A 56,609-nucleotide genomic window follows, 5' to 3' on the forward strand; every position below is an offset into this window, starting at 1 on the left:
CTCTGCGCTCGGCGCTGCGGATGGCGCGCAACACCGCCGCCTGTGATGACAGTGCCCGATATGGTTTTTCGTTGGGAACGTATTCATGCGCACCAGGTCGCCATGAATGGCGACCCTATGGGATTTGCAGCGATTGTGAGCCAGGAAAATGCATTGTTGCTGCAGCACGGGTGTTGAAGCGACATCCTAACCCGCTGAGCGAATGAGGGATTCCAGGGCGAGCCGCATGGATGCGGCGAGAGGTGGCGCTGAGCAGGAGCGAATCGACACCGGTCCGTCAGGAATCGTGAATGAGTGAAGGTACCGCGAAGCGGCGGGTTGGGCTGGCGCAAGGCCCGGGAGTGCAGAGGGCGCGGCCAGGCGTCCTCTGCTCGGTCGCCGCACGAAGGTGCTGCAACTGCCTCAGCACATGGCGAACGAAAGTCGCTCTGCGCTTAACTGAGCGGCATTACGCCATGAATGGCGACCTTACGGGGTGTGGTTTTAGCGGCCTTTCTTACACAGGTCGGCGAGTTCGAGGTCGGGCAGCTCTTCGCAGTTGCTGGTGTCGTTATGCTTCAGCTCAGCCAGCGCGTCCGCGACGGTGCGGGTTTCCAGCACTTTCAGCGACGCTTCTTCAGCCTCTTCCGCAATCGATTTGAAATACCAACACAGGTTGGCGCTGACCAAACAGCGCGGTGCCACATCAGGGCGCGATGCCCAGAGTTTTTTATCTTCAATCACAGACGTATAAATGTCGCGCAGCGTGATCTCAGCGGCCGGGCGACCCAAATGAATCGAGCCGGTGCGGCCAAGCGTTGAGACGATGATGCCGTCACGCGTGAGCGGAACCATAAGTTTCCGAATGAAACTGGGGTTCGCTTCAAGACCATACGCCAAAATGGCACTGGTCGAGCGTTTACCCAGTTGCTCCGCCATCGCTACGCTCAAAACCATCTGCAAAGCTGTCGGGAAGCGGTAATCAAGCATTTCTGTATCCTGAGTTGCGGTTATCTTGTTGTTTTTATGCCGCGACAGTGAGTAATCAATGAGCAATAAATATAACAAACACTGTTGCTTTTTAGAAGTCAACGTCCGTGATCCAGGCACGTATTCCCCATTTAATCGGGCAGAAGCGCACAGGCTGCTTAGTTTATCACTCCCCTATCCGACTGTGGGCTGGCCTGCGGCAACTTCTGCTGCAAAAACACCACCAACAGCACGTTAATCAACGCCAGAACGCATAACAACCACAGCGTGGCGCTGGCTCCGAGGTGCTGAAACACATAGCCGCCAACCAGCGGCGTCAATGCCTGACCGATCAAGGCGGGACGCGCCATGCGCCCGACCACAATCGCATAAGCCTCTGGTTTGACCATCACCAGCGGTAAAGTTCCCCGCACAATGGCGCGCAAACCATTTCCGGCACCGTACAGCACCATGCTGAGCACCGCAAACTGCGGATAACACGCCAGCAGCAGCAAGCCGAGCGCCACTAATCCCACCGAGAAAAAGGTGGTCCAGATTGGATGACCGCGCTTAAAGGCGATATCCACGATGCGTGATCCGACCTGACACGGGCCGAGAATCGCGCTGATGGCCAGCGCCGACGCCAGCGTGTGCCCGCTGGCCTGCAGCAAGGTGATCAGCTGCACCGAAATGGCCGTCATGATCACCGATGCGAGAGTGAAGATGCTGCACAGCAGCCAAAACAGCGTTGGCGCCAGTTCGTCGCCCTGCGCGGTGGGTTTTGCTTTCGCGGCGGCGATTTTCCCTTCTGGCGCGGGAAGCGCGTAAAGATACGCGGGCAATACTGAAACACACAACAATCCGGCGATAGCAAAACAGGCACCGCGCCAATCCAGCCAGTGAATCAACAGCGCGGTACCCGGCCATACTATCGTGGTACAGAAGCCGGAGATTAACGTGATGCCGGTAATTGCGCCGCGCGCCTGGCCGCCGTACAGCGTACCGAGCGTGGCAAACAGCGCATCGTACAGGCCCATCGCCATACCCATGCCGATAATCAGCCAGGCAAACAGAAACAGCGGCAGGTTATGACTCAATCCCATAATCACCAGACCAAGCGCCATCACCGCCCCGCTCGCCGCCAGCAATGCTCGGCCATAAGTGCGGGAAATCAGTCGCCCGCTCAGCGGTGCCAGCAAACCGGAAATCAGCATGCCGAGCGATAGCGCGCCATACACCCATTGTTGCGACCAACCGGTTTCCGCCACGATGGGATTGGCCATCACCGCCATAAGATAGAAGGATCCGCCCCATGACAGGATTTGCACTAATCCAAGCGTAACGATGGCGGCGGCAGGTGGCTTTGGCTGAGGCTTCACAACAATTATCCATTAGCAGGCAAAGTATTGTTATAACACGTTCATCCCGCTGGAAAAATCCCGCCGTTGGCTGCTTAACAAAATCCTTGCGCGGCGCTGGCAGACCAGCGCCTAAGCCAGTACACTGAAAAGTATGTTGTAACTATGGAGGCCATTTATGGCTCGTTATGATTTGGTTGCCGACCTGCACGACTGCGTCAACGCGCTGGAAGCAGGTTTAGCCGCGTTGCGTCATCAGATTGAGCAGCAACCGCTGCTGATTGCGCGCGTGTTTAGCCTGCCGGAAATCGAGAAAGGCCGCGAGCATGATGAAATTGAACGCATCGCGGTGACGCAGCATCTTGGCAAAACGGCACGCGACATGGCGCTGGCGCACTATTGCCGCCTGTTTATGCAGCATCAATCGGAAAAACTCAGCACCAAAGCCGCCGTGCGCCTACCGGGCGCGATTTGCATCGAAGCCGACGGCGATGTGTATGAACAGATTACGCAGCAGGTTGCGGAGATAAATACCCTGAAGCAGCGGCTGGAACAGCTGATAACCGTGGAATCGGGCTTGCCGAGCGAGGCGCGTTTTGAGTTTGTCCACCAGCATCTGCGCGGGTTAATTACTCTTAACGCTTACCGCAGCGTGACGCTGCTTAACTCGCCGGACAGTTTGCGCTTCGGCTGGGCGAATAAAAATATCATCAAAAACGTTACCCGTGATGAGGTGGTGGAACAGCTGGAGCGCAGCCTAAAGGCCAATCGCGCTCAGGCGCCGTGGACGCGCGAGCAGTGGGCGGAAAAAGTGCAATTGGAGCTGGAAGCGATCCTCGCGTTACCGGCGGGTGCGAAGCTTAAAATCAAGCGTCCGGTAAAAGTGCAGCCGATTGCCCGCGTGTGGCGCGCCAGCGAAAAGAAACAGGTGCAGCTTGCCTGCCCTTCTCCGCTGCTGGTGCTGTGCCGCGATCGCACCCAGGTACCGATTTTGGGTGAGCTGCTGAACTACGATGCCGATAACGTGGCTTATCGCCACAAACCGCTGGCCGAGCCGCTGCATCTGATCATTCCGCGCCTGCATTTATGGAGCGATCGGCAGGTTTAAAAATAAATTTCAAAATCACTGCATCCAATTCATCACCTGTCCTCGTATATCAGAGTGTGAGCAACTTCTTCGCTCCCTACTACGAGGATTTATGATGAAAAAGCTAATGGGCATTGCAGTCGTATCCAGCACTTTACTGTTCACCGCAGGCGCATTCGCCGCGATGGATAATGGCTCCGTGATGGTAGGCGGAGCAGCGATGTATCCACAAAAAAACATCGTTGAAAACGCGCTGAACTCCAAAGATCACACCACGCTGGTTGCTGCCGTCAAAGCGGCGGGCTTGGTGGAAACCCTCGAAGGTAAAGGTCCGTTTACCGTCTTCGCGCCAACCAATGCGGCCTTCGCCAAATTGCCAGCGGGCACCGTTGAAAGCCTGGTGAAACCGGAGAACAAAGCGAAGTTGACCAGCATCCTGACTTATCATGTGGTGGCGGGCAAATACGACATGAAAGCGCTGGAGATGAAAATCAAGCAAGGTGGCGGTCATGCCGAGCTGAAAACCGTCAATGGCCAACCGTTGTGGATTATGAATAATGGCCCGCACAATATTCAGCTGAAAGATGGTCAAGGCAATGTGGCGAATATCAGTACTTATGACGTCAATCAGAAAAATGGTGTGATTGATGTGATTGATACCGTCTTAATGCCTAAGTAATTGCCTATACTCGGGTTGGGCATTTTAGCCAACCGGGAAGATGATGGATAATAGGCTAACAGAACAATTAGTGACGTTATTGCCGGCGATCGCACAGGGCGATCGCCGCGCGTTTGAACAACTCTATCGACTGACTTCGCCACATCTTTTCGCCCTCACCCTGCGTATGTTACGCCAGCAAGGCTGGGCGGAAGAGGTGCTGCACGATTGCTATCTCACTATCTGGAACCGCGCCAACGCCTACGATGCCGCCCTTAGCGCGCCGATGACATGGATGACGCACATTGTGCGCAATCGCTGCATTGACGGGTTACGCAGCGGACAAGCGCGCATGACGCTCAATACAGAAGAGTTTGACGATCTGCTGCAGATAACGGCGGAAGACGAACAGAATACCTGGCACGATCCGGCGCAAGCCGATCGCCTGCGACACTGCATTGGTCATCTGAGCAGCGAACAGCAGCAAAGCATCACGCTCGCCTATTATCAGGGGATGTCCCACAGTGATATTGCCGCCTGGCTACAACAGCCGGTTGGCTCGGTTAAAAGCTGGATTCGCCGCGCGCTGGAGCATCTGCGGGAGTGTGTGGGCCTATGAACGAAAACGTACAACGCGATGATGCCTTAGCGGCCGAGTATGCGCTGGGCACCTTAAGCGAGCTGGCGCGTTTGCGCTTTGAGCGCCGGCTGCGCAACGAACCTGAACTCGCGGCTAATGTCGCACGCTGGCAAACCCTGCTGGCGGGCCTTGATAATCAGCTTGCGCCCGTCACGCCGCCGGAAAAGGTGTGGAAGAAGATTACGTTGAGCTTGCCTGAGCAACGCGCGATTCGAGCCAAACGTCATAATGCGGGCTGGCTGGCGGCCGCCAGTTTCGCGGCAATCGCCCTGCTCGCCTCACTGTTCCTGCAGCCACCAACGTTAACGCCGTTGACAGTACTTAACGATGCTCAGCATCAACAGCAATGGGTGGTCAGCGCGGACAGCAAACTGGCGCAGCTGAGCCTGACGCCGTTACATCCGGTGGCCATCGCCGATAACACCAGTTTGCAGCTGTGGCTGATTCCGCCAGGTAAAGCGCCGATTTCGCTGGGTTTATTGGATAACCAGAAGGCAACCGATGTTGCGTTAAATAGCACGATTTCTCGTTCAGGCGTGATCGCTATCAGCCTTGAACCGCGCGGCGGCTCGCCAACGGGCCAGCCAACCGGTCCAGTGCTGTATAGCGGGCAGTTGTAAACGAAAAAGGCCGTTCATTTGAACGGCCTTAGCTTTTTCAACCGCTATTGCTTCATGCTGCCAACCATCTCTTCCGGACGTACCCACTCATCGAACTGCTCTTCGGTCAGATAGCCGAGCTTCAGCGCCGAGCCTTTCAGCGTCAGGCCCTCTTTATGCGCTTTTTTGGCGATTTCCGCCGCTTTGTCGTAACCGATATGGGTATTCAGCGCGGTGACCAACATCAGCGATTCGTTCAGCAACTGATCGATACGCTCGCGTACCGGCTCAATGCCAATCGCGCAGTGGTGATTGAAGCTGTCCATACCGTCGGCCAGCAGACGCACCGATTGCAGGAAGTTGTGGATCACCATTGGACGGAACACGTTGAGCTCAAAGTTGCCGGACGCGCCGCCAATGTTCACCGCCACGTCGTTGCCCATCACCTGGCAACACAGCATGGTCAGCGCTTCGCACTGCGTCGGGTTCACTTTGCCCGGCATAATTGAGCTGCCAGGTTCGTTTTCCGGGATCGCCAGTTCGCCGATGCCGCAACGCGGGCCGGAAGCCAGCCAGCGTACGTCGTTGGCAATTTTCATCAGCGAAGCTGCCAAACCTTTCAGCGCTCCGTGTGCGTGGACCAGCGCATCGCAGGTCGCCAGCGCTTCAAACTTGTTCGGCGCGGTAACAAACGGCTGTTTGGTCAAATCGGCCAGCGCTTTCGCCACACGTACCGCGTATTCAGGATGGGTATTCAGGCCGGTACCAACGGCGGTGCCGCCCAGCGCCAGCTCCGCCACGTGCGGAATACTGTTTTCGATGTGCTTGAGATTGTGCTCGAGCATCGCCACCCAGCCGGAGATCTCCTGGCCGAGCGTCAACGGGGTCGCATCCTGCAAGTGGGTACGACCAATCTTGACGATATCTTTGAAGGCGTCGGACTTCTCACTCAGCGTCTTTTTCAACACGTGAATCTGCGGAATCAGCTGCTCCCGCACGGCGATGACCGCGGCCACGTGCATGGCGGTGGGGAACACATCATTGGAGCTTTGGCTTTTATTCACGTCGTCATTGGGGTGTACCAAACGCGACATGCCACGCTCGCCGCCAAGAATTTCACTGGCGCGGTTGGCCAGCACTTCATTCATGTTCATGTTGGTCTGGGTGCCGGAGCCGGTCTGCCAGATCGCCAGCGGAAACTCATCGCTGTGTTTATCTGCCAGCACTTCGTCGGCGGCTTTAAGAATCGCCTGAGCGCGATCGGCAGGAAGCAAGCCGAGATCCTGGTTCACCTGCGCCGCCGCACGCTTGGTCAGCGCCAGCGCATGCACCAATGCCACTGGCATTTTCTCGGTTGAGATTTTGAAATGTTCCAGCGAACGCTGGGTTTGTGCGCCCCACAACTTATCTGCCGGTACTTCGATCGGTCCCATTGAGTCTTTTTCAATGCGATTGGCTGCCATGACTACGTCTCCTTAGCTCAGATTTTGAGGTTTCCGCTCTAAACGCCTTCCCGCGACGCCGTTGAGCGAGCAAGATTGTCACATACAAGAATTTAACATTATGCGAGCTTATAGCCTTTATTGCACTTGTTCGTGTATTTTCTATGGCACTTTCTGCTTTAATAAGCCTATTTACTTACGGTTATTAAGGGTAAACGATGCAAAAATTGAACAATTCGCTGCAAAATTACGCCTGGGGCAGCAAAACTGCGCTGACAGAACTCTACGGCATCGAAAATCCTCAAGGTTTGCCGATGGCGGAGCTGTGGATGGGCGCACACCCGAAAAGCCCTTCGACCGTTGAGGTCAACGGTGAAGCGCGTTCGCTGCGCGAAGTGATTGATGCCGACAAGGTCGTCACGCTAGGCAATGCGGTGGCGGAACGTTTCGGCGAGCTGCCGTTCCTGTTTAAAGTGCTGTGCGCCGATCAGCCGCTGTCGATTCAGGTACACCCGAGCAAAGCCGCTGCTGAAGAGGGTTTTGCGCGTGAAAATGCTGCTGGCATTCCACTCAGCGCCGCTGAACGTAACTATAAAGATGCCAATCACAAACCCGAATTAGTGTATGCGCTGATGCCATTCCAGGCGATGAACGGTTTCCGCGAGCTGCATGAAATTGTTTCGCTGCTGGAACCGGTGGCCGGTGCGCATCCGCAAATCGCCCACTTCCTGGAAAATGCTGACGAAGCCAACCTGGCAAAACTGTTCGCCACGCTGCTGTCGCTGCAAGACGAGGCCAGATCGCGCGCCATCGGCGTACTGAAATCGGCGCTCAACGCGCGTGAAGGCGAACCGTGGCAGACGATCAAATCCATCGCCAGCGATTATCCAGACGACAGCGGGCTGTTTTCGCCGCTGCTGCTCAATGTGATCACCCTGCAGCCGGGCGAAGCGATGTTCCTGTTTGCCGAAACGCCGCACGCCTACCTGAAAGGCGTGGCGCTGGAAGTGATGGCGAACTCCGATAACGTGCTGCGCGCCGGTTTGACGCCAAAGTTTATCGATATCCCGGAACTGCTGGCTAACCTGAAGTTCCAGGCAAAACCGGCCGCGACGCTGCTGACGCAGCCGCAGCGCGACGGCGAAACCCTGAACTTCCCGATTCCGGTAGAAGATTTTGCCTTTGCCATTCATGGGCTTTCCGCTGCACCGCAAGCGCTGGCACAAAACAGCGCTGCCCTGCTGTTCTGCATTGAAGGCCAGGCGGTGATTGAGAAGTCCGGTCAACAGCTGGTGCTAAAGCCAGGTGAATCCTGCTTTGTCGCTGCCAATGAGTCGCCAGTCAACGTGGCGGGCACCGGTCGTCTGGCGCGCGTGTTTAATACGCTCAACTGAGTTCCGGTGACGCTGCCAGCATTAACTGCTATTCTTTCAAACTATTAATTTAAAACGCCTGAGGGCGTTTTTCTTCACCCGTCGCGCACCGACCAGCGGCGTGCGGACGCAAGGATAAGGACGACACAGCGATGAAAAAGACCCAGGTTGCCGTAGGTGTAATTGTGGCGCTCGGCGTGATTTGGACTGGTGCTGCATGGTTTACCGGTAAACAACTGGAAAGCCACATGGATCAGATGTTGCAGAATGCCAATGCGCAGCTGAATGCTTACGCACCGAACAGCCGACTGACGCTGAGCTATCAGGATTATCAGCGCGGTGTGTTCAGCAGCAAAACCAAGTTGGTGGTGCAAGCCAGCTCGCAAACCAATGACAACCCGCTGTTGAAGCCAGGTCAAAGCATCGTGCTGAACGAGACTATCGATCACGGTCCTTTCCCGTTCGCCCAGTTGAAGCGCGGCAGCCTGATCCCAAGCATGGCGTCAGTGCATACCGAGCTGGAAAACACCGATGCGGTGAAGAAACTGTTTGAACTGACCAACGGCAAGTCGTTGGTTAATGCTGATACCCGCGTTGGTTACAGCGGTGCAACCAATACCGATCTCAACCTGCTGGCGGTGGATTACAACAATCCGCAGACCGGTGATCGTCTGGCCACCAACGGCGGCACGCTGAACATCAGCGCCGACAATAAAGGCGACAAAGTCAGCCTCGACGGCGACTTCTCCAGCATCGCGGTCACCAGCAAAAATCAGGTGGAACAGCCAGTGCTGTTCACGCTCAATGGCCTGAAGCTGAGCGGCGATACCCACCTCAGCCCGGAAGGCGTGCGCGTTGGCGATCAGTCGATCTCCCTGGATAAACTCGATGCCAGCATCAACGGTCAGGAAGGTTTGTCACTGGAGAAGCTGAAAACCACCTCTTCCTTCGATAATAAAGAGGGCAAGATTGGCGGGCAGCTGGACGTCAAGGTTGACAAGATCACCCTGCAGAAACAGCCATTTGGTGAAGCTAAGCTGGCGATGAAGTTTGCGCAGTTCGATGCACAGGCGGTGAAAGCCTTCTCGGATACTTACAACGCGCAGATGCAGGACCTGCTGAACCAGCCGGGCGTGGCGGAAGATCCAATTCGCTATCAGGCCAGCGTGCAAACCATCCTGCGTAATAACCTGCCAACGCTGCTGAAAGGCTCGCCAACGCTGAGCATCGCACCGTTGAGCTGGAAAAATGACAAAGGTGAAAGCACCTTTAACCTGAACGTCGGCTTTAACGATCCGGCCACCGTGACCGGCGAAGCGCAGAGTTTGGGTGCCGCAGTGGATCGCGTGCTGAAAACCCTCGACGGCAAGCTGGCAATCAATATGCCGATGGCGACAGAAACCATGCGTCATGTCGGTTTGGCGGAAGGTTATCAGGGTGATGATGCGCAGAAGCTGGCGGATCAGCAGGTGAAAGGTTTAGCGGCGATGGGCCAGATGTTCCGCCTGACGCAGCAGCAGGATGACAACATCGTCACCAGCCTGCAATACGGCAACGGTCAGGTCACCATGAACGGCGACAAGATGACGCTGGAGCAGTTCCTGTCACGCTATATGCTGGGCGCCCCAACCAGCGAAGGTATGCCAGAGTAATTAGTGGGGCGGCCAACTGGCCGCCCTAAACTTCCCCGCGTATCAGCTGCGGCGGCACAATCAAACTTTGAATCTCTGATTCCGGCTGCGCCAGCCGCTGCAACATCCGTTCCGCCGCCCTTCTTCCTACATCACGCGCTTCGCTGCTGACAAAGGTCATGGTGGGATCGTGCAACTCCCGCTGCGGATCGTCATTAAAGCCCACCAGCGCCAGTTGCTGCGTGTAGTAGCTATCGACTGCGCCTTCACCAAAGGTTCGCCCACAGCGTAACGCACCAAAATAGCAACCGAGCGCGGTGCTGCCGTTATGCGCCAGAATCGCGGTAATACCCGGATGCTGACGCAACAATTGCAGCGTTAATGCCGACACGCTTTGTTGGCGATCGTCACACTCAATAATCCAGTCGGATCGAAACGGCAAACCGTATTGCAATAAAGTGGCGCAGTAGCCGCCAATCCGCTCGGCGCGCGTCAGAGACGATCCCAAACCGCCCATCCAGGCGATGCGCTGATGGCCCTGACGAATCAGATACTCCGTCGCCATGCGCGCCGCCTGACTATTATCGGGACGCAATGAGTCAACGTTATCCAGGCTGCTGGCGCGCGAGGCACAGACTAAGGCGATGTTCTGTTCCTGCGCCTGCGGCACCAGCGTTTCCGCCTGCGCCACCGCGCCGCCGAGCACAATCCCTTCCGCGCCCTGCGCCACCAGCGTGTCAAAGCAGCGTTTAAGATGTTGGCCGTGCTGACCGCTTTGTGTCAGCACCAGCACTTTGCCCTGCTGCTCCAGCACTTCACTGAGCCCGGCCGTCATCGCAGCATAAAATGGCTGGCTGAGATCGCGCACGATCAAGCCGATCACGCCGCTTTCGCCGCCGCGCAAGATTGAGGCCGAACGATTACGCACATAGCCAAGCTGCTCAATCGCCTGATTGACACGTGTGGCCGTAGCGGGCGAGATACGCCCTTTGCCGGAGAGCACCAACGACACGGTAGAGACCGACACCCCGGCGACCAACGCCACATCATGAATAGTGGTTTTCTGCTGGGACATAGCCTTCCGTTACCCACGTCCAAATTCAAAGAGGTAAAACGTTACACTGATTGCACCAAAAATAAAGTCTGCAATTAGTCACTCTTTGTGATTATAGCCACAAAAATAAGTGATAAAACGTTTTATCATCCTTGACCACATTGAAGCCTTTCACTTTTATTGCCAGGAGAATCTATGTCCGCCAGTCGTCCCAAAATGTCACTTTGGGAGTTTTTCCAAAGTCTGGGCAAAACCTTTATGTTGCCCGTCGCGCTGCTTTCGTTCTGCGGTATCCTGCTCGGCATCGGCAGTTCGCTCAGCAGCCGCGATGTGCTCACGCTCATCCCCGCGCTCGATCAGCCTTTCCTGCAATATCTGTTTATCTGGCTGGCGAAGATCGGTTCCTTTGCCTTTAGCTATCTGCCGGTGATGTTTGCCATTGCCATTCCGCTCGGTATGGCGCGCGAGAACAAAGGCGTGGCAGCGTTTGCCGGTTTTGTTGGCTATGCGGTGCTGAACCTGAGCATCAACTTCTGGCTCAACATCAACGGCATTCTGCCAACCACCGATGCGGCGGTGCTGAAAGCTAATAACGTACAAAATATCCTCGGCATTCAGTCCATAGACACCGGTATTCTCGGCGCGGTGATCGTCGGTATCGTGGTGTTTTGGTTGCATGAGCGTTTCCACAACATTCGCCTGCCGGATGCGCTGGCGTTTTTTGGTGGCACGCGCTTCGTACCGATCGTCACCGCGATGGCGATGGGCGTGCTGGGCTTGGTGGTTCCGCATATCTGGCCCTTCTTCGCCCGTGCGATTACCGGCCTCGGCTGGGTGATCAACAGCGCCGGTGAATTTGGCCCGATGATCTTCGGTACCGGCGAACGTCTGCTTTTACCGTTTGGTTTGCAGCACATTCTGGTGGCGATCATCCGCTTTACCGATGCGGGCGGCACTATGGATGTGTGCGGTAAAAGTGTCAGCGGTGCGTTGACCATCTTCCAGGCGCAGCTGGCATGTGCGGATACGCACGGCTTTGCCGAGAGCGCCACACGCTTCCTGTCGCAGGGTAAAATGCCGGCCTTCCTCGGTGGTTTGCCAGGCGCAGCATTGGCGATGTATCACTGCGCCCGTCCGGAAAACCGTCATAAAATTAAAGGCCTGCTGATTTCCGGCGTGGTGGCGTGCGTCGTGGGCGGCACCACAGAACCGCTGGAATTCCTGTTCCTGTTCGTTGCGCCGGTGCTGTATCTGATCCACGCACTGCTGACCGGTTTGGGCTTCACCGTGATGGCGATGCTGGGCGTAACTATCGGTAATACCGACGGCAACGTGATCGACTTCTTCGTCTTCGGCGTGCTGCACGGTCTCTCCACCAAGTGGTATTGGGTGCCGGTGATTGCTGCAGTTTGGTTTGTGTCTTATTACGTCATCTTCCGTTTTGCCATCAGCCACTTCAATATCAAAACGCCAGGTCGCGAAGTGGAAAGCAACAGCGTGGAGCAGCAGGTTAATCGCGCGGCTGTCGGTAAATCCGGCTTCAACACGCCAGCGATTCTGTCGGCGCTGGGCGGCGTGGAAAACATCACTTCACTGGATAACTGCCTGACGCGTCTGCGCATTACCGTGGTTGATATGAGCAAAGTGGATGATGCAACGCTGAAAGCCAACGGCGCGATTGGCGTGGTGCATGTTAATGCCACCAATCTGCAAGTGGTAATGGGCCCGCAGGTGCAGTCGGTCAAAGATGAGATGGCACATCTGATGAGCGCGACGGTGTAATGATGCAAGGTTTTGATTTCAATCAGGTGGTGGATCGCCACGGCAGCTGGTGTACGCAGTGGGATTTCGTGGCCGATCGGTTTGGCGTGACGGACTTGCTGCCCTTCACTATCTCCGACATGGATTTCGCCACCGCACCTTGCATCATCGAGGCGCTGCAACAGCGCCTCACGCACGGGGTGTTTGGTTACAGCCGCTGGCAGCATGATGATTTTCTGTCTGCCATTCAACACTGGATGCGCAGCCGTTTCGCTACTGACGTCGCGGCAGAATCGCTGATTTATGGTCCGTCGGTGATTTACATGGTGGCGCAGCTGTTGCGCCACTGGACGCAGCCGGACGATGAAGTGCTGATCCACACGCCTGCTTACGATGCGTTTTACCACACCATCAACGGCAATCAGCGTCGCGTGCTGGAGCTGCCGCTGCAGCGCCATGGAAGTGAATGGGTCTGCGACATGGCGCAGCTGAAAAGCTTGCTGGCGCGTCCGCGCTGTAAGGTGATGCTGCTGTGCAGTCCGCATAATCCTACCGGCAAAGTGTGGCGCGAAGACGAGCTGCGCCAGATGGCCGCGCTATGCGAAAAGCATGGCGTGAAGGTGATCAGCGATGAAATCCATATGGATATGGTGCTGAGTGATGCGCGGCATACGCCGTGGAGCCAGGTTGCGCAGTCCGATTGGGCGCTGTTCACCTCGGCCTCCAAGAGCTTCAACATTCCGGCGCTGACCGGCGCGTGGGGCATCATTCCAGATGAGCGCGATCGTCAGGCATGGTTCCACGCGCTGAAGCAGCAGGATGGTTTATCCTCGCCGGCAGTCATGGCGCTTGCCGCTACCATCGCCGCGTATCGTGATGGCGCGCCGTGGCTGGATGCGCTGCGTACCCACTTACGTGGCAATATGCAGCACATTGCAGGACGGATGAACACGGCGTTTCCGCAGCTTAACTGGCAGCCGCCCGCCGCTACTTACCTGGCGTGGATCGATCTCAATCCGCTTGGCATTGACGAACAGGCGCTGCAACAGCGTCTGATTCATCAACACAAAGTGGCAATCATGCCCGGTTCAACTTACGGCGCAGCCAGTCGCGGTTATCTGCGTCTCAACGCCGGTTGCCCGCGCAGCAAGCTGGATGATGGGCTTGATCGTCTGATCGCCGGGTTAAAATCGTTCTGAAATGCGACGGATGCTGATTAATTCAGCATCCGTTTTCCTGTTTGCGCAAATCGCTGGCGCTGTTGCGCAAGATGTTTTTATAATCCTCTGCACTTTATGAAACTGAAGCGAGTGCGCCATGATTGATCTAAAACTCCCCCTCACCGACATTCACCGCCACCTTGATGGCAATATCCGCGCACAAACCATTCTCGATTTAGGCCGCCAGCATAATCTTGCGCTGCCCGCTGATTCGCTTGATACATTGCGTCCGCACGTGCAGGTCACCGCGAATGAACCGGATCTGGTGAGCTTCCTGCAAAAACTCGACTGGGGCGTGAAAGTGCTGGGCGATCTTGATGCCTGCCGTCGTATCGCGCTGGAAAACGTCGAAGATGCGGCGCGCGCCGGCATTCACTATGCGGAACTGCGCTTCTCACCGGGCTATATGGCGATGACCCACAAGCTGCCGATTGCCGGCGTGGTTGAAGCGGTGATGGATGGCGTGCGGGCCGGTATTCAGCAATACGGCGTCGATGTGCGCCTGACCGGCATTATGAGCCGTACCTTTGGTGAAGAAGCTTGCCTGCGCGAGCTGGAAGGTTTGCTGGCGCATCGCGATGGCATCACCGCCGTCGATTTGGCCGGTGACGAATTAGGCTTCCCAGGCAGCGAATTCCTCAGCCACTTTAATCGTGCGCGTGATGCCGGTTTCCGCATTACCGTTCACGCCGGTGAAGCCGCAGGCCCGGAAAGCATCTGGCAAGCGATTCGCGAGCTGGGCGCGGAGCGTATTGGTCACGGCGTGAAGGCGATTGAAGATCGCGCATTGATGGATTTCCTTGCCGAGCAGCGTATTGGTATTGAATCGTGCCTGACCTCGAATATTCAGACCAGCACCGTGTCGTCGCTGAGCAGCCATCCGCTGAAAACCTTCCTGCAGCATGGCATTCTCGCCACCATAAATACTGACGATCCGGCGGTTCAGGGCGTTGAGCTGGCACATGAATATGAAGTGGCGGCACCGCAAGCGGGATTGACGGCGGAGGAGATGCGTCAGGCGCAGGATAATGGCGTGACCATCGCGTTCCTGAGTGATGCCGAGAAAGCCGCGCTGCGCGCACGCGTGGCGGGATAATATCCCCTCTCCCGCGTGCGGGAGAGGGTTAGGGTGAGGGATAAAGCGCACGGAGTGTTTTCCCCTCACCCCGGCCCTCTCCCAAAGGGAGAGGGAGTAAAGCGAATTAACGCAACGACATAGTCTGGCGCTTCTCGGCGGACTGTAAGCCCAGTTCGATCAACTCCATCACCTGAATCGCCTCTTCTGCCTGCACCGGATTTGCACCTGTGCCCGCAATCGCATCACGAATGCCTGCATAATATGCTGGATAGTTGCCCGGCAAGGTCAGCAGCTCTTTCTCCACCATCACATCGCCTTCCGCCAGCGTCAGCGTACCGTTGCGCATGTCGTAGCCCCAATCTTCCTGTGGCGGACGTTCACCCGCTTTCAGACGATCTTCCTGCGGATCGAGGCCGTACTTCACGTAGCTGCCGCGCGTACCGTGCACCACAAAGCGTGCTGATTCCGCCGCCACCAACATGCTGGCGTGCAGCACCACGCGGCGCGTTGGATAGGTCAACACGGCATGGAAGTAATCGGTGGTTTGAGCGCCTGGACGCAGCTCTGCCATATCGACATTGATGGCGACCGGCGTGCCAAACAGCTGCAGCGCCTGGTCCAGCACGTGCGGACCAAGATCGAACCAAATGCCGCTGCCCGCGCCTTTCATTTCACGCCAGCGCTGACGCACTTCCGGGCGGAAACGGTCAAAGTGGGATTCGAAGTAACGCACTTCGCCCAAGGTGCCGTCGTTCAGCAGCGATTTCAGCGTCAGGAAATCGCTGTCCCAGCGACGGTTATGGAACACCGACAGCAGCAGACCTTTGGCTTTCGCCAGCGCATCCAGTTCACGCGCCTGTGACAACGTCACGGTAAATGGCTTATCGACCACCACGTGTTTACCGGCGTTGAGTGCCGCTTTAGCTAAGGGGAAATGGGTGTCATTCGGGGTCGGAATAACAATCAGTTGCAGTGTCGGGTCGTCCAGCAGCGCCTGAGGATCGGAAACCACCTGCACTGACGGCCAGTCAGCATGCACTTTGCTGGCATCGCTGCTTGAGATCGCCGCCAGCTCAACATCCGGCGTACCGGCGATCAAGGGAGCATGAAAGGTTTTGCTGGCAAAACCGTAGCCGATTAGGCCGACACGTAATTTATCGCTCATTCTCATTCCTCTTATTCGTTACCAGACTGATTTAAGACGAATCAGTCTATAAGAACAAGGCGGAATCACCTGAAAACTCAGGAAATAGCACTCCGTGCGGATTGCCAGCTTTCGTGAGCCACCAACGCATCCTGCGCATCCTGGCTGCGGCGGCGGAAGTCGCTGGGGCTGACGCCAACGCGTTTGCGGAACACGCGCGAGAAGTAGAGCTGGTCGTCGTAGCCCACTTCGCGGCCAACAGAAGCGATCGGTTCCTGGGTGGTTTGCAGCAGCAGTTTGGCGCGGATAACGCGCTGATCTTCGCGCCAGCGCAGCAGATTAATGCCCATTTGCTCGCGGAACAGATGCGCCAGCCGTGACGGCGACAGGCAAACATGGCGCGCCACTTCTTCAATCTTCACTTCGCCCGCCAGATGATTAGTGACGTACTGGCAAGCTTCAATCACGCGTGGATCGCGAATCTGTTGATGGCTGCGCGGGTCCTCTTCCACCGCACGCAGCAGCAGGCGCTCCAGCAGGTTCATCGCCAGCTCTTCGGCGAAGCGACGTCCGGAATTGTGAGTTTGTTCGATGCTGGCGAACAGGCGGTCAAATTCGGCACGCTGCGCTTCTGACAGACGCAAACGCCCTACGCCCTGACTTTCATCCTGCCACTGCAACCAATCGGTCCAGTACGCGCGCGGACGGAAATAGACCCAGCGATGGAACCAGCACGGGCTATCGGGCGCGCGGCCATAATAGTGCGGGGTTTTCGGTTGAAACAGCAGCAGATCGCCCGGCTCGCAGTCGAAGGCGGATTCACCATCAAACACGCGGCCCTGACCTTTAATGGTCAGATTGAGGATGTAGCCTTTCATGCCGTGCGGACGATCGATAAAGAAATCGAGCGCGTCATTGGCGTTAATCGGCGTCAATCCTGCCACCAGCCAGGCATTGAACGCATAGCCCGGCAATAAGGGATTCTGCTGCTCACTCGGGGGTTCACGATGGTACATAGTGGCCTCACTTATCGCGTGAAATGCGGCGAGCGCGCCCGCTATCCGGCGCGCTCAGCCTTGGTTATCAGGCGGCTTTGCTTTTCTGTTTGTAGCGGTCAAAAATCACCGCCGCTAACAGTATCAAACCGCGCACCACATACTGTGAGAATGGCGAGATATTCAATAAATTCATCGCATTCTCAACCGTGCCGAGGATCAGCACGCCCGCTACCACATACGAAATTTTGCCGATGCCGCCTTTCAGCGAAACGCCGCCCAGCACGCAAGCCGAAATCACAATCAGCTCATAACCGAGCGACGTCATTGGCTGGCCGCTGGTCATGCGCGACGCCAGAATGATGCCCGCCGCCGCCGACACTAAACCCGACAAGATGAAGATGATGATGCGCGTACGCACCACCGGCACACCGGCCAGACGTGCCGCTTCTTCGTTGCCGCCAATTGCCAGCGTATTGCGGCCAAAGGTGGTTTTGTTTAGTAAGAAGCCGAAGAGCACCATGGTGGCGATGGTGAGCCAGATGGGTGCCGGTACGCCGAGCCAGTTAGCGTAACCGAGGGTAAAGAAGCGCTCGTCCTCAATGCCCACCGCTTTGCCGTCGGAAAAGATATAAGCCAGGCCGCGCACAATCTGCATGGTGGCCAGCGTGGTGATCAGCGCGTTGATTTTCAGCCGCGCGATGACGAAGCCGTTGATGAAGCCCGAAGCCATGCCGAGCAATAAACCGGCCGCGACGCCAATCCACAGGCTTTCGGTCATGTTGATCACTACCGCGGTGACCACACCGGCGCAGGCGATCACCGACGCCACAGAGAGATCAAAGTCGCCGGAGGCGAGGCAGAACAGCATGCCGCACGCCACCATGCCGGACATCGACATCGCCAGACCGAGCCCTTTCATATTGATGATGGAGCCAAAGTTCGGCACGAAAATGGCACAAACGATAAACAGCAGTGCGAACACCACCAGCATGCCGAAGTTGTCCCAAATCCGCCCGAGTTGCAGCCCGTTGCGCTGCACCGGTGGCGTGTTGGAAGTGGTAGATGAAGCCATTATTGCTCTCCTTTACATCAGGCCACGGCGGCCGCTTGAGTGGTTTTCGGCATCGCCAGGCTCAGCGTCAGCTGCTCTGTGGCCGTGTCGTGGGACAGTTCACCGGCAATTTCACCTTCACGCATCACCAGAATGCGATCGGCTAATCCCATCACTTCCGGCAAGTCGCTGGAGGCAAATAGCACCGCAATGCCTTTTTTCGCCAGGGCATAAATCAGGTTGTAGATTTCGTGTTTGGCACCAACGTCAATGCCTCGCGTCGGCTCATCCAGCAGAATCACGTTCATCTCTTCCGACAACCAGCGGCCCAAAATCGCCTTCTGCTGGTTGCCGCCCGACAGGTTCATGATCAACTGCTGCGGACCCGGCGTTTTGATGTTGAGGGAACGAATGTGGATATCGGCGTTTTTCGCCTCCCAGCTCGGTTTGATCAGGCAACCAGCGGTGAGATTATGGCGACGCGCGCTGATGTTGATGTTATCGCGTACCGAATGCACCGGAATAATGCCCTCCGATTTGCGATCTTCCGGGCACAGCATGATGCCGGCGCGAATAGCGTCGATCGGCTGGCGAATGTTGAGCTTGTTGCCATCCAGCGTCACGGTGCCGCCGCGCAGTTTGGTGGCACCGAACAGCCCTTTCATCAGTTCGCTGCGTCCCGCGCCCACTAAGCCAAACAGGCCCACGATTTCACCGGCGCGCACCGTTAACGAAATCGGCGTGCGCACGCCCTTCGCCTCCACCGCGTCCAGCTGCAGACGCACCGGGCCTAGTTCACGCGGCGCGTAACCATAAATATCCCCCAGATTGCGTCCCACCATCGCCTGCACCAGATCGTCGTGATGGGTGTTTTTCATGTCGGTGAAGGTGCGCACGTAGCGACCATCTTTAAACACGGTGATAGCGTCGCTGAGCGCAAAAATCTCCTCCATGCGGTGCGAGACATACAGTACGGTGCGGCCCTGCTCGCGCAGCTGACGGATCACGCGGAACAAGTGTTCAATCTCGCGCGCCGACAGCGAGCTGGTCGGTTCATCAAAGGCGATGATGCGCGCGTTACGCGCCAGCGCTTTGGCAATCTCCACCATCTGCCACTGGCCGAGCGACAGATATTTCAGTGGCATATCCGGATCGATATCCATGCCGAGATTTTGCAGCTGCAAACCGGCTTCATAGCGCAGCAGTTTGCGATTCACCAAACCACGCTTGTGTGGCAGCTGGCCGAGATAGATGTTCTCCGCCACGCTCATTTCCGGCACCAAGTGCAGTTCCTGGTAAATGATCGCCACGCCCGCGTCCAGCGCATCCACGGTGGTGTTAAAACTCTTCGGCTGGCCTTTGATACGAATCTCACCGCCGCTCGGCTGATAGCTGCCGCTGAGGATCTTCAACAGCGTCGATTTACCGGCACCGTTTTCCCCCATCAGCGCGTGCACTTCTCCGGCACGGCAGCTGAATGAGATGTCCTGCAGCGCTTTCACGCCAGGAAAGGTTTTGCTAATGCCATGAAACGACAGAAAGGCTTGATCAGTGTTCATGGAAACTCCTAAGTCATGGACTGAGGTGCGCATGTATGCGCACCCTACAAAACCGCTTCGTAGGGTCGCCATTTATGGCGACCTTCCAAAACCGCTGCTCCTTACTTCAGCCCTTTCTTATCCAGCTCGGCTTTGAAGTTATCGCGGGTAATCAGCACCACATCGGTGACTTCGGTGAACTTCGGCGGCTCCTGATCTTTGGTTACCCAGTTGTAGAGCATCTGGCTGCTCTTATAACCGTGTACGTCCGGGCTTGGCAGCAGCGAACCGTAGAAGCCGGTGGCGGAACCTTTCGACAGCTCACTCACCGCATCAACACCGTTGATGCCGATACCGATCACGTCTGGCGCCTTGAAGCCCTGACCTTCGGTGGCGCGCACGCCGCCCAGCACGGTGTTATCGTTCATGCCGAGAATCAGCCAATGCTTCACTTGCGGATGCTGCACCAGCAGCGAGTTACCGGCATCAAACGCGCCTGGGATATCGTTGGATTTGGTCGGGACCTGATAAATCTGCTTCTCCGGGAAACCGGCGGCTTTCAGCGCGTCCATCGAACCGCTGGTGCGACGGCGTGCGGTGTCGAGCTCGTTGGCGGTGATGGCCATCACGCCAGTCTCTTTCACATCCCAGCCGCGTTTCTGCATCTCTTTATACAGTTCTTGTCCCTGACGCTCGCCGATCTTGGTCGCGGCCATCATCACTAATGGCACGGTATCCATCGGCTTGCCTTTGGCGGTGACGAACTGGTCATCGACGGCGATCACTTTCAGACCGTAACCGCGCGCTTTAGCAACAATCGCCGAGCCGAGTTTGGGATCCGGCGTACAGATAACAAAACCTTTCGCGCCGCTGGCGGCGAGGCTATCGATAGCGTTGAGGGTTTTCTCGCCGTCAGGCACCGCAATTTTGATCACTTCGAAACCGAGATCCTTGCCGGCTTTATCCGCGAATTTCCATTCGGTCTGGAACCAGGGCTCTTCCGGTTGTTTGACAAGGAAACCGAGTTTCATGGTCTCGGCGATAGCGGATTGTGACATAACCGCAGCGAGACCAACCGCCGCCAGCGTTTTAGTGAATTTATGCATGATGCTCTCCGGCACAATGTTGTTTTAGGCTGTTATTAACCAATCGGTGTAAACGCTACCAATCAAATCATTCTGTGGGGTACAGCTAAAAATCAGCGCGTTAGCACAAAGGTTGTACAAAGGCTGCGCAAACGCTGGGCTAGTTGTAGCGGGAATGGAAAGGAAAAATGTAGAGCGGTATCACATCCCAAAACGATGACAAAATCCTCCATATATTCAGCAAATTTAACCGGTCGTTAACTTTTGCTATGGATCACACATCCTCGCCGATGGCAGAAAAGTGCATATTCTCAGCGACTGATGACTAACCGCTTCTGCCGCCCCATTCCAGGATAGAGCCAGATAACTCACACAGGAGAATCCCAATGGGTGCTGGCACCATAACAATTGGGCTGGATTTCGGCAGTGACTCGGTGCGTGCGCTGGCCGTGGACTGTCACAGTGGTAAAGAGCTGGAAAAAGCGGTGGTCAACTATGCACGCTGGGCCAACGGTGAATTTTGCGATGCGCACGCCAACCGTTTTCGTCACCATCCGCAGGATTATATTGATGCGTTAGAACAGGCGATTGTCACCGTGGTTAACGCCTTAACGCCTGAGCAGCGCGCCGCCGTGGTCGGGATTGGCGTGGATTCCACCGGCTCGACGCCCGCGCCCATCGATCGTGATGGCAACGTGCTGGCGCTGCGCCCGGAATTCGCCAGCAATCCCAACGCGATGTTTGTGCTGTGGAAAGATCACACCGCGATTGAAGAAGCCGAAGAGATCAATCAGCTGTGTCGAAGCGGTCGTTTCAACGATTACACCCGCTATATTGGCGGCGTGTATTCGTCGGAGTGGTTCTGGGCCAAGATACTGCACGTGTCACGCGCCGATGCTGCGGTACGTAACGCGGCAGTGTCTTGGGTGGAACTGTGCGATTGGGTGCCCGCGTTACTCAGCGGCACCACCGCACCCGCGCAACTGCGTCGTGGACGCTGTGCCGCCGGGCACAAATCACTGTGGCATCCGGAGTGGCAAGGCTTGCCGCCGGCTGACTTCTTCCGCGCGCTCGATCCGCTGCTGGTCGAGCAGCTCGATTCTCCCCTGTTCGAAGAAACCTGGACCGCCGATGTGCCAGTTGGCACGCTCAGCAGCGAATGGGCACAGCGCCTCGGCTTATCAGAGAAGGTGATACTTTCGGGCGGCGCGTTTGACTGCCACATGGGCGCGGTCGGTGCTGGTGCGCAGCCGTATACGCTGGTGAAAGTGATTGGCACCTCAACCTGCGACATTCTGATTGCCGACAGCGACACCGTTGGCGACCGCGCCATCAAAGGCATTTGCGGCCAGGTGGATGGCAGCGTGGTGCCAGGCGCGATTGGCTGCGAAGCCGGTCAGTCAGCGTTTGGCGATATTTATGCCTGGTTCAGCCGCCTGCTCGGCTGGCCATTACAGCAGGCGGCGCAGCAACATCCCGAGCTGCAACCGCAGTTAGCCGCGCTGCAAAAAGATCTGATCCGCAACCTCACCGAAGCCTGGGCGGCCAATCCGCAACTCGATCATCTGCCAGTAGTACTCGACTGGTTCAACGGCCGCCGCACGCCGGATGCTAATCAGCGCTTAAAGGGCGTGATCACCGATCTCAACCTTGGCACCGATGCGCCCGCGCTGTTTGGTGGCCTGATCGCCGCGACCGCGTTTGGCGCGCGCGCCATTATGGAGTGCTTCGAACAGCAGCAGATTCCGGTGCAGAGCATCCTGACGCTCGGCGGCATCGCCCGCAAATCCCCCGCCATCATGCAGGCGTGCTGCGACGTGATGAACCGTCCGCTGGATATCGTTGCCTCTGACGAGTGCTGCGCGCTCGGTGCTGCCATTTTTGCCGCCGTCGCTGCGGGCGTGTATGCCGATGTGCCTGCCGCCCAGCACGTGATGGCCAGTCCGATTGATGTCACGCTGCAACCCAACGCCGAGCGCGTGGTGGTTTATCAGCAACTTTATCAACGTTATCAAAACTGGTGCCAGGCCGCTGAACCGCAGTATGCCGCGCGCACCGCATCCGCTCAGTAAAGGAGAGATTTAATGGAACAGCACAACGCACAACAGGTGTGGTTTGTTATTGGTACGCAGCACCTTTACGGCGCGGAAACCTTGCGTCAGGTGGAACAGCACGCTCGCCAGGTAATGGAAGGCTTGAATCAGGCTGGCACTTTGCCGGTGTCGCTGGTGCTCAAGCCGCTGGTGAAATCACCGGACGAAGCGCTGGCCCTGTGCCGCGCTGCCAACCACGACAATCAGTGCGTCGGCATCATTACCTGGCTGCACACCTTCTCGCCGGCCAAGATGTGGATTGGTGGCCTGAGCATCCTCAATAAGCCGCTGCTGCAGTTCCATACCCAGTTCAACGCGGAGATCCCGTGGAACAGCATGGATATGGACTTTATGAACCTCAACCAAACCGCGCACGGCGGCCGCGAGTTCGGTTTTATTGGCGCACGTATGGGCTTGCAGCACAGCGTGGTGACCGGCCACTGGCAGGATAAAGCCAGCCAGCAGCGCATCGGACGCTGGATCAATGCCGCGCTGGCAAAACAGGCTAGCCAGCAACTGAAAGTAGCGCGCTTCGGCGACAACATGCGCGAAGTGGCGGTAACCGAAGGTGATAAAGTCGCGGCGCAGATTCAGTTTGGTTACTCCGTAAATGGCTGGGGCGTGGGCGATTTGGTCGACGTGGTGAACAGCGTCAGCGATGGCGACGTCAACGCGTTGATTGATGAATACGAAAGCCAATATCGCTTTACCGATATTGCAGCGGTTAACGGTGAAAAGCGTCAAAACGTCCTGGATGCGGCGCGCATTGAGCTCGGTCTGAAGCGCTTCCTCGAAGCCGAGGGTTGCAAAGCCTTCACCACCAACTTCCAGACCTTGCACGGTATGACGCAACTGCCCGGTTTGGCGGTGCAGCGCTTGATGGGCCAGGGCTACGGCTTTGCCGGTGAAGGCGACTGGAAAACCGCCGCGCTGCTGCACATCCTCAAGGTGCAAGCAGGCACGCGTGCAGGCGGCACCTCCTTTATGGAGGATTACACCTATCACTTCTCACCGGGCAACGATTTGGTGCTGGGCTCGCACATGCTGGAAGTGTGCCCGTCCATCGCCAAAGAGGAGAAACCGCTGATTGATGTGCAGTTCCTCGGCATTGGTGACAAAGCCGATCCAGCGCGCATGATCTTCTCCACGCCAGCCGGACGCGCGGTGAATGCCAGCGTGATCGACATGGGCGATCGTTTCCGCTTGCTGGTGAACGTGGTGGATGCCATCGAACAACCTAAACCGCTGCCAAAACTGCCGGTGGCGCGTGCTTTGTGGCGTGCCCAGCCGTCGCTGGCAACGGCCTCCGAAGCCTGGATTCTGGCCGGCGGCGCGCACCACACGGTGTTCAGCCAGGCGCTGGATTTGGATGATATGTATCTTTACGGCGAGCTGAATGGCATTGAAGTGCTGGTGATTGATGAGGAGACGCGCTTACCGGCATTTAAAGATGCGTTGCGCTGGAATGAGGCGTACTACCGCTTAGCGCGTTGATTTAGTCCTTTGCGATATTCCCCTCATCCTAACCTTCTCCCGCAAGCGGGAGAAGGAACCGTTCAGTTAACGCTGTGATTTCCTATCCTACATCAATCATCAATCTGCCCCCTCTCCCGCCTGCGGGAGAGGGTTGGGGTGAGGGAAACGTGGGTGCTTGACAAACAAAGAAATTCTCACCAAGTCAGGAAAGGCCGTGGCGCCGATCCAGTAGCCATTAAGCAAACCAGGTGGCCATAAATGGCCACCCTACGAAAGCGGAGAAGAATTTAAGAGGTTAATCTTTTGACAGGGGCGTTCTGCTGGCGATCCCACATAACCGTTAACAGGCGTTGCAGCGCGATAAAGGCGAACAGCAGAATGCCAATGGCGATCTTGGTCCACCATGAACTCAAGGTACCGTCGAAGTTAATCCAGGTTTGAATCAATCCCTGAATCAACACGCCGAACAGCGTGCCCAACACCGTGCCGACGCCGCCGGACAATAACGTCCCGCCAATTACCACCGAGGCAATCGCGTCCAGTTCCACGCCCAATCCCGCCAGCGCATAGCCCGCCGAGGTATAAATCGAGAACACAATGCCCGCCAGCGTCGCCAGCGTGGTCGACAACATATAAATCTTAATGGTGGTCGCACGCGTAGACACGCCCATCAGCTGCGCCGAAGTCAGGCTGCCGCCAATCGCATACACCTGATTACCAAAACGCGTGCGGTGCGCCAGAATAATGCCGCCCAGCACCACCACCAGCATAATTAGCGCCAGCAAACTCAAGCGGCCGCCGCCGGGGATCTTCCACGCGAGGCTCGACAGCGTGGTGTAAAGCGGATGATCGATGGGAATCGAATTCTCCGACACCAGATAGCTGCAGCCGCGCAGGAAAAACATCCCCGCCAGCGTAATGATAAATGCCGGAATTTTCAGCGCATCGATCAACCAGCCCATCATCGCGCCAAACAGTGCGCCCATCGCCAGCACCAGCGCAAACGCCAGAATGGGATCGAGATGATAATCGCCAATCACCCGCGCGAGGAACACGCCGCTGAAGGCGATCACCGCGCCCACCGACAGATCAATCCCGCCGGACAAAATCACGAACGTCATTCCCACGGCAATAATGCCGAGGAAGGCATTATCGGTGAGGATATTGCAGATCACGCGCGTTGAGGCGAAGCCGGGAAATTGACTCAGGCAAAACAGATAACCCGCCACGAACACCAGCAGCGTGATCATCAAAGGCAGATGACGTTTCATCATTTCGGGCGTCTCCGTTTCAACATGGCAATAAAGCGTGGCGACTGCAGCAGCAGCACGCACATCACCACCACCGCTTTCACTACCTGATTGAGTTCAGGCTGGAAGCCGGACAGCAAAATACCGGTATTCATCGACTGAATAATTAACGCGCCAATCAGCGACAGCACCAGATTAAAGCGCCCGCCCATCAGCGAGGCACCGCCAATCACCACCGCCAAAATCGCATCCAGCTCCAGCCACAATCCGGCGTTATTGGCATCGGCCCCACGGATATCCGCGGCAACGATCATGCCCGCCACCGCCGCGCACATACCGCTAATCACATAGGTCGACATCACCACCAGCCAGCCATTCACACCGGCATTGCGCGCCGCGCGCAGGTTGATACCCACCGCCTCGATAAACAGTCCGAGCGCGGTTTTGCGCGTCAACAGCCACACCACTAACGCCACCAGCAACGTGATCCACACCGGCACCGGCAGCAGCCACAACGAACCGCTGCCGAACCACGCCAGGCTATCGCTGTTGAAGGTGACGATCTGCCCCTGCGTAATCAGCTGCGCCACGCCGCGTCCTGCCACCATCAAAATCAAGGTGGCGACAAATGGCTGGATTTTTAGCAACGCCACCAAAATGCCATTCCACAAACCGCAGGCCAGGCCGGTACCGAGCGTCACCAGAATGATGAACGGCAAACTGTGCCCCGCCACGGTCAGCGTCGCCGCCGTCGCACCGGCAATCGCCATCACCGCGCCCACCGACAGATCGATGCCGCCGGTAGCAATCGCCAGCAGCGCCACCGGCGCGGCGCGATTGAGGATATCAATTGGGCTGCCGAACAAACGGCCATCCTGAATGTGGATGGCAAAAAAGTTATTCGCCACCAGGCTATCCACCAGCAGCACCAGAATCAACGCCACAATCTGCGGCATGCCAGGCGGCAGCTTTGGCTTACGCCGTTCGGGTTTGTCATGTGTCATAGGGGATTCAAGCATGTTGTGCTCCTCCGTCAGCGATGGCGTTGACGATCGCGGCCACCGACAGCTGCTCCAGCGGGATTTCGGCCACCTGCTTCAAATCGCGCATGATCAACACGCGATCGGCATAGCCCACCAGTTCTTCGAGTTCAGAGGAGATAACCAGCAGCGCCAATCCGTCGGCGCACAGGGTTTCAATTAAGCGAATGATCTCGGCGTGCGCGCCCACATCGATGCCGCGCGTTGGCTCGTCGAGGATCAGGAATTGCGGTTTAGTGACCAGCCAGCGCGACAGCAGCACTTTTTGCTGGTTGCCGCCGGACAACAGCTCAACCGGTTGATCGGCATGCGGCGTGCGAATGCCGAGGCTCTTGATAAAGCGCTCGGCGATCTCCTGCTGCTCACGACGCTTAATCGGTCGCAGCCAGCCGCGCTGCGCCTGCAACGCCAGAATGATATTTTCGCGTACCGATGCGCCACCAATGATGCCGTCGGTTTTACGATCTTCCGGACAGAAGCCCATGCCGAGACGCGAGGCCTTCGCGGGCGTGCGAATGCTCTGCACTTTGCCCTTGATGGTCGCAGTGCCGCGATCGGCGCGGCGAATGCCAAACAGCACTTCGGCGGTTTCGGTTCGGCCTGAACCGAGCAATCCGGCCAGGCCCACCACTTCACCCGGTCGCACCTGCAGGTTGAACGGTTCAATGGTGCCCTTCTTGCCGTAATCTTCAAACGACACCACCGGCTGATTGCTGCGCAGCGTGCTGCCCTGACGCTGCAAAGCGGTTTCCAGCAACTCGCGCCCGAGCATCAGCTTAATCAGTTCAATCTGAGGCAGCGTGGCGGTATCGCGCGTGGCAATAAACTGGCCGTTACGCAGCACAGTGATGCGATCGGTAATGCGGTAAACCTGGTCGAGAAAGTGGGTCACAAAAATCAGGCTCATCCCTTTGGCTTTCAGCTGCGCCATCAGGGTAAACAGCATTTCGACTTCATTGGCATCGAGGCTGGCGGTCGGTTCATCGAGGATCAGCACCTGCGCGGAGAGATCGACCGCGCGGCAAATCGCAATGATCTGCTGCATCGCCACCGAGTAATGGCCCAGCGGTCGCGTCACATCGAGCACAAAGCCGTAGTTGCGCATCAGCGCATCGGCATCGCGCACCATGCGCTTGCGATCGATCATGCCCAAGCGACGCGGCTCGCGGCCAATGTACAAATTGTCTGCTACCGACATATTCGGCAGCAGATTCACTTCCTGATAAACGGTGCCAATGCCCATCTCCTGTGCATCGGCGGTATTGTGCGGCGTAATCGCCTTGCCATTCAGGGTGACCGTACCGGCATCGCGGGTGTAAACGCCGGTCAGGACTTTAATCAGCGTAGATTTGCCCGCGCCATTTTCACCCAGCAGCGCCATGATCTCGCCCTTGCGGATGCTGAACGAAACATTATCCAGCGCCTTCACGCCGGGAAAGCCTTTGCTGACGGCGCTGATGGTCAGCAGTGCGGTTTCATCGGAGGTGCTCATCGGGTTCTACCTCGCCTTACGTCATCAAAAACCGCCCCGAAGGGCGGTTGCGGGGATCAGTAACCCATGCCTTTTTTGGTATCGAGCTGTGCCTGCGCGGAGTCCGGCAGATACAGTTTCGATTCTGTTTTGATGATTTTCGGCGGCATCGTGCCGTCTTTCTTGAATTTCTCCAGCGCGTCGAATGCCGGGCCGGCCATGTTTGGCGTCAGCTCTACGTTGGCATTGGCTTCACCGGCCAGCATCGCTTTGTAGATATCGGGCACGCCGTCAATCGAACCGGTCAGGATATCTTTACCTGGTTTGAGGCCGGCTTCTTTGATCGCCTGAATGGCACCGATCGCCATATCATCGTTATGCGCGTAAACCATGCAGATGTTCTTGCCGTTGTTTTCCGCCTTGATGAAACTCTCCATCACCTCTTTACCTTTGCTGCGGGTAAAGTCACCGGACTGCGAGCGAATCACTTTGATGTTGTCGTGTCCTGCGATGGCTTCGGCGAAGCCTTTCTTACGGTCAATCGCTACGCTGGCGCCAACGGTGCCTTGCAGCTCGACGACGTTACATTTTTTGTCCGCAACAGTTTTCACCAGCCAGTCACCAATCAACTTGCCTTCCAGCACGTTGTCAGCAGTGACCACCGCCATGTACAGCGATTTGTCTTTCACCACGATGGCGCGGTCGAGTAAGAACACCGGAATTTTGGCATCTTTGGCTTCTTCCAGTACCGGCTCCCATCCCGTTTGCACCACCGGCGCAATGAAGATGGCATCAACGCCCTGCGCAATGAACGAGCGCACCGCTTTGATTTGGTTCTCTTGTTTCTGTTGGCCATCGGCGATTTTCAGTGTGATGCCGCGCTTTTGCGCTTCACTTTTTGCCACATTGGTTTCTGCTGAACGCCAGCCAGATTCCGAGCCAACCTGTGAGAAGCCCACCGTCATATCAGCAGCCAACACCGACGTACTCAGTGCCGAGCTCACCATGGCGGTCAAGAGTAAACGTTTCCACATAATTTCATTCCTCTGAAGGGAGTGTGTTGTAGGGGTACAAAACGCGAATTAAGCCTGGCTGAAAAGCGCGTAAACAAGCGCGACTTACTTCACAAATCAGAGTGAATTAAAGGAGTTACGAGAACGGGCAAGGCTTTAGTGAGAGTGCTGTTATGGACAAAATGCCTGCTAATTATTGCGCAGGTGGTTAAATAAATGTAATAAACAGAATCGGTTATGTTTCTCACTACTGAAAACGATTACAGCGGGTACGTAAAGAATGGTTATTCTCTGTCCGGACAATCAATTATTGGTTTTGTGACTGCTCGCACAGATTATGAGTGCTGGTTTCATGGCGTGTGCACAAATTTGCCGGCCAGTCGCGAATAATTAGCAGATTCGTCAGCGGCACGATCGGAAATAACTATTATAGAGACGGATAAATAATGGCTAACCAGTATGGATTAATTAGTGTGAGATTTTCTCACATACCCCTTAATTACCGGCCTGAATTTGCCTTAAATCGCTTTTCAAATACGCGTTTAAAACCATTAAAAGGCAAAAAAAGTGTCGTTTCATGAGCGAATTAGCGCATGTTGTCTGAATTTTGTTTTTTTTTACAAGTCGCGTATGGACTCTCGCTGCGTGCTCCCTATACTTGGGCACTTCCGAGTACTTTATATTTAAATGGCAATCATGACTGCGTTAGATTACCTGCTGAAATTCCGCAAAGTGAATAATCTCGATAGTCTGGAAAAACTCTACGACCATCTTAATTATTCGCTGACTGATGATAATGAGATCATCAATATGTATCGCGCTGCCGACCATCGACGTGCTGAACTGGTCTCTGGCGGACGTCTGTTCGACATGGGCCGCGTGCCTAAAACCGTCTGGCGTTACGTGATCTAATTGATTTACCCTCTCTTTATCTGCGCTCTTGCGTTGTCCAGGTCGGGCGTGCCCCGTTTGGACATGATACGCTCTGCATCGCCCTCTTTTCTGCAAACAGGATCTTCCCGATGACCGAACAGGTGTTCCCGCCACGTATCGCTGGCTGGTTATTGCTGCCGCTGGCGTGGCTGATCATGACCATGCTGACCAGCGCGCTGGTGGTGGCGATGTATTTGAGCCCGCTGTTCAATCCCGAATTGCGTACTACGCTGTTCTCACATGGCGGCATATTGCTCACGCAATGGTCGATTTCACTGCTGACCGCTGCGGTGGTTTGGCTTTACAGCCTGTGGGTGTGCTGGATTTTCTGTAAACGTTCGCGTCGCTTACCTCGCCACTACATTTTGTGGCTGTTGATGACGATTTTGCTGGCGTTAAAAACCTTTGCCTTCACGCCGGTTGCCGATGGCAAGGCGATTCAGACGTTGCTGCTGTCACTGCTGGCTGCGGCGGTGTTTGTGCCCTATTTCAAACGCTCTCAACGCGTGAAACAGACGTTTATCCAGCCATAATGATGTGAGTTTCGTCAGCAATTTAATTCTGAGTGCTCTCAACGACCACATAAACCCGGTGAAGGTTGAGATGCACCTCTCAATTCCGGATAATAGACGCCTTTCGGCTTCCCAGGTTAAAAAATGACCGATTACTTACTTCTCTTTATTGGCACAGTGCTGGTGAACAACTTCGTGTTGGTCAAATTCCTCGGCCTTTGTCCCTTTATGGGCGTGTCAAAAAAACTGGAAACGGCCATCGGCATGGGACTTGCCACCACTTTCGTGATCACGCTGGCGGCGATCTGCGCCTGGCTGGTGAACCACCTGATTCTGGTGCCGCTCGATCTGGTTTATCTGCGTACCCTCGCCTACATCCTGGTGATTGCAGTTGTCGTGCAGTTCACCGAAATGGTGGTGCGCAAAACCAGCCCGTCACTTTATCGCCTGCTCGGCATTTTCCTGCCGCTGATCACCACCAACTGTGCGGTGCTGGGCGTGCCACTCTTGAGCGTTAACTTGAATCACACCTTCCTGCAAGCGGGGCTATATGGCTTCAGCGCGTCACTCGGCTTCTCGCTGGTGATGGTGCTGTTCGCGGGCATGCGCGAGCGTCTGGTGCTGGCGAATGTTCCTGCACCGTTTAAAGGCAACTCGATTGCGCTGATCACCGCTGGTTTAATGGCGCTGGCCTTTATGGGCTTCACCGGGCTGGTGAAATTCTAATGACCGCGATTTGGATTGCGATTGTCGCACTTGCTGCATTGGGCCTGGTGTTCGGTGCCCTGCTCGGTTACGCCTCGCGTCGCTTCGAGGTGGAAGAAGATCCGATTGTTGAACAGATCGATGAGATTTTACCGCAGAGCCAGTGTGGGCAGTGCGGCTATCCCGGCTGCCGCCCGTATGCCGATGCGGTAGGTAATAACGGCGAAGCCATCAATAAATGCGCGCCCGGCGGCGAGCAGACCATGCTCAAATTGGCCGCGCTGCTCAACGTTGAACCGCAACCACTCGACGGCGGCGCAGAAGTGCTGGAGCCAATACGTACCGTGGCGTGGATCGATGAAGAGAACTGCATCGGCTGCACCAAATGTATTCAGGCTTGCCCGGTGGACGCCATCGTCGGTGCCACGCGCGCCATGCACACCGTGCTGAGCGATGTCTGCACCGGCTGCGATCTCTGCGTTGCGCCTTGTCCGACCGACTGCATTGAGATGCGCCCAGTTGCCACCACCACGGCCAACTGGAAGTGGAATCTCGACACCATTCCTGTACGGGTGATCCCGGTAGAAACAACCCATGCTTAATTTGTTTAACCTGTTCCGCAAAGAGAAGCTGTGGGATTTTCAGGGCGGCATTCATCCGCCGGAAATGAAAACACAGTCCAACGGCACGCCGCTGAGTCAGTTACCGCTGCCTGAGCGCTTTATCATTCCGTTAAAACAGCATATCGGCCATGAAGGCGAGATTTGCGTGGCGCCCGGCGACAAAGTGTTGCGCGGTCAGCCGCTGACCTTTGGCGGCGGACGCATGCTGCCGGTGCACGCCCCAACCTCCGGCACCATCGAAGAGATTGCGCCACACATGACGGCGCACCCTTCTGGCCTCTCCGAGCTGTGCATTTTTCTGCGTGCCGACGGCGAAGATCGCTGGACCACGCTCGATCCGCAGCCCGATTACCGCGCCCTGTCGCGTGAAGAGGCCGTTAAGCGCATTCACGATGCCGGCATTGCCGGTTTGGGTGGCGCGGGCTTCCCGACCGCCACCAAACTGCGCGGCGGCCTGCGCGGCGTCAAAACCCTGATCATCAACGCCGCCGAGTGCGAGCCGTACATCACCGCCGATGACCGCTTAATGCAGGATTGCGCCGCCGAAGTGCTGGAAGGCTGCCGCATTCTGGCGTGGGTGTTGCAGGCGGAACGCGTGCTGATCGGCGTTGAAGATAATAAACCTGAAGCCATTGCTGCGCTGAAACAGGCATTGGGTGGCGATCGTGAATTGCAGATTCGCGTCATCCCCACCAAGTATCCCTCTGGCGGCGCGAAGCAGCTGACGCAGATTCTTACCGGCCTCGAAGTGCCACACGGCGGACGCTCCACCGATATCGGTGTGTTGATGCAGAACGTCGGCACCGCGTGGGCGGTAAAACGCGCTATTGTTGACGGCGAACCGATCACCGAACGCGTGGTCACGCTGACCGGCGAAGCGCTGGCGCGTCCGCGCAACGTCTGGGGACGTCTCGGTACGCCGGTGAGCCATCTGCTGCAGCATGCCGGTTTTACGCCGGGATCGCGCCAGATGGTGATCATGGGCGGTCCGCTGATGGGCTTTACCCTGCCGTCGCTGAACGTACCGCTGGTGAAAATCTCTAACTGCATTCTGGCGCCGTCCGCCAGCGAAATGGGCAACGATCAGGAAGAACAATCCTGTATCCGCTGCAGCGCCTGCGCCGATGCCTGTCCGGCCAAGCTGCTGCCGCAGCAGTTGTTCTGGTACAGCCAGGGCGGCGATCACGAAAAAGCGCGCGCCCACAATATTGATGACTGCATTGAGTGCGGTGCCTGCGCTTACGTCTGCCCAAGTAACATTCCGCTGGTGCAATATTATCGTCAGGAGAAAGCGGAACTGCGCGCCATCGACCTCGAAGCGAAACGCACCGCCGAAGCGAAAGCGCGTTTTGAAGCGCGTCTGGCACGCCTGGAGCGCGAAAAACAGGCGCGTGAGGCGCGTCATGAAAACGCCAAACAGCGCGTGGCGCGCAGCGATCAGGGTGAACGGGATGCTGCCGTGGCACGTGTGAAAGCGCGTCAGGAAAAAACGCCGGAGCAGGATGCTGCGGAACGCGAAGCGCGTCACGCGCAAGCCTTAGCGCAGCAGGCCGAGAAGCAAGCTGAAACGCAGGCGCTGAGTCGTCAGTCTGGCGATCCGCGCAAAGCGGCGGTGGAAGCGGCAATTGCGCGTGCGAAGGCGAAGAAAGCGGGCGCACCTGCGGCTGAGATAGCGCCTGCCGCTGAACCGGTGGCTGAAGTCGATCCGCGCAAAGCGGCCGTTGAAGCGGCGATTGCCCGTGCGAAAGCGAAGAAAGCCGCCGCTGCCGCTGAACCGGCACCTGCCGAGCCGCCCGCTGAAGCACCTGCTGCTGAAGTCGATCCACGCAAAGCCGCCGTTGAAGCAGCGATTGCGCGCGCGAAAGCCAAAAAAGCCGCCGCTGCCGCACAACCTGCTGAACCGGCACCTGCCGAACCGCCCGCTGACGCACCTGCTGCTGAAGTCGATCCGCGCAAAGCCGCCGTTGAAGCGGCAATAGCGCGCGCCAAAGCGAAAAAAGCCGCTGCGGCGGCTGCGCAGCAGGCTGAAGCCACATCTCCTGAAGTGGAGGCTGCTGCCTCTCCTGACTCCGCCGACCCACGCAAAGCGGCAATTGCCGCTGCGGTCGCCCGTGCCAAAGCGCGTAAAGCGCAGCAGCAGCCTTCGACGACTGAGGATTAAATGGCTTTTCGTATTGCAAGTTCTCCCTATACCCACAACCGCCGCAGCACCGGCAATATTATGCTGCTGGTGGTGTTTGCCGCGCTGCCGGGCATGGCCGCACAATGGTATTTCTTTGGCGTAGGTTTTTTAATTCAGGTTTTGCTGGCAACCGCCACCGCGTGGGCCACCGAAGGGGCGATTCTGCGCTTGCGCAAAACGCCGGTGGTACCGACCTTATCCGATAATTCTGCCCTGCTCACCGCGTTGCTGCTCGGCATCAGCCTGCCGCCGCTCGCGCCGTGGTGGTTGGTGGTATTGGGTACGATTTTTGCCATCGTCATCGCCAAACAGCTGTACGGCGGTTTGGGGCAAAACCCGTTTAACCCGGCGATGGTGGGTTACGTGGTGCTGCTGATCTCCTTCCCGGTGCAGATGACCAGCTGGCTGCCGCCCGATAGTTTGCAGGCGATCAAACCTGGCCTGCTGGATTCGCTCAGCATGATCTTCACCCACCACACGCTGGCCGGTGAAACCATGCAGCAGCTGCAACTCGGCGTTGATGGCGTCAGCCAGGCGACGCCGCTCGATACATTTAAAACCGGTCTGCGTGCCGGACACAGCGCCGAACAGTTATTGGCGCAGCCGATTTACAGCGGCGTGTTAGCGGGTCTCGGCTGGCAGTGGATTAACCTCGGCTATCTGCTGGGCGGAGCGCTGCTGCTGGCGAAAAATGCCATCCGCTGGCACATTCCGGTCAGTTTCCTCGTCTCGCTGGCGTTCTGCGCCACGCTGGGCTGGCTGTTCTCGCCGGAGTCGCTTAACTCACCGCTGATTCACCTGTTCTCGGGTGCCACCATGCTTGGCGCGTTTTTTATTGCCACCGATCCGGTAACGGCATCCACCACCAACCGCGGACGCCTGATCTACGGCGCGCTGATTGGTTTGCTGGTGTGGCTGATTCGCAGCTTTGGCGGCTATCCGGACGGCGTCGCCTTCGCGGTATTGCTGGCCAATATTTGTGTACCGCTGATTGATTACTACACCCAGCCGCGCGTTTACGGCCATCGCAAGGACGGAAGATGATCGAAGCTATTCGTAAAAATGCGGTGACGCTGGCGGCGTTTGCGGTGATCACCACCGGCGTGACGGCGGTGGTTAACTATGTCACCAAGCCGACGGTGGAGCATCAGACCGCGCTGCAACAGAAAAATCTGTTAGATCAGGTGGTGCCAACCGATCTGTACGACAACCATATCCAGCAAGAGTGTTATCTGGTGACCGATGCGGTGGCGCTGGGCAATGGTAAACCGCAACATCTCTATTTAGCGCGTAAAGGCGATCAGCCCGTGGCGGCAGCGCTTGAGACCACCGCGCCAGACGGCTATTCTGGAGCGATTCAGATGTTGGTCGGGGCCGATTTCCACGGAAAAGTGCTGGGCGTGCGCGTGGTTGAACATCATGAAACGCCGGGCCTTGGCGATAAAATCGAACTGCGTATTTCAGACTGGATCAACAGCTTTAATGGCAAAGTGATCCACGGCGCTGATGATAAAAATTTTGCGGTGAAAAAAGACGGCGGTGAATTCGACCAATTTACCGGCGCTACCATTACGCCACGTGCGGTGGTCAACGCCACTAAGCGCACCGCGCTGCTGATTGAAACACTGCCAGCGAAGTTATCTTCGCTGCCTGAATGTGGAGATGCAAATGAGTGAAGCCAAGAGTTTACTGGTCGGCGGCCTGTGGAAAAATAACTCCGCGCTGGTGCAGCTGCTCGGCCTGTGTCCGCTGCTGGCGGTCACCTCAACTGCCACCAACGCCCTCGGCTTAGGCCTGGCGACCACGCTGGTGTTGACCATCACCAACAGCGCAATTTCTGCTTCACGTCGTTGGGTGCCGGCTGAAATCCGTATCCCGATTTACGTGATGATCATCGCCTCGGTGGTGAGCTGCGTGCAGATGTTGATCAACGCCTACGCCTACGGTTTGTATCAGTCGCTCGGCATCTTTATCCCGCTGATCGTCACCAACTGCATCGTGGTGGGTCGCGCTGAAGCGGTCGCCTCGAAGAGCAGCATTCCGCTCTCCGCGCTGGATGGTTTTGCCATCGGCATGGGCGCAACCTGCGCGATGGTGACGCTGGGTTCGATTCGTGAACTGATTGGCAGCGGTACGCTGTTCAATGGTGCGGATCAACTGCTGGGGCCGTGGGCCAAAGCGCTGCGCATCGAAGTGGTGCACTTTGATTCACCAATGCTGCTGGCGATGCTGCCACCGGGCGCCTTTATCGGCCTCGGCATGCTGCTGGCGGCGAAATACCTGATCGATCAGAAGATGAAACAGCGTGCGGCCACACGTGCGGCGGCGCCTGAAGCCGAGCCGCAAGGCGCAACCGGGAAAGCGGTGTGAATAAAGAGAAACGCGCGCAAATCCTGACGCGCCTGCGTGATGAGAATCCGCATCCAACCACAGAACTTAACTTCAGCTCGCCATTTGAGCTGCTGATTGCGGTGTTACTCTCCGCGCAAGCCACCGACGTTAGCGTCAACAAAGCCACCGCGAAGCTCTACCCGGTGGCGAATACGCCAGCAACCATTCTGGCGCTTGGTGTGGATGGCGTGAAGGAGTACATCAAAACCATCGGCCTGTTTAACAGCAAGGCGGAGAATGTCATCAAGACCTGCCGCATTCTGCTGGAACAGCACAGCGGCGAAGTGCCGGAAGATCGTGCGGCGCTGGAAGCGCTGCCGGGCGTCGGGCGCAAAACCGCCAACGTGGTGCTTAATACCGCTTTTGGCTGGCCGACGATTGCTGTCGATACGCATATTTTTCGTGTTAGCAATCGCACCCGCTTCGCGCCGGGTAAGAACGTGGAAGAAGTGGAAGACAAACTGCTGAAAGTGGTGCCGGCGGCGTTTAAAGTCGACTGCCATCACTGGCTGATTCTGCACGGTCGCTATACCTGCGTGGCGCGTAAGCCGCGCTGCGGATCCTGTCTGATCGAAGATTTGTGTGAATTCGACGCCAAAACCGAACTCTGAATCGCTGCTGATAAGCAATCTGTCCCTCGCTTATCGGCAGTTTGGCGATCCTGCCAGCGTACTTACGCTCGAATCCTCTGCTTTAGCGCCCTGCGCGGCTGGCCTGCTGCGCGTGGCGATGCAGTTTGCTCCCATCAATGCTTCCGACCTGATTCCGATTACCGGCGCCTATCGCCATCGCGTCTCGCCGCCGCTCATCGCTGGCTATGAAGGCGTCGGCACGGTGGTGGCTGCTCCGTCGGCGTTTCGCCATTTGCTTGGCCAGCGCGTGCTGCCGCTGCGCGGCGTCGGCACCTGGCAGCGTTATGTCGATTGCGATCCGCTGAGTGCTGTGCCGGTTCCGCCCGACATCAGCACCACGCTGGCGGCACGCGCCTATATCAATCCACTGGCGGCGTTGCTGATGCTCAAACAGTGGTCGCCAGCTGGTAAGCGCGTGTTGCTCACCGCAGGCGGTTCCGCTTGTGCTCTGTTACTTGCGCAGTGGGCGCGACAGATGGGCGCAAGCAGCATCACTGTGATTCATCGAGCGCCGCAGCATGGCGCACGCTTGCAGCAATTGGGAATCGTTGCGCTGGCTGAAACCCAGCGGGCCGAGATTGCTGCTGCCGCCCAGCAGTGCGATCGGGTGTTTGATGCGGTGGGCGGCGAAATCGGCCAGTTGATTTGGCAAGCTTTGTCTGTCGACGCTGAATTCATTGCTTATGGCGTGCTGAGCGGCAAGCCGGTACGGGTTAATGCGCCACGACCGGCGCTGCACTGGTTTCACGTCCGGCATACGCTGGAGGATTTAGCCCATCAGGATTGGCAACGGTTGTTCAGTGAGCTCTGGCCGCTGTTACGTGCCAGTGAGTGTGGCGAGGTAGAAATTTTCCTGCTGGCGCACTGGCGGGAGGCGATTCAGTGCTATCACCAATCGGGGCGGGAGCGTAAGCCGTTGTTGCAGATCAGCTGATAGAGGTCGCCATGAATGGCGACCCTACGTATTTAACCTGCGGCGGCTTGCAGCCACGCGACCACCAACGGCGAAAGCCGGTTTTGTAACGCCGCCCTTTCGGATTGGAACAAGGTGGCGACAAAGAACGGGTGATCGGTCAATTCAATGCCACGTACATCGCCGTCCAAATCCCAGGAAGTGATCTGCAGGTTCTGCGTCGCCAGCGCTGCGCTAAATTCTGCGTTAACGCCATAGTTGCAGTGGTAACCCTCATCGCTCTGCAATGCGCCGTAAGCCTTTGCAATACGTGAACCCGGTTGGAAAGTGACGCTTCCGTGCTGTTCCACCAGCGAACACGCCAGCGGCGCAATCACCCAACGACCGCTGGCATCGGTTTCCGCATGCGCCGCATCTTCCCAGTCCAGCACATTGCGCGCGTACTCCACGATGGCGTACTGGAATCCGCCACACGAACCCAAAAATGGCTTACCGCTCTCCCGCGCCCAGCGAAGAGTGGCAAACACGCCCGCATTATTGAGATAAGGACTGCCCGGTACCAGCCATATCGCCTGGTAATCATTGAGGTTATGTTGGTCGAGCTCGGAAGTGGCAATCCAGTCGGCGCTAACGTCAAGGGAAAGGGTTTTTGCAGCGAGTTGTACGGCGGGAGGAATGGCTTGATGCGCAACGGCATCAGCACGGTAATCGCCAATCAGGGCAACACGAATCGACTTCATCATGACTACGTCCTTTGAGGGAAAAAAGGAGGTTACAGCAAAGTTAATGCGCTGTCTAAACGCCTTAAACGCCGATTTGTACGCCTTTCGTTTACTCGTATTGCGCTTATGGCGGCCTGTTTATCTGGCAAATAATGGATCCAATCGCGCTAATATTCGTCAGATGTCAGCCACGCAATCGTTTTCTTCTTTTACCTTGCTAATTAATTCACGGTTTTGTGCGCAGGATCAACTAATTAGCGATCTGGAATCTTTTGACTGCTTATTACGCTCATCAATCAAGCTGTTGTGCTTATATTGTGCACAACAGCAATAATATTCTCTGTATAATTTATGAGCTTTAGCATTATATTCCAATAATGTCTCTCTGAGCAGTTTATATCAGGAAAATGATCTTCCAGATCTGCATTTCACCTGTTTATCCTGATATAATGCCACGCAGCGAGATTTAACACTGATTTACAACTTTGTATAACGGCATTAACCCTACCTATTGCAAGTATTTCAGCGTGTAGAAAATGCTTGCCCTGTTGGACTGATTCAGCCAAATTAGTCGCCGTTTTTCCTTTCTAATAACAATGTTGCGCGGGATTACCCAGCCCGACGCAGACTTAATTCCTGTCGCAAAACAGGCTATGTTAAAACTGAGGTACACGTGTCAACTGCAAACAAACACACTGACGGGGCGCCAAGCCTCAACGCTTTTAAGCAACCGAAAGCGTTTTATCTGATCTTCTCCATCGAACTGTGGGAACGTTTTGGTTACTACGGTCTGCAAGCCATCATGGCGGTTTACCTGGTTAAACAGCTTGGCATGTCCGAAGCGGACTCCATTACGCTGTTCACCTCGTTTAGCGCGCTGGTTTATGGTTTAGTCGCCATCGGCGGCTGGCTCGGCGATAAAGTGCTGGGTACCAAACGCGTTATCGTGCTCGGCGTGATGGTGCTGGCGCTGGGTTATGCGCTGATTGCCTTCTCCGGTCATGACACCTCAATGGTGTACATCGGTATGGCGACCATCGCGGTGGGTAGCGGCTTGTTTAAAGCTAACCCTTCTTCCCTGCTGTCGACCTGCTATGAGAAAGATGACGCGCGCCTCGACGGTGCCTTCACCATGTTCTACATGTCGATCAACATCGGTTCGCTGTTCTCCATGATGCTGACGCCGTGGCTGGCTGCGAAATATGGCTGGGGCGCGGCGTTCTCGCTGTCGGTTGTCGGTCTGGTAATTACGCTGCTGAACTTCCTGTTCTTCCAGCGCGTGGTGAAAAACTACGGCTCCAAGCCGGATTTTGCCCCGCTGCAGATAAGTAAACTGCTGATGACGCTGGTTGGCGTGGTAGCGCTGATTGCGCTGGCGGCCTGGCTGCTGCATCACCAGAGCATCGCGCGTATGACGCTGGGCGTCATCGCCGCAGGTATCGTGCTGATCTTCGCCAAAGAAGCTTTCGCGCTGAAAGGTGCCGCACGTCGTAAGATGATCGTGGCCTTCCTGCTGATGGTCGAAGCGATTGTGTTCTTCGTGCTCTATATGCAGATGCCAACCTCACTCAACTTCTTCGCTATCCGCAACGTTGAGCATGCGATTCTCGGCATCACCTTTGAACCAGAGCAGTTCCAGGCGCTGAATCCGTTCTGGATTATGCTGGCAAGCCCGATTCTGGCGGCGGTGTATAACAAGCTCGGCGATAAAATGCCGATGCCACACAAATTCGCCTTCGGTATGGTGCTGTGTTCAGCGGCCTTCCTGGTGCTGCCGTTTGGTGCCAAATTTGCCAACGAAGCCGGTATCGTCTCGGTGAACTGGCTGATCCTCAGCTATGCGCTGCAGAGCATCGGTGAGCTGATGATTTCCGGCCTGGGCCTGGCGATGGTGGCACAGTTGGTACCACAGCGCCTGATGGGCTTCATCATGGGTTCCTGGTTCCTGACCACCGCAGGTGCAGCAATGATTGCGGGTAAAGTCGCCAACCTTATGGCGGTGCCAAGTGATGTGACCGATCCGCATACTTCGCTGGCAGTTTACAGCCATGTGTTCCAGCAGATTGGTATTGCTACCGGCGTGATTGCCCTGCTGATGTTGATTACCGCGCCACTGCTGAACCGCATGACGCAGGATGACAGTCAAACTGAACTGAAACGCGCTAACGCCAATCAGTAATCAGATAGCCGGGCGTGTCCCGGCTTTTTTCTGCCCGCTATTCACATTTCCTTTAACGATTTCTGCTGCTCACTCTTCGCTTTTCGCTCGCTTAACTTCATGATGACGGCTCACTGTTAATCAGCGTGGAAGAAGCATGGACAGGTTTGATGAGCTTGAGGTGTTTGTCGCGGTTATCCAGCAAGGCAGTTTGGCTGGCGCCGCGCGTTTGTTACAGCGATCGCCACCGGTAATCACGCGCACTCTTAATACCCTCGAAGCCCGTCTCGCCACCATCCTGATTGAACGCACCACCCGCCAGCTGGCACCTACCGAAGCCGGCTGGCAGCTGTTTGAGCAGGCGCAACGGGTGTTGAGCGATTATCAGCGCGCCATCGACAGCGCTCACCACAGCGGCCTGCATGGCTTGCTGCGTTTAACCGCACCGGTGCAGTTTGGTCGTCGCCACGTCATGCCCTTGGTGAATGCCTTTCTGCAACAGCATGCAGAGATGCAGATTGAAGTGGTGCTCAGCGACACCTATCAAGACCTGATCGAAAACGGTCTTGATATCGCGCTGCGCATTGGCGAACTGCAGGACTCTTCGATGGTGGCGCGTCAGGTTGGCACGGTACGTTCAACGCTGGTTGCCTGCCCCGACTATCTGCAACAGGCTGGCACGCCTCTTCATCCCACTGAACTGACTCAACATGCGTTAGTGACGAGCCTGCGCCATACGCGCGAGTGGCGCTTCGCCCAGGATCTGCGCGTGCGCATCACGCCGCGTCTGCGGGTTAATGATGTGGAGAGCCAGCTGGAAGCGTTGCGCAGCGCACACGGCATTGGACGGCTGCTGTCGTATCAGGTTCTCGACGATATCCACAGCGGAAAATTGCTGCGTTTACTGCCTGAATGGGAGCCGGTCCCGTTGCCGGTGCAGTTAGTCACCCAGCGCGTGAAGAATATGACGCCTAAAGTGCGGCAATTTTGGGATTTTGCGCTCGAAAAGCTGCCATTACTGCCATGCTTTGCTGAATAAACCTGAACGGTGACCGCAATTCCTGATCGCTGTCACTGGCAAAAATCCCTGGCAGACTTATGCTGCTTCGATCACCACAACACTCAAGGAGAAGCCATGATGAAACTCTATTGTAAGCCCGGTGCCTGTTCGCTATCACCGCATATTGTCGCGCTGGAATGCGGACTGGACTTTACCCAGGTGAACGTGGACCTGCAGAAGAAAGTGACCGAGCAAGGAGAAGATTACTGGCAGATTAACCCGAAAGGACAAGTGCCGGCGCTGCAGTTTGATGATGGCAGCATCCTGACAGAAGGCGTGGCGATTGTGCAGTATCTGGCGGATCTCAAGCCGGATCGCAACCTGCTGGCCCCGACCGGTAGCCTGACGCGCTACCACACGCTGGAGTGGTTAAGTTATGTCAGCAGCGAACTGCACAAGGGTTTTAGCCCGCTGTTCCGTCCTGATACACCAGAAGAGTACAAAGCCATTGCGCGTGCGCAGCTGGAGAAGAAGTATCAGCAGGTGAATGAGGCGTTGCAGGATAAGCAGTGGCTGCTGGGATTACGCTTTACCGTTGCCGATGTGTATCTGTTCGTAGTGACGCGCTGGGCTAAAGCCATCAAGCTGGATTTAGCGGGACTGGATGCGCTGGAAGAATGGTTTAGCCGGGTTGCGGAACGTCCAGCGGTGCAGGCGGCGTTGAAGGCGGAGGGTTTGGTTTAATACTGTTGTAGGGTCGCCATTCATGGCGACCTGGATTGCAGGTGCGCATTCATGCGCACCTAACAAGGAATTTACAGCTTTTCAGCCGCGAAATGCTGCGTCGGTTTGGCAATTGCATCCTGCGCGGCCACCAACTGCAATTCGTACTCGCCCATTTCGTGGGTTTTCAGCATCACTTCATACACCGCCGCCGTAATGTGCTCCAGCGCATCCTGCAGCGACTTACCGTGCAGGAGATCGACCAGCAGCAGGCCGCTGGTGAGATCGCCCACGCCAACCGGCTGACGCACGCCAAAGTCCACCAGCGGACGGCTGATGTGCCAGCACTCATCAGCGGTCACCAGCAGCATCTCAAAGCGGTCGCTGCGGCGTCCGGCGCGCGCCAGATGTTTCACCAGCACCACTTTCGGGCCTTTGCTAATCAGTTCTCGTGCCGCAACCACCGCTTGCTCCACGTTGGCCACTTCATGCCCGCTGAGCATCTCCAGCTCCAGCAGGTTCGGCGCGATGATGTCGCTGGCGGGCAATGCCATTTTGCAGTGAAACTCCGCCACGCCCGGCGCCACAATGCAGCCTTTTTCCGGATGGCCCATCACCGGATCGCAGAAGAACCATGCGTTCGGGTTGGCTTCTTTCACCAGACGCACGATCTCCAGAATCTGTTCGCCCTGCTCCGCCGATCCCAGATAGCCACTTAATACCGCATCACAGGTTTTCAGACGATCAACCGCCGCAATGCCTTTAACGATGTCGGTCAAATGCGTGGCGGGCATCACGGTGCCGGTCCAGTGACCATACTGGGTGTGATTAGAAAATTGCACGGTATTCAGCGGCCAAACGTTTGCGCCCATGCGGCGCATCGGGAATTCGGCAGCGCTGTTACCGGCGTGTCCGTAAACAACGTGAGATTGAATTGCGAGAATATTTTTCATTTTGCCCTGTACTGCTGTCTTGCCATAAAAAAGGGCCGGAAGCCGGCCCTGAACGCTTACTGCCAGTTAATCAGGCAGTAATGTTTTTTACCGCGACGCAACAACGTGAAACGTCCAAACAGCTTATCGCTGTCGCTGAAACGGTACTCCGCATCTGACTGTTTTTCGCCATTCAGCGAGACCGCGTTAGAACCGATCATGGTGCGCGCCTGGCCGCGTGAGGGCACCAGCTCAGCCGCCACCAGCGCCTGCTGCAAGTCGTCTTCTGCCGTCAGCGTGATGGTGGGCATGCCGTCCTGCGCCAGCTGCTCGAAGTCGGCTTCGGTCATCGCGCTGAGGCTGCCGGAGAACAGGCTCTCGGTGATGCGTTTTGCCGCCGTTAAGCCGCTTTCGCCGTGCACCAGACGTGTCACCTGCTCAGCCAGCACGTACTGCGCGCGTGGCGCTTTGCCGCTGTTTTTGTCTTCTTCTTCCAGCGCATTAATCTCTTCAATGCTCATGAAGGTGAAGAACTTCAGGAAACGATATACGTCTGCATCCGCCGTGTTGATCCAGAACTGGTAGAACTTGTAAGGACTGGTTTTCTTCGCATCCAGCCATACCGCGCCACCTTCGGTTTTACCGAATTTGGTGCCGTCAGATTTAGTGATCAGCGGTACGGTCAATCCCCACGCCTGCTGCTGATGCAGACGACGCGTCAGGTCGATACCGGAGGTAATGTTGCCCCACTGATCGGAACCGCCAATCTGCAGTACCACATCGTGACGTTGGTTCAGCTCTGCAAAGTCATAACCCTGCAGCAGATTGTAAGAGAACTCGGTGTAGGAGATGCCCTGATCTTCGCGGTTCAGACGCTGTTTCACCGCTTCGCGGTTGATCATCTGGTTGACGGAGAAGTGCTTACCGATATCGCGCAGGAAGGTCAGCACGTTCATGCCGCCAAACCAGTCGTAGTTGTTCGCGGCAATCGCGCTGTTGTCGCCGCAATCGAAGCTGAGGAAAGGCGCGACCTGGTTGCGGATCTTGTCGACCCACTCGCCAACGGTTTCAGCGGTGTTAAGTTTACGTTCTGCTGCTTTAAAGCTGGGATCGCCAATCAGACCGGTGGCACCACCCACCAGCGCGACCGGCTTGTGTCCGGCATCCTGAAAACGCTTCAGGCAGAGCAGCGGCACCAGATGGCCCAAATGCAAGCTATCAGCGGTAGGATCGAAGCCGCAATAGAGTGCAATTGGCCCTTGCGCCAGTCGCTCTGCTAACGCTTCTTCATCCGTTACCTGGGCGACTAAGCCCCTTTCTTGCAATTGTTGTATCAGGTTACTGCTGGTCATCACTGACTCCAAATTGATCAGACTGCACCTAGGCTGGTACACAGCTTTCCGCCGACGTGCGGAGACGAAAAAAAAGAGGGCTATAGCATAAAGCGCTGACGCCAACTGCGCCAGCGTTGAAAGGGGATAAAACGCAGTTTTACGGGGCTAAACGGTCAATCGACCAGCCATTATCATTACGCTGGTAGAGGAAGCGATCGTGTAGGCGATGTTCGCCGCCCTGCCAGAACTCCACGGTGTGGAATTTGACGCGGTAACCGCCCCAGAAACTCGGCAGCGGTACTTCACCCTGCTGGAATTTTTGTTTAAGTTCGAGGAACTTGCCTTCCAGCACGCCGCGCGCCGAAATGCGGCTCGACTGCTTCGACACCCACGCACCAATCTGGCTATCACGCGGGCGACTGCTGAAGTACTTCAGCACCTCGAGCGGCGACAGTTTTTCCACTTCGCCCAGCACCATCACCTGACGCTCCAGGAAGTGCCACGGGAAGTGCAGCGAGATACGCGGATTCTCTGCCAGCTGCAGCGCCTTACGGCTGCCGAGGTTGGTATAGAACACCATGCCTTGCTCGTCGTAGTGCTTAAGCAGCACGATGCGCTGATAAGGCTGGCCGCTGCTGTCAACGGTAGCCACCGTCATCGCCGTCGGGTCCGGCAACTGCGCGGTGCAGGCCTGCTGCAGCCACTGCTCAAAGAGCGCCAGAGGATTATCGGGCAGATCTTTACGTCGCAGCCCGCCGCGAGTGTATTCACGACGCAGATGGGCAATATTTTGCAAGCTGTCACTGTCGCTCATGCTGTTTCTCTTTCTCTAACGTTTACTGAGCGGAGGTATCCGCGTTCTGCAATTCACAATCATTAATCACGATTTTGTTATTACGTTCAACAAAAGCGCCATTGCCTTTTGACCAGAAGACGTAAGTGCCGTCGCTGTAGCGCGCGCCAGATGCCGAGACCGTTTGTGTCAGCGTCAGCGGCTTGCCATCCAGAATAAAGCTCACCTGCTGCTTCGCATTATCCTGGGTGACGGTCAGCGGCAAGGTGCCGCACTGGTAGCGCAGCTGTTGTGGTGTCTCTTGCTGTTTATGCATCATGCCGCAGCCACTCAAGATCGCCACGCAACTCAACATCATAATTGTTTTTTTCATCTTCACCTCTTAACGAATAGGTCGGGGATTGGCCGGATAGATCGCGCCCAATACACTCATCTCCCGCGCGCCGGTTACCGCTGGCAGGTTGCCCGGTAAACCATTTAACGTGCGAAACGCCAGCCAGGCAAAGGCCAACGCTTCCATATCATCACCGCTGATGCCCGCTTCGTCGGTGGTACCCACTTCAGTACCCGACAGATGGGTGGCTAGGCGCGCCATCAGCAGCGGATTACGGCTGCCTCCGCCGCACACCAACAGACGATCGCAACCGTCGTTGAGCTGCACCTGCTGCGCAATGGTCAACGCCGTCAGCTCAGTCAACGTGGCTTGCACATCTTGTGGTGCCAGCGCCGGGAAACGCTGCAACTGCTGCTCAATCCAGCTGAGATTGAAATATTCGCGTCCGGTGCTTTTTGGCGGCGGCAGCGCAAACCACGGCTCGCTTAGCATTAACTCCAGTAGCGCCGGAACCACCTGACCGCTGCGCGCCCAGCCGGCATCTTTGTCGTATGGCAAACCTTTATTGCGCCAAATCCACGCATCGATCAGCATATTGCCCGGTCCGGTATCAAAACCGCGCACCGGCTGGCCGGGAATTAATAGCGACAGATTGGCGATGCCGCCAATATTCAGCACCATGCGGCGCTCGACGCTGTCCATTAACAGCGCCTGATGGAAGGCCGGCACCAGCGGCGCGCCCTGCCCGCCGAGCGCCATATCGCGGCGACGAAAATCACCGATCACCGTTACGCCGGTGGCCGCCGCGATCTGGTTGTTATCGCCAATTTGCAGCGTATTCGGCGCATCACTTTGCGGCTCATGCCACACCGTTTGTCCGTGGCAGCCAATCGCCATAATGTCGCTGGCTTCCAGCGACTGCTGGTGCATCAAGGTCAATACCGCCTCGGCGAACAGTTTGCCAAGGCGCGTGTCCAGTTGTCCGAGCTGCGATAGCGTCAATGATTGTCCCTGACAAATGGCCAACACCTGCTGGCGTAATTCCTGCGGGATGGGATGACAATATCTGGCCTGCTGCGCCACCATTTGCCCATCAATGGCCGCCAGTACTACGTCCACGCCATCAAGGCTGGTGCCGGACATCACGCCAATATAGCGTCCTGATTTCATAGCGGTTCACTCCCTTAACATCATCTGGCTTAAGCCTGGCAAATTACCGGGGCTAATTCTATGATAAAATTCCGCTTTTCAGCGTCACTGCGCAGTCTGTTCCAGCTCAGAAATATTTTCTGCAGGTAATTGAATTTTTGTTGATGGGAGACGGTCTATGCTTCGCCCCAGCCGCGTATTATACGGACTTAGAGTCATTTGCCAGTTTTCTGTCTTATACTCTGTGCAGTACAGGATGAGAAATATGGCGTTTATTTGCATTAAGGAGCGTTCTGATGATTAAGCGTTTTGTAGCCGTGGCGTTGACCGGCTTAACTCTGGCAGGTTGTGCCAACGACAGCACCCTTTCCGGTGACGTTTACAGCGCCAGTGAAGCTAAACAAGTACAAAGTGTTTCCTACGGCACGCTGGTTTCGGTTCGTCCGGTGAAAATCCAGGGCGGCGATGAAAACAACGTGATTGGCGCAATTGGTGGTGCGGTGCTGGGTGGTTTCCTCGGTAACACCATTGGCGGCGGCAGCGGTCGCAGTCTGGCAACCGCAGGCGGTGCGGTACTCGGTGGCGTAGCCGGTCAGGGCGTGCAGGGTGCGGTTAACAAATCTGACGGTGTCGAGCTGGAAATCCGCAAGGATGATGGCAACACCATCATGGTGGTGCAGAAACAAGCTGCCACCCGTTACTCGGTTGGCCAGCGCGTCGTGATGGCGTCAAACGGCAGCCAGGTTACCGTTTCGCCACGTTAAGCGAGTAGATAAAAAAAACCGACGCCTGGCGTCGGTTTTTTTATTTCTCGCGGTTGTGAAACTCGAGAATATTTTTTTCCAGCCGCGCAATCAGCGTCACCATCTGATTAATCTCTTCCAGGCTGATGCCGGAAAGAATGTCATCGCGCGTGGCATCAATCACATTCTCAACCTGCTCGATGATCGGCTCAGCCTGTTTGGTCAGCTTGATGCGCTTGGCACGGCGATCGTTGGCGCAGGTCGCGCGGGTGATTAATCCCTTCTCTTCCAGCTGATCCAGCGTGCGCACCAGTGAAGGCTGCTCAATGCCAATGGCTTTTGCCAGCTGAATCTGAGACTGCTCTGGCGGGAGTTGATGAATATTGTGTAGCGTCACCCAGTGTGTTTGTGTCAACTCAAGCGGTTTTAAACGCTGATCGATTAACGCGCGCCAAATGCGCACCAGGCGAGACAGATCGGTTCCCAAGGGCGTATCCATTGCATCTCCTTATAATTAGCTTGCTAGCTATTAAGCCAGATTTTACACTATTCTGCGAGTTTACCTGGCAAATTACAAATACCAGGCCTGCATATACGCTTGCCGTCTACGCTCTATTAAGATGATTCCCGGTCAAAAAGGATGATGACACGTGTCCCTTACCGCTTTTTCCCCCAGCGCCCCGCTTACCGACCTGGTGTTCGGTGCGTCGCTGTTTTTCCCGCCGCTGTTTAAAGCGGTGTTACTCGGGTTCTTTTTCTGGTTGTTGATTCACCCGCTGATACGCGGCTGGATCTACTCCGGCGATGTCTGGCATCCCACCTTAATGGACCTTTCCCTGTTTGTATTGTGCGTCGCTGGCGCATTGTGGTTACTGAGCCTCGGATAAATCACTATGAAATTCAACCCTTTTAAGTATTTTTCAACTGTAGTGATCTTTGCGCTGGCCCTGCTTGCCGGATGGTGGATGTGGAATTACTACATGCAATCGCCGTGGACGCGGGATGGCAAAGTGCGCGCCGAGCTGGTGGATATCACGCCTGAGGTGTCCGGGCGCATCATCGCTCTGGAGGTGCGTGACAATCAGTTCGTGCATAAAGGTGACGTGCTGCTCAAGCTTGATCCGGTGCCGTGGCAAATTGCGCAGGCCAACGCCGAAGCGCAGCTAGCCAAAGCGCAGGCCGACCTGGCAAAAGCGCAGCATGAAGCCAATCGCCGCGCCAGCCTGCCGCGCAACGTCATTTCAGCGGAAGATATGGACGCCGCGCGCTTAACCGCCAATGCCGCCGCATCAACGGCGAAAGCGGCGCAGGCCAGCCTCGATCAGGCGCGCTGGAACCTCGGTCAAACTACGATTACCGCGCCCACCGATGGCTGGATCAGCAACCTGACGCTACGCACCGGCAACTATTCCAGCGCCGGTACGCCGCTGTTTGCGCTGGTCGATAGCCACTCTTATTACGTGATGGGCTATTTCGAAGAGACCAAGCTGCGCCATATTCAACCCGGCGCTGCGGCGCAGATTGTGTTGTACAGCAACGGCGCGCGTTTGCAGGGCAAAGTGGAGAGTATCGGACGCGCCATTTACGATCAAAGCGTCGCCAGCGATGGCGGTTTGGTGCCGGATATCAAGCCTAACGTGCCCTGGGTGCGTCTGGCGCAGCGCGTGCCTGTGCGCATTCGCTTGGATGCGTTGCCGGAAGGCGTGCCGCTAGTGGCGGGCACCACCTGCACCATCTCGATCGCGCACTGAGGCTGTGATGAATTTTCAGTGGCTGGCCTGGCAAAATCTGCCGTGGATAAAAGCAAGCTGGGGCGAATGGCGCTACGCGCTGCGTAATGGCATTGCGATGTGTCTCGCCTTGACCATTGCTTATGCGCTGCAACTCGACGAACCCTACTGGGCCATGACCTCGGCGGCGGTAGTGAGTTTTCCCACCGTCGGCGGTGCCATCAGTAAAAGTCTGGGGCGCATCGTTGGCAGTTTGCTCGGTGCCAGCGCCGCGCTGCTGATTGCCGGACACACGCTAAACGAGCCCTGGCTGTTTGCCTTTTTCATGGCCGGTTGGCTGGCGTTCTGCACCTGGATCGCCAATCACTACCAAAACAATGTGGCCTACGCGTTTTCGCTGGCGGGATATACCGCCGCCATCATTGCCTTTAGCAGCGTCAACATCACCGATGTCACTCAGCTGTGGGATATCGCCCAGGCGCGCGTGTGCGAAGTGATCTCCGGCATTCTTTGCGCCGGATTGATGATGATGATTCTGCCCAGCACCTCGGATGGCAACGCGCTGATGAGTTCACTGCGTCAGATGCACGCGCGTTTGCTGGATCATGCGGTGTTATTACTGCAGCAAGGCAGCACCGATAACGTGCGCACCGCCCATGAAAATGTCATTAGCCAGATTCTCACCATGAACCTGCTGCGCATTCAGGCGTTTTGGAGCCACTATCGCTTCCGCCGCCAGAACAACGTGCTGAACTATGTGCTGCACCAGCAGCTGCGTCTGACCAGCGTGCTCTCCAGTCTGCGCCGCATGTTGCTGAACTGGCCCGATGCGCCGCCTGAACTTTACGATGCCATGGCAAAACTGCTGCACGAATTGGCGCAGCCGCACTGCGACAAATACCGTCTGGCGCTGATTTTGCGCGGCATCACGCCATCAGCAACCGGTGATTACCGGCAACGCGCCTTTGTCCAGCGACTGCGCTATTTTTGCTGGGTCTATCTCAACGTCAATCGCTGGATTCGCCTGATTGAACGCGCCGATGCCGATACCCGTTTTCAACCGCCGTATGCGCCATCGCTGGCGCGCGAAAGCGACAGTGCAGAAGCCGGCTGGAGCGCACTGCGTACTTTTAGCGTCATCATGCTGGGCTGCGCCTTTTGGATCACCACGCAATGGGATTCCGGTGCCGCCGCCCTGACGCTCACCGCCATCGCGTGCGTGTTGTACTCTTCCGCGCCTTCGCCCAGCGGCAGCGTCTCGCTGTTACTCAAAACCTTGCTGTGGCTGTCGCTGTTTAGTTTTGTGCTGCAGTTTGGCTTGATGGTGCAAATCAGTGCGCTATGGCAGTTTTTGCTGGTGCTTTTCCCGCTGTTACTCACCTTGCAGTTGTTCAAACTGCAGCAGAAGAAACGCGCGGGAATGTGGGGGCAATTCATTGTATTTATGGGATCCTTTATCGCCGTCACCAATCCGCCGGACTGGGATTATCAAAGCTTCCTCAATGACAATATCGCCAAGGTGTGCGGCGTACTGCTGGCGTGGCTGGCGTTTCAGGTGCTGCGTCCCAGTTCCGATGCGCGCCGCAGTCGTCGGCATATTCGCGCCCTGCGCCATGCGTTTCTTGATCAGCTACGCCGTCATCCGCGCCTGAGCGAAAGCCACTTTGAATCGCAGATTTATCATCATATTAGTCAGCTCAGTAACAGTCGTGACGAGCAGGCGCGCGTGTGGCTGCTGCGCTGGGGCGTGGTATTGCTGAACTGTTCCCACATCGTCTGGCAGCTGCGCGAATGGCAGCCGACGTCGGCAACGCTGGGGCAAATGCGCGACAGCAGCCTGCAGGATCTGCAACGGATTATGAGCCTGCGCGGCGTGCATCACACCGCGTTGCAGGCCACGCTGGATGAGCTGGAAACTATGATTAACCAGCTGCAGCAGCAAGCGGAGAGCGAAGCCAATACGCTGGCGGGTATTTTGTGGCGCCTGCGCTGCTCACTCGCCCAGTTGGCGCAGGCGGTGCCAGATTGATTACTGACAATATTGCGTGGTCTGGCGATTAAAATCATCCTGCAACTGCTGCAGCGATTTCTGTCCTTCGAAGCGGGTTTTGTCCTGATCGGACATCGGTTCAATCACCAGCGCCTTCTCTTCTGAAGAGTAAACAAAGCGGCGATTTAATTCGGTACCTGTAAAACTTTTACCGCGAATGCTCCCGCAAACGATCGTCATGGAATGACGATAGATCGCAGTAGTGATGAAATTTGTTTCACTTGCACTGCGAAGCACATTTTGGCATCCCCTGGTTTCCAGCTGCTTAAGAGTGCGTTGCGTTAACCATTCACGACCACGGGCGATATTTTCACAATCTGCACGTAGAGGATTGGTATCAATTGTCCACTGAAGCTGCCGACTCGCATCCAACCTTAATTGTGTATCATTGGGTTGATCGCATCCCACCAGCAATAAACATAACAACATCATCCCACGCGCTTTCATTCCCACCCCTGAAGGTTTTATACCTGAATCAATATCATAGGACGGAAAAACCGCTGAGAGTAGCCAGAAAATGGGTCAATTTTTTTCAAAGGAAGGAAATCAGGGCGACAAGCAGCTGCCGCCCAGGAGTTTAAATTACGCCGCAGGCAAAACGCGCCCCCCCGCCGCCGAGCGGTTGCGGATGGTCGGCATGATTATCGCCGCCCACATGCACCATCAAGGCTTTACCTTTGATTTCACTCAGGGATTTGATGCGTGGCGCAACCACCGGATAATTCGCCTTGCCATCTTCGGTTACAAACAGCGCGGGTAAGTCGCCAAGGTGACCATCGGCGTACGGACCAAGATGCTTGCCGGTTTTTTGCGGATCGAGATGTCCGCCCGCCGCACCGGCCGCCACCGTTTTACCGTCCGATTCGCCCGGTTCACAGCTGCCTTTGGCATGCACGTGGAAACCATGAATGCCCGGTTTAAGGCCGCTTAACGCTGGCGTAAATTGCACACCGTACGGTGTTTCGCTGATAGTGACTTTGCCAATTGCCGCCCCGATGCCTTGCGCGGTGGTTTCATGCAGCGTGACTTCTTCTGACTCCGCCTGCGCGCCTGCGGCGCAGGCCAGAGCCAGCATAACAATGAGGGTTTTCTTCATAACGTCTCCTTACGGTTAGATTCCCTGTAAGCCTGGACTGCTTTCATCCAGGCTGCCGTAATTTGACGCAGCTTTACGCTTTAGGGCACATCGTAACCGATGGCGGCTTTGCGGATGCGGAACCATTGCTGGCGATCGAGGATTAACTGGCATGCGCCAACCGCTTCTTTCACCCGTTCAATTTTGCCTGATCCAATAATTGGCAGCGGACGGCTTGGCAGCTTCATCACCCATGCATACACCACTTGCTCAATATTGCTGGCACCAATCTCCTGCTTCACCTGCTCCAGCTCATCGCGCAACGGCTGATAGAGCGGATCGTTAAACACGCGACCGCCGCCGAGGCAGGACCAGGCCATTGGGCGGATGCGGTTTTGCTGGCACTGATCAAGCGAGCCATCCAGCAGCGACGTTTGCTCCAGCGGGGAGATTTCCAGTTGATTAGTGACCAGACTGAATGGCAAACGCGATTGCAGCAGCGTGAACTGAGACGCGGTGAAGTTGGAGACGCCAAAATGGCGCACTTTGCCGCTCTGATGCAACGCCGTAAAGGCTTCGGCAATTTCATCCGCGTCCATCAACGGATCCGGACGATGAATCAGCAGCAAATCGAGGTAATCGGTATTGAAATGGCGCAGCGAATTCTCGGCGCTGTGCAGAATGTGGCTGGCTTCAGTGATGTAGTGACCAATACGGTGTTCAGGTTTAGCGCGCGTCGCAATGCCGCATTTAGTGACGATTTGCAGCTTCTCACGCAAACCTGGCGCCAGGCGCAGTGCTGCACCAAAGGCGGCTTCACATTGGTAATCGCCGTAGATGTCGGCGTGATCGACAGTGGTAATGCCCAGCGCTAAATGGTGCTCAATAAACTGCACCACTTGCTGCGGCGTCATGCCCCACTCCATTAAACGCCAGTAACCGGCAATCAGCGGTGAAAAGGACGGTCCCTGCGGTGCAATAGCCTGCGGTTGTAACATGGTTAAACTCCCTAAACACGATTCCAGATAACGAAAGCGGGAGTATAACGAAAAGGCAGATCGTCGTTTTCTTAAAACAGTTCCGGTTGTTGTGGATCATGATCTTCATCGACTTTTTGCTGGCGCTGCAGGCGCAAAAAGCGTTGCCGGCACAAGCGCAGCACATCGCGCTTTTGCGCATCGCTGAATTTCATCCAGTTAAAGCGCTCTTCCCGGCTGCGTAAACAGCCACGACAATAGCCACGCGCGTCGCTCTGGCAAATGCCGCGACACGGGCTGGGAACGGGGAAGAACTCTAGTTGCTCGGCCACATGCACTCCGCAATTAACATCTCAAATCACATTGATAACAGCTTAATGACATTGAGCAAAGAGTATACGGGCATTGCGCATAATCAAGCCATCGCGGCATTTCGTTACGCCTGTTTACCAAAAAGCCAGCATTTAAAGGATTTGGATTGCTTACGTTTAATCTTCGTTAAGGTTTTCCTCATCTTGTCTTCATACGATTGTCACATTACCTCTTACCGTTGAGTTTTCATGAGATTCCCGATCACCTTTCAGTGCGGCACCAACGGATTTAACCTTATTGCCGCCCTGTTTTTCGCATTAGTCCTGAATGCCCTTTTCTTGCTGCGCGCCTGGGAAATGATCCCTTACGATCACGTCCACGATTATCTGTTCGCCGCCAGTATTCCGCTGGTGCTCGCCTCGGCTTTCTATTTTCTCTTCTCGCTAGCGGCCTGGCCTTATCTGCGCAAACCGTTGCTGATTGTGCTGGTATTAGTCAGCGCCGCCGCCAATTACTTCATGCACAGTTTTGGCACGGTGATCGACACCAATATGATTCAAAACGTCTTTGAATCCGATCCGCAGGAAGCCGGTGCGCTGATCAGCAGTCGCTATCTACTCTGGATGCTGTTGATGGGAATGGTGCCGGTGGTGCTGATTTGCGGCGTGCGCATCAATAGCGGCGCGCGCTGGTGGTGGAATCTGCTGCAACGCCTGACGGGCGCACTGGGCGCAATATTACTCATCTTGCTGATGGCGGCGCTGTTTTACAAAGATTACGCCTCGCTGATTCGCAACAATAAAAATCTGATCAAGATGATTACTCCGGCCAACGTGGTTAGCGGTACTGGCCACTATGTCGATCAACGCTATCTGCAAGGTAGTCAGGAACTGGTAAAAATTGGCGAGGATGCCCACAAAGGCCCATTAATCTCCGCAGCAACCAAGAAAACGCTGGTGGTGTTAGTGGTGGGTGAAACGGCGCGCGCCGAGAATTTTTCGCTGGGTGGCTACGCGCGTGACACCAATCCGCAACTGAAAAAACAGCAGGTCATTTACTATCCCAACGCCAGTTCCTGTGGCACAGAAACCGCCATTTCGGTGCCCTGCATGTTCTCCAATATGCCGCGCGTGCATTACGACGCGAATCTGGCGCATCATCAGGAAGGCGTGCTCGATATCCTGGCGCATGCCGGCGTGAGCGTGCTGTGGCGCGAAAACGATGGTGGCTGCAAAGGTGCCTGTGACCGTGTGCCGCACACCGATATGACGCAGTGGAAACTGCCGCAATATTGTCACGATGGGTTTTGCCAAGATGATGTGTTGCTGCATCGTCTTGATAACTATGTTGATAGCCTGCATAACGATGGCATTATTGTACTGCATCAAATGGGCAGCCACGGTCCTGCCTATTATCAGCGTTATCCGGCTGAGTTCCGCCGTTTTACGCCCACCTGCGATAGCAAACAGATTCAGGATTGCGATCATCAGGCACTGGTAAATACCTACGATAACTCGCTGCTATATACCGACGACATGCTGAGCCGCACCATCAATAAGCTCAAAGGCCTGAGCGATCGCTTCAATGTGGCGCTGGTTTATCTCTCCGATCACGGCGAATCGCTTGGCGAGCGCGGGATGTATCTGCACGGTGCGCCTTATATGTTTGCGCCCTCACAGCAAACACACATTCCTCTGCTGATGTGGATGTCTCCGGAATACGCGGCGGCGAATCACATCAATGAAGCCTGTTTGCGCCAGCAAGCTGCCGATGCAAAGGTGTCGCAAGATAATCTTTTTCATACGCTTTTAGGCATGTTCAACATCCAGACGCAGCAGTATCAACCGCAGTTGGATATGAACAGATCGTGCCAAACCAACGCCTGAGGGTTGCGCTAGACTGACTGGTCTAATAACCTGCGACCCATGAACAAGACTCTGCAACGCAACGATACCCGTGAACACCTGCTTGCTATTGGCGAGCAGGTTTGTTTACAGCGCGGCTTTACCGGCATGGGTTTGATCGAGATGCTGGCGCTGGCGGAAGTCACTAAAGGCTCGTTCTACCACTATTTCGGTTCGAAAGAGGCCTTTGGCGTGGCGCTGATTGAGCGCTACTTCGCCCACTTCCAGCAACAGATTGATCAGCAGCTGAATCAGCCCGGTTTACCGCCGAGCGAACGCCTGTTAGCGCATTTCCGCTACGGCGAAAGGCTGTTTATCGAGCAAGGTCATATTGTTGGCTGCCTTGGCGTGAAATTGTCAGCCGAAGTGTGCGATCTCTCCGAACCCATGCGTGATGCCCTGCAGCAAGGCGCCAATGCCATCATCGCTGCCTACACGCGCTGTTTGACTGAGGTGGCCGCTGAGCAGCCGCTGCCGTTTGGGCAAACACCGCAGCAGCTGGCGCAGCGCTGCTACTTGTTGTGGCTCGGAGCCAGTTTGCAGAGCAAGATTTCCCGAGAGCCGGGTCCGATTAGTCTGGCGCTCGAAACCATCGAACAGTGGCTGATAAGTCACTGATTTTTAAAAATCGTCGTTACTAGACGACCGGTCTTCCTGGAGCAATCAATATGGCGAGTAAGCAGCTGTTCTCCCCACTCAAAGTGGGCGCGATTACCGTACCGAACCGCATTTTTATGGCCCCGTTGACGCGCCTGCGCAGCATTGAGCCGGGCG

General features: G+C 56.2%; 55 protein-coding genes (1 of these 55 running past the window's edge). 31 read left to right on the forward strand and 24 right to left on the reverse strand.

What is annotated here, in order from left to right:
* Window positions 1–483: 483 nt before the first annotated feature.
* Window positions 484–969 (reverse strand): RrF2 family transcriptional regulator, encoded by a 486-nt coding sequence (locus RTM06_RS04740; protein WP_008110154.1) that lies wholly within the window; start codon window positions 967–969, stop codon window positions 484–486.
* 158 nt (window positions 970–1,127) lie between these two features.
* Window positions 1,128–2,327, reverse strand: a complete 1,200-nt coding sequence (locus RTM06_RS04745; protein ID WP_409455788.1) for an MFS transporter — start codon at window positions 2,325–2,327, stop codon at window positions 1,128–1,130.
* 157 nt (window positions 2,328–2,484) lie between these two features.
* On the opposite strand from RTM06_RS04745, the gene tus reads away from it, so the two are divergent.
* The 4 genes from tus to RTM06_RS04765 all read left to right on the forward strand — a co-directional run bounded on the left by tus (window position 2,485) and on the right by RTM06_RS04765 (window position 5,311).
* Window positions 2,485–3,414, forward strand: a complete 930-nt coding sequence (gene tus / locus RTM06_RS04750) for a DNA replication terminus site-binding protein (RefSeq protein WP_312180316.1) — start codon at window positions 2,485–2,487, stop codon at window positions 3,412–3,414.
* A 94-nt stretch (window positions 3,415–3,508) separates the two neighbouring features.
* Entirely contained in the window at window positions 3,509–4,072 is a 564-nt protein-coding gene (locus RTM06_RS04755; protein WP_222210489.1) for a fasciclin domain-containing protein, read from the forward strand.
* Window positions 4,073–4,115: 43 nt separating this feature from the next.
* Window positions 4,116–4,670 (forward strand): sigma-70 family RNA polymerase sigma factor, encoded by a 555-nt coding sequence (locus RTM06_RS04760; protein WP_008110146.1) that lies wholly within the window; start codon window positions 4,116–4,118, stop codon window positions 4,668–4,670.
* Window positions 4,667–5,311, forward strand: coding sequence for an anti-sigma factor domain-containing protein (locus tag RTM06_RS04765; protein ID WP_312180319.1), 645 nt, complete (start codon window positions 4,667–4,669; stop codon window positions 5,309–5,311). The genes RTM06_RS04760 and RTM06_RS04765 overlap by 4 nt, the downstream gene beginning before the upstream one ends.
* Before the next feature lie 44 nt (window positions 5,312–5,355).
* Here the strand turns inward: RTM06_RS04765 and fumC are convergent, their stop codons facing one another.
* The gene (gene fumC, locus RTM06_RS04770) at window positions 5,356–6,753 is read right to left on the reverse strand and encodes a class II fumarate hydratase (RefSeq protein WP_154152367.1); all 1,398 of its coding nucleotides are present in this window, start codon (window positions 6,751–6,753) and stop codon (window positions 5,356–5,358) included.
* Window positions 6,754–6,950: 197 nt separating this feature from the next.
* On the opposite strand from fumC, the gene manA reads away from it, so the two are divergent.
* Together manA and RTM06_RS04780 are read left to right on the forward strand one after the other, a co-directional pair.
* A complete protein-coding gene (gene manA / locus RTM06_RS04775; protein ID WP_312180320.1) occupies window positions 6,951–8,126 on the forward strand; it encodes a mannose-6-phosphate isomerase in 1,176 nt (391 codons plus the stop codon).
* A 131-nt stretch (window positions 8,127–8,257) separates the two neighbouring features.
* Entirely contained in the window at window positions 8,258–9,757 is a 1,500-nt protein-coding gene (locus RTM06_RS04780) for a YdgA family protein (RefSeq protein WP_312180322.1), read from the forward strand.
* Window positions 9,758–9,782: 25 nt separating this feature from the next.
* Here the strand turns inward: RTM06_RS04780 and malI are convergent, their stop codons facing one another.
* Window positions 9,783–10,811 (reverse strand): Mal regulon transcriptional regulator MalI, encoded by a 1,029-nt coding sequence (malI, locus tag RTM06_RS04785; RefSeq protein WP_312180324.1) that lies wholly within the window; start codon window positions 10,809–10,811, stop codon window positions 9,783–9,785.
* A gap of 174 nt (window positions 10,812–10,985) precedes the next feature.
* Here malI and malX point away from each other — a divergent pair, with 174 nt between their 5' ends.
* From malX to add, 3 genes are all read left to right on the forward strand, one after another.
* Window positions 10,986–12,572, forward strand: coding sequence for a maltose/glucose-specific PTS transporter subunit IIBC (gene malX / locus RTM06_RS04790; protein ID WP_265296869.1), 1,587 nt, complete (start codon window positions 10,986–10,988; stop codon window positions 12,570–12,572).
* Window positions 12,572–13,750: a MalY/PatB family protein gene (locus RTM06_RS04795; RefSeq protein WP_312180328.1), complete on the forward strand. Its 1,179-nt coding sequence runs from the start codon at window positions 12,572–12,574 to the stop codon at window positions 13,748–13,750. The genes malX and RTM06_RS04795 overlap by 1 nt, the downstream gene beginning before the upstream one ends.
* 118 nt (window positions 13,751–13,868) lie before the next feature.
* Entirely contained in the window at window positions 13,869–14,867 is a 999-nt protein-coding gene (gene add / locus RTM06_RS04800) for an adenosine deaminase (protein WP_312180329.1), read from the forward strand.
* 106 nt (window positions 14,868–14,973) lie between these two features.
* Here add and RTM06_RS04805 read toward each other — a convergent pair whose 3' ends face one another.
* From RTM06_RS04805 to RTM06_RS04825, 5 genes are all read right to left on the reverse strand, one after another.
* The gene (locus tag RTM06_RS04805; protein WP_008110233.1) at window positions 14,974–16,014 is read right to left on the reverse strand and encodes an oxidoreductase; all 1,041 of its coding nucleotides are present in this window, start codon (window positions 16,012–16,014) and stop codon (window positions 14,974–14,976) included.
* Between the two features lie 77 nt (window positions 16,015–16,091).
* Window positions 16,092–17,009 carry an arabinose operon transcriptional regulator AraC gene (gene araC, locus RTM06_RS04810; protein WP_008110234.1) on the reverse strand — a complete coding sequence of 306 codons (918 nt, stop codon included), beginning with the start codon at window positions 17,007–17,009 and terminating at the stop codon, window positions 16,092–16,094.
* Between the two features lie 67 nt (window positions 17,010–17,076).
* Window positions 17,077–18,063 carry an L-arabinose ABC transporter permease AraH gene (gene araH, locus RTM06_RS04815; RefSeq protein WP_312180331.1) on the reverse strand — a complete coding sequence of 329 codons (987 nt, stop codon included), beginning with the start codon at window positions 18,061–18,063 and terminating at the stop codon, window positions 17,077–17,079.
* Between the two features lie 17 nt (window positions 18,064–18,080).
* On the reverse strand, window positions 18,081–19,601 hold the full coding sequence (gene araG, locus RTM06_RS04820; RefSeq protein ID WP_312180333.1) for an L-arabinose ABC transporter ATP-binding protein AraG: 1,521 nt from the start codon (window positions 19,599–19,601) through the stop codon (window positions 18,081–18,083).
* A gap of 101 nt (window positions 19,602–19,702) precedes the next feature.
* Entirely contained in the window at window positions 19,703–20,686 is a 984-nt protein-coding gene (locus RTM06_RS04825) for an arabinose ABC transporter substrate-binding protein (RefSeq protein ID WP_312180335.1), read from the reverse strand.
* A gap of 365 nt (window positions 20,687–21,051) precedes the next feature.
* Between RTM06_RS04825 and RTM06_RS04830 the strand changes: the two genes are divergently transcribed.
* Together RTM06_RS04830 and araA are read left to right on the forward strand one after the other, a co-directional pair.
* Window positions 21,052–22,737 (forward strand): ribulokinase, encoded by a 1,686-nt coding sequence (locus tag RTM06_RS04830; RefSeq protein WP_312180337.1) that lies wholly within the window; start codon window positions 21,052–21,054, stop codon window positions 22,735–22,737.
* Between the two features lie 12 nt (window positions 22,738–22,749).
* On the forward strand, window positions 22,750–24,252 hold the full coding sequence (gene araA, locus RTM06_RS04835) for an L-arabinose isomerase (RefSeq protein WP_312180339.1): 1,503 nt from the start codon (window positions 22,750–22,752) through the stop codon (window positions 24,250–24,252).
* 269 nt (window positions 24,253–24,521) lie between these two features.
* Here araA and yjfF read toward each other — a convergent pair whose 3' ends face one another.
* From yjfF to ytfQ, 4 genes are read right to left on the reverse strand one after another with little or no spacing between them, the layout of a single operon-like run.
* Entirely contained in the window at window positions 24,522–25,508 is a 987-nt protein-coding gene (gene yjfF / locus RTM06_RS04840; RefSeq protein WP_312180341.1) for a galactofuranose ABC transporter, permease protein YjfF, read from the reverse strand.
* Window positions 25,505–26,503 carry a galactofuranose ABC transporter, ATP-binding protein YtfT gene (ytfT, locus tag RTM06_RS04845; RefSeq protein ID WP_312180343.1) on the reverse strand — a complete coding sequence of 333 codons (999 nt, stop codon included), beginning with the start codon at window positions 26,501–26,503 and terminating at the stop codon, window positions 25,505–25,507. Before ytfT ends, yjfF begins: the two co-directional genes overlap by 4 nt.
* A complete protein-coding gene (locus RTM06_RS04850; RefSeq protein ID WP_312180345.1) occupies window positions 26,496–28,016 on the reverse strand; it encodes a sugar ABC transporter ATP-binding protein in 1,521 nt (506 codons plus the stop codon). Before RTM06_RS04850 ends, ytfT begins: the two co-directional genes overlap by 8 nt.
* Window positions 28,017–28,072: 56 nt before the next feature.
* Window positions 28,073–29,029, reverse strand: a complete 957-nt coding sequence (gene ytfQ, locus RTM06_RS04855; RefSeq protein ID WP_008110249.1) for a galactofuranose ABC transporter, galactofuranose-binding protein YtfQ — start codon at window positions 29,027–29,029, stop codon at window positions 28,073–28,075.
* Window positions 29,030–29,704: 675 nt separating this feature from the next.
* Here ytfQ and ydgT point away from each other — a divergent pair.
* The 10 genes from ydgT to RTM06_RS04905 all read left to right on the forward strand — a co-directional run bounded on the left by ydgT (window position 29,705) and on the right by RTM06_RS04905 (window position 37,920).
* A complete protein-coding gene (gene ydgT / locus RTM06_RS04860) occupies window positions 29,705–29,920 on the forward strand; it encodes a transcription modulator YdgT (protein ID WP_036650139.1) in 216 nt (71 codons plus the stop codon).
* A gap of 110 nt (window positions 29,921–30,030) precedes the next feature.
* Window positions 30,031–30,474 (forward strand): DUF2569 domain-containing protein, encoded by a 444-nt coding sequence (locus RTM06_RS04865; protein WP_256696352.1) that lies wholly within the window; start codon window positions 30,031–30,033, stop codon window positions 30,472–30,474.
* Window positions 30,475–30,597: 123 nt separating this feature from the next.
* The gene (gene rsxA / locus RTM06_RS04870; protein ID WP_312180352.1) at window positions 30,598–31,179 is read left to right on the forward strand and encodes an electron transport complex subunit RsxA; all 582 of its coding nucleotides are present in this window, start codon (window positions 30,598–30,600) and stop codon (window positions 31,177–31,179) included.
* Entirely contained in the window at window positions 31,179–31,760 is a 582-nt protein-coding gene (gene rsxB, locus RTM06_RS04875) for an electron transport complex subunit RsxB (RefSeq protein ID WP_008110257.1), read from the forward strand. The genes rsxA and rsxB overlap by 1 nt, the downstream gene beginning before the upstream one ends.
* Window positions 31,753–33,942, forward strand: coding sequence for an electron transport complex subunit RsxC (rsxC, locus tag RTM06_RS04880; RefSeq protein ID WP_312180354.1), 2,190 nt, complete (start codon window positions 31,753–31,755; stop codon window positions 33,940–33,942). The genes rsxB and rsxC overlap by 8 nt, the downstream gene beginning before the upstream one ends.
* Entirely contained in the window at window positions 33,943–35,007 is a 1,065-nt protein-coding gene (rsxD, locus tag RTM06_RS04885) for an electron transport complex subunit RsxD (protein ID WP_312180356.1), read from the forward strand. It begins immediately after the preceding gene.
* Window positions 35,004–35,639 carry an electron transport complex subunit RsxG gene (gene rsxG, locus RTM06_RS04890; RefSeq protein ID WP_312180358.1) on the forward strand — a complete coding sequence of 212 codons (636 nt, stop codon included), beginning with the start codon at window positions 35,004–35,006 and terminating at the stop codon, window positions 35,637–35,639. The genes rsxD and rsxG overlap by 4 nt, the downstream gene beginning before the upstream one ends.
* A complete protein-coding gene (locus RTM06_RS04895) occupies window positions 35,632–36,333 on the forward strand; it encodes an electron transport complex subunit E (RefSeq protein WP_312180360.1) in 702 nt (233 codons plus the stop codon). The genes rsxG and RTM06_RS04895 overlap by 8 nt, the downstream gene beginning before the upstream one ends.
* Entirely contained in the window at window positions 36,330–36,965 is a 636-nt protein-coding gene (nth, locus tag RTM06_RS04900; protein ID WP_256696349.1) for an endonuclease III, read from the forward strand. The genes RTM06_RS04895 and nth overlap by 4 nt, the downstream gene beginning before the upstream one ends.
* Before the next feature lie 10 nt (window positions 36,966–36,975).
* Window positions 36,976–37,920 carry a zinc-dependent alcohol dehydrogenase family protein gene (locus tag RTM06_RS04905; RefSeq protein WP_409455789.1) on the forward strand — a complete coding sequence of 315 codons (945 nt, stop codon included), beginning with the start codon at window positions 36,976–36,978 and terminating at the stop codon, window positions 37,918–37,920.
* Between the two features lie 32 nt (window positions 37,921–37,952).
* Here RTM06_RS04905 and RTM06_RS04910 read toward each other — a convergent pair whose 3' ends face one another.
* Window positions 37,953–38,642 carry a CTP synthase gene (locus RTM06_RS04910; protein WP_312180363.1) on the reverse strand — a complete coding sequence of 230 codons (690 nt, stop codon included), beginning with the start codon at window positions 38,640–38,642 and terminating at the stop codon, window positions 37,953–37,955.
* Window positions 38,643–39,294: 652 nt separating this feature from the next.
* Between RTM06_RS04910 and dtpA the strand changes: the two genes are divergently transcribed.
* The 3 genes from dtpA (at window position 39,295) to gstA (ending at window position 42,523) form a co-directional block, all read left to right on the forward strand.
* A complete protein-coding gene (gene dtpA, locus RTM06_RS04915; protein ID WP_312180365.1) occupies window positions 39,295–40,800 on the forward strand; it encodes a dipeptide/tripeptide permease DtpA in 1,506 nt (501 codons plus the stop codon).
* Between the two features lie 136 nt (window positions 40,801–40,936).
* Window positions 40,937–41,818, forward strand: a complete 882-nt coding sequence (locus tag RTM06_RS04920) for a LysR family transcriptional regulator (RefSeq protein ID WP_312180367.1) — start codon at window positions 40,937–40,939, stop codon at window positions 41,816–41,818.
* A gap of 99 nt (window positions 41,819–41,917) precedes the next feature.
* Complete coding sequence (gene gstA / locus RTM06_RS04925) at window positions 41,918–42,523, forward strand: glutathione transferase GstA (protein WP_265297405.1); 606 nt, start codon at window positions 41,918–41,920, stop codon at window positions 42,521–42,523.
* Window positions 42,524–42,594: 71 nt separating this feature from the next.
* On the opposite strand, the gene pdxY is transcribed toward gstA, so the two are convergent.
* The 5 genes from pdxY to anmK form a co-directional block, all read right to left on the reverse strand.
* A complete protein-coding gene (pdxY, locus tag RTM06_RS04930) occupies window positions 42,595–43,455 on the reverse strand; it encodes a pyridoxal kinase PdxY (RefSeq protein ID WP_008110272.1) in 861 nt (286 codons plus the stop codon).
* 56 nt (window positions 43,456–43,511) lie between these two features.
* On the reverse strand, window positions 43,512–44,786 hold the full coding sequence (tyrS, locus tag RTM06_RS04935) for a tyrosine--tRNA ligase (protein WP_312180370.1): 1,275 nt from the start codon (window positions 44,784–44,786) through the stop codon (window positions 43,512–43,514).
* 139 nt (window positions 44,787–44,925) lie between these two features.
* Complete coding sequence (gene pdxH, locus RTM06_RS04940) at window positions 44,926–45,582, reverse strand: pyridoxamine 5'-phosphate oxidase (protein ID WP_008110277.1); 657 nt, start codon at window positions 45,580–45,582, stop codon at window positions 44,926–44,928.
* A 22-nt stretch (window positions 45,583–45,604) separates the two neighbouring features.
* The gene (locus RTM06_RS04945; protein WP_312180372.1) at window positions 45,605–45,934 is read right to left on the reverse strand and encodes an MliC family protein; all 330 of its coding nucleotides are present in this window, start codon (window positions 45,932–45,934) and stop codon (window positions 45,605–45,607) included.
* 9 nt (window positions 45,935–45,943) lie between these two features.
* Window positions 45,944–47,065, reverse strand: a complete 1,122-nt coding sequence (anmK, locus tag RTM06_RS04950; protein ID WP_312180374.1) for an anhydro-N-acetylmuramic acid kinase — start codon at window positions 47,063–47,065, stop codon at window positions 45,944–45,946.
* A gap of 275 nt (window positions 47,066–47,340) precedes the next feature.
* Here anmK and slyB point away from each other — a divergent pair, with 275 nt between their 5' ends.
* Window positions 47,341–47,808 (forward strand): outer membrane lipoprotein SlyB, encoded by a 468-nt coding sequence (gene slyB, locus RTM06_RS04955; protein WP_008110282.1) that lies wholly within the window; start codon window positions 47,341–47,343, stop codon window positions 47,806–47,808.
* A gap of 40 nt (window positions 47,809–47,848) precedes the next feature.
* Here the strand turns inward: slyB and slyA are convergent, their stop codons facing one another.
* Window positions 47,849–48,286 (reverse strand): transcriptional regulator SlyA, encoded by a 438-nt coding sequence (slyA, locus tag RTM06_RS04960; protein ID WP_007892783.1) that lies wholly within the window; start codon window positions 48,284–48,286, stop codon window positions 47,849–47,851.
* A 151-nt stretch (window positions 48,287–48,437) separates the two neighbouring features.
* On the opposite strand from slyA, the gene RTM06_RS04965 reads away from it, so the two are divergent.
* The 3 genes from RTM06_RS04965 to RTM06_RS04975 are packed head-to-tail and all read left to right on the forward strand — an operon-like array spanning window position 48,438 to window position 51,546.
* The gene (locus RTM06_RS04965) at window positions 48,438–48,674 is read left to right on the forward strand and encodes a DUF1656 domain-containing protein (protein WP_008110284.1); all 237 of its coding nucleotides are present in this window, start codon (window positions 48,438–48,440) and stop codon (window positions 48,672–48,674) included.
* Between the two features lie 6 nt (window positions 48,675–48,680).
* Window positions 48,681–49,538, forward strand: a complete 858-nt coding sequence (locus tag RTM06_RS04970) for an HlyD family secretion protein (RefSeq protein ID WP_312180378.1) — start codon at window positions 48,681–48,683, stop codon at window positions 49,536–49,538.
* Between the two features lie 7 nt (window positions 49,539–49,545).
* The gene (locus tag RTM06_RS04975; RefSeq protein WP_265296895.1) at window positions 49,546–51,546 is read left to right on the forward strand and encodes an FUSC family protein; all 2,001 of its coding nucleotides are present in this window, start codon (window positions 49,546–49,548) and stop codon (window positions 51,544–51,546) included.
* Here RTM06_RS04975 and RTM06_RS04980 read toward each other — a convergent pair whose 3' ends face one another.
* From RTM06_RS04980 to RTM06_RS04995, 4 genes are all read right to left on the reverse strand, one after another.
* Window positions 51,547–52,014: a hypothetical protein gene (locus RTM06_RS04980; protein ID WP_256696339.1), complete on the reverse strand. Its 468-nt coding sequence runs from the start codon at window positions 52,012–52,014 to the stop codon at window positions 51,547–51,549.
* A 130-nt stretch (window positions 52,015–52,144) separates the two neighbouring features.
* Window positions 52,145–52,663 carry a superoxide dismutase [Cu-Zn] SodC gene (gene sodC / locus RTM06_RS04985; RefSeq protein ID WP_312180383.1) on the reverse strand — a complete coding sequence of 173 codons (519 nt, stop codon included), beginning with the start codon at window positions 52,661–52,663 and terminating at the stop codon, window positions 52,145–52,147.
* Window positions 52,664–52,743: 80 nt separating this feature from the next.
* Window positions 52,744–53,640, reverse strand: a complete 897-nt coding sequence (locus RTM06_RS04990; protein WP_312180385.1) for an aldo/keto reductase family oxidoreductase — start codon at window positions 53,638–53,640, stop codon at window positions 52,744–52,746.
* A gap of 71 nt (window positions 53,641–53,711) precedes the next feature.
* The gene (locus RTM06_RS04995; protein ID WP_008110296.1) at window positions 53,712–53,951 is read right to left on the reverse strand and encodes a DUF1289 domain-containing protein; all 240 of its coding nucleotides are present in this window, start codon (window positions 53,949–53,951) and stop codon (window positions 53,712–53,714) included.
* Between the two features lie 228 nt (window positions 53,952–54,179).
* On the opposite strand from RTM06_RS04995, the gene eptA reads away from it, so the two are divergent.
* The 3 genes in view from eptA to RTM06_RS05010 are tightly spaced (at most 50 nt apart) and all read left to right on the forward strand, a layout consistent with a single transcriptional unit that may run on beyond the window.
* Window positions 54,180–55,817 (forward strand): phosphoethanolamine transferase EptA, encoded by a 1,638-nt coding sequence (gene eptA / locus RTM06_RS05000; RefSeq protein WP_312180388.1) that lies wholly within the window; start codon window positions 54,180–54,182, stop codon window positions 55,815–55,817.
* 39 nt (window positions 55,818–55,856) lie between these two features.
* The gene (locus RTM06_RS05005; protein ID WP_179451116.1) at window positions 55,857–56,453 is read left to right on the forward strand and encodes a TetR/AcrR family transcriptional regulator; all 597 of its coding nucleotides are present in this window, start codon (window positions 55,857–55,859) and stop codon (window positions 56,451–56,453) included.
* Between the two features lie 50 nt (window positions 56,454–56,503).
* On the forward strand, window positions 56,504–56,609 hold the beginning of the coding sequence (locus RTM06_RS05010; protein WP_312180392.1) for an alkene reductase. Its footprint extends 992 nt past the window's final position; only the first 106 of its 1,098 coding nucleotides appear in the window; it begins with the start codon at window positions 56,504–56,506; the stop codon falls past the right edge of the window.

Source organism: Pantoea sp. CTOTU46764 (assembly GCF_031974595.1).
GTDB classification, from domain to species: Bacteria; Pseudomonadota; Gammaproteobacteria; order Enterobacterales; family Enterobacteriaceae; genus Pantoea; species Pantoea trifolii.

What these genes read in the sequence shown, in the direction of transcription:
- RTM06_RS04740 (WP_008110154.1), bottom strand. Translation starts at nt 969, where the DNA reads ATGCTTGATTACCGCTTCCCGACAGCTTTGCAGATGGTTTTGAGCGTA.
- tus (WP_312180316.1), top strand. Translation starts at nt 2,485, where the DNA reads ATGGCTCGTTATGATTTGGTTGCCGACCTGCACGACTGCGTCAACGCG.
- RTM06_RS04755 (WP_222210489.1), top strand. Translation starts at nt 3,509, where the DNA reads ATGAAAAAGCTAATGGGCATTGCAGTCGTATCCAGCACTTTACTGTTC.
- RTM06_RS04760 (WP_008110146.1), top strand. Translation starts at nt 4,116, where the DNA reads ATGGATAATAGGCTAACAGAACAATTAGTGACGTTATTGCCGGCGATC.
- RTM06_RS04765 (WP_312180319.1), top strand. Translation starts at nt 4,667, where the DNA reads ATGAACGAAAACGTACAACGCGATGATGCCTTAGCGGCCGAGTATGCG.
- fumC (WP_154152367.1), bottom strand. Translation starts at nt 6,753, where the DNA reads ATGGCAGCCAATCGCATTGAAAAAGACTCAATGGGACCGATCGAAGTA.
- manA (WP_312180320.1), top strand. Translation starts at nt 6,951, where the DNA reads ATGCAAAAATTGAACAATTCGCTGCAAAATTACGCCTGGGGCAGCAAA.
- RTM06_RS04780 (WP_312180322.1), top strand. Translation starts at nt 8,258, where the DNA reads ATGAAAAAGACCCAGGTTGCCGTAGGTGTAATTGTGGCGCTCGGCGTG.
- malI (WP_312180324.1), bottom strand. Translation starts at nt 10,811, where the DNA reads ATGTCCCAGCAGAAAACCACTATTCATGATGTGGCGTTGGTCGCCGGG.
- malX (WP_265296869.1), top strand. Translation starts at nt 10,986, where the DNA reads ATGTCCGCCAGTCGTCCCAAAATGTCACTTTGGGAGTTTTTCCAAAGT.
- RTM06_RS04795 (WP_312180328.1), top strand. Translation starts at nt 12,572, where the DNA reads ATGATGCAAGGTTTTGATTTCAATCAGGTGGTGGATCGCCACGGCAGC.
- add (WP_312180329.1), top strand. Translation starts at nt 13,869, where the DNA reads ATGATTGATCTAAAACTCCCCCTCACCGACATTCACCGCCACCTTGAT.
- RTM06_RS04805 (WP_008110233.1), bottom strand. Translation starts at nt 16,014, where the DNA reads ATGAGCGATAAATTACGTGTCGGCCTAATCGGCTACGGTTTTGCCAGC.
- araC (WP_008110234.1), bottom strand. Translation starts at nt 17,009, where the DNA reads ATGTACCATCGTGAACCCCCGAGTGAGCAGCAGAATCCCTTATTGCCG.
- araH (WP_312180331.1), bottom strand. Translation starts at nt 18,063, where the DNA reads ATGGCTTCATCTACCACTTCCAACACGCCACCGGTGCAGCGCAACGGG.
- araG (WP_312180333.1), bottom strand. Translation starts at nt 19,601, where the DNA reads ATGAACACTGATCAAGCCTTTCTGTCGTTTCATGGCATTAGCAAAACC.
- RTM06_RS04825 (WP_312180335.1), bottom strand. Translation starts at nt 20,686, where the DNA reads ATGCATAAATTCACTAAAACGCTGGCGGCGGTTGGTCTCGCTGCGGTT.
- RTM06_RS04830 (WP_312180337.1), top strand. Translation starts at nt 21,052, where the DNA reads ATGGGTGCTGGCACCATAACAATTGGGCTGGATTTCGGCAGTGACTCG.
- araA (WP_312180339.1), top strand. Translation starts at nt 22,750, where the DNA reads ATGGAACAGCACAACGCACAACAGGTGTGGTTTGTTATTGGTACGCAG.
- yjfF (WP_312180341.1), bottom strand. Translation starts at nt 25,508, where the DNA reads ATGATGAAACGTCATCTGCCTTTGATGATCACGCTGCTGGTGTTCGTG.
- ytfT (WP_312180343.1), bottom strand. Translation starts at nt 26,503, where the DNA reads ATGCTTGAATCCCCTATGACACATGACAAACCCGAACGGCGTAAGCCA.
- RTM06_RS04850 (WP_312180345.1), bottom strand. Translation starts at nt 28,016, where the DNA reads ATGAGCACCTCCGATGAAACCGCACTGCTGACCATCAGCGCCGTCAGC.
- ytfQ (WP_008110249.1), bottom strand. Translation starts at nt 29,029, where the DNA reads ATGTGGAAACGTTTACTCTTGACCGCCATGGTGAGCTCGGCACTGAGT.
- ydgT (WP_036650139.1), top strand. Translation starts at nt 29,705, where the DNA reads ATGACTGCGTTAGATTACCTGCTGAAATTCCGCAAAGTGAATAATCTC.
- RTM06_RS04865 (WP_256696352.1), top strand. Translation starts at nt 30,031, where the DNA reads ATGACCGAACAGGTGTTCCCGCCACGTATCGCTGGCTGGTTATTGCTG.
- rsxA (WP_312180352.1), top strand. Translation starts at nt 30,598, where the DNA reads ATGACCGATTACTTACTTCTCTTTATTGGCACAGTGCTGGTGAACAAC.
- rsxB (WP_008110257.1), top strand. Translation starts at nt 31,179, where the DNA reads ATGACCGCGATTTGGATTGCGATTGTCGCACTTGCTGCATTGGGCCTG.
- rsxC (WP_312180354.1), top strand. Translation starts at nt 31,753, where the DNA reads ATGCTTAATTTGTTTAACCTGTTCCGCAAAGAGAAGCTGTGGGATTTT.
- rsxD (WP_312180356.1), top strand. Translation starts at nt 33,943, where the DNA reads ATGGCTTTTCGTATTGCAAGTTCTCCCTATACCCACAACCGCCGCAGC.
- rsxG (WP_312180358.1), top strand. Translation starts at nt 35,004, where the DNA reads ATGATCGAAGCTATTCGTAAAAATGCGGTGACGCTGGCGGCGTTTGCG.
- RTM06_RS04895 (WP_312180360.1), top strand. Translation starts at nt 35,632, where the DNA reads ATGAGTGAAGCCAAGAGTTTACTGGTCGGCGGCCTGTGGAAAAATAAC.
- RTM06_RS04910 (WP_312180363.1), bottom strand. Translation starts at nt 38,642, where the DNA reads ATGATGAAGTCGATTCGTGTTGCCCTGATTGGCGATTACCGTGCTGAT.
- RTM06_RS04920 (WP_312180367.1), top strand. Translation starts at nt 40,937, where the DNA reads ATGGACAGGTTTGATGAGCTTGAGGTGTTTGTCGCGGTTATCCAGCAA.
- gstA (WP_265297405.1), top strand. Translation starts at nt 41,918, where the DNA reads ATGAAACTCTATTGTAAGCCCGGTGCCTGTTCGCTATCACCGCATATT.
- pdxY (WP_008110272.1), bottom strand. Translation starts at nt 43,455, where the DNA reads ATGAAAAATATTCTCGCAATTCAATCTCACGTTGTTTACGGACACGCC.
- tyrS (WP_312180370.1), bottom strand. Translation starts at nt 44,786, where the DNA reads ATGACCAGCAGTAACCTGATACAACAATTGCAAGAAAGGGGCTTAGTC.
- pdxH (WP_008110277.1), bottom strand. Translation starts at nt 45,582, where the DNA reads ATGAGCGACAGTGACAGCTTGCAAAATATTGCCCATCTGCGTCGTGAA.
- RTM06_RS04945 (WP_312180372.1), bottom strand. Translation starts at nt 45,934, where the DNA reads ATGAAAAAAACAATTATGATGTTGAGTTGCGTGGCGATCTTGAGTGGC.
- anmK (WP_312180374.1), bottom strand. Translation starts at nt 47,065, where the DNA reads ATGAAATCAGGACGCTATATTGGCGTGATGTCCGGCACCAGCCTTGAT.
- slyB (WP_008110282.1), top strand. Translation starts at nt 47,341, where the DNA reads ATGATTAAGCGTTTTGTAGCCGTGGCGTTGACCGGCTTAACTCTGGCA.
- slyA (WP_007892783.1), bottom strand. Translation starts at nt 48,286, where the DNA reads ATGGATACGCCCTTGGGAACCGATCTGTCTCGCCTGGTGCGCATTTGG.
- RTM06_RS04970 (WP_312180378.1), top strand. Translation starts at nt 48,681, where the DNA reads ATGAAATTCAACCCTTTTAAGTATTTTTCAACTGTAGTGATCTTTGCG.
- RTM06_RS04975 (WP_265296895.1), top strand. Translation starts at nt 49,546, where the DNA reads ATGAATTTTCAGTGGCTGGCCTGGCAAAATCTGCCGTGGATAAAAGCA.
- RTM06_RS04980 (WP_256696339.1), bottom strand. Translation starts at nt 52,014, where the DNA reads ATGAAAGCGCGTGGGATGATGTTGTTATGTTTATTGCTGGTGGGATGC.
- sodC (WP_312180383.1), bottom strand. Translation starts at nt 52,663, where the DNA reads ATGAAGAAAACCCTCATTGTTATGCTGGCTCTGGCCTGCGCCGCAGGC.
- RTM06_RS04990 (WP_312180385.1), bottom strand. Translation starts at nt 53,640, where the DNA reads ATGTTACAACCGCAGGCTATTGCACCGCAGGGACCGTCCTTTTCACCG.
- eptA (WP_312180388.1), top strand. Translation starts at nt 54,180, where the DNA reads ATGAGATTCCCGATCACCTTTCAGTGCGGCACCAACGGATTTAACCTT.
- RTM06_RS05005 (WP_179451116.1), top strand. Translation starts at nt 55,857, where the DNA reads ATGAACAAGACTCTGCAACGCAACGATACCCGTGAACACCTGCTTGCT.